Source organism: Saccharothrix deserti (genome assembly GCF_009769385.1).
In the GTDB taxonomy this organism is placed as follows: Bacteria; Actinomycetota; Actinomycetes; order Mycobacteriales; family Pseudonocardiaceae; genus Actinosynnema; species Actinosynnema deserti.
The window spans coordinates 285,722-343,392 of the sequence record NZ_ML775961.1 but is presented as its reverse complement, the minus strand read 5'-3'; the positions used below and the strand labels follow the sequence as shown (position 1 = coordinate 343,392).

Below are 57,671 nucleotides of genomic sequence, written 5' to 3'. Positions count from 1 at the left end.
CTGTCCACGCTGTCGGGCCAGTTGCCGGTGTACACGGGTCTGGTCGAGACGGCCCGCGCGCACAACCGGCAGGGCAACCCGGTGGGCGCGGCGTACCTGCGGGAGGCGTCCACGCTGATGCGGGAGCAGATGCTGCCCGCCGCGCAGGGCCTGTACGAGGTGGAGACCGGGGACGTGGTGCGCGACCTGGAGGACGCCGGGTCGCTGCCGTGGCTGGAGTTCCTGCTGGGCGCGCTGGCGTTGGCGGTGCTGGTGTTCGCGCAGCGGTACCTGACCCGCAAGACGAACCGGGTGTTCAACCCCGGTCTGCTGGTGGCGACCGCGTTGACCGCGATCTCGCTGCTGTGGGTGCTGACCGCGAGCCTGGTCGTGGTCTACAACGCCTCCGCCAGCAAGAACGAGGCGTCGCTGGTGGACACGCTGGCACGGGCGCGGATCGCGACGCTCACCGCGCGCGGCGACGAGACGCTGACGTTGGTGGCGCGGGGCAGCGGCGCGGCGTACGAGAAGCGCTACGCCGAGGTCGACAAGACCCTGGACGACCTGCTGACGCGGGCGCGGGCGACGACCGGGACGCCGCCGCTGATCGAGGCGGTCGACCACCACGCGCAGTGGCAGGAGGCGCACCGCAAGGTCCGCGCGGCCGACGACGCCGGCGACTACACGGCGGCGGTGACGCTGGCGTTGGGTCGGGACGCGACGGGCGCGGCCACGGCGTTCGACGAGTTGGACATGGACCTGGTGGACGCGATCGGCGCGGCGCGGGCGGAGTTGACCGACGCGATCGGGCGGGCGCGGGCCGGGTTGGGCGGCGCGGTGCCCGCGGTGGTGGTGCTGGCGTTGCTGGCGGCGGCAGCCTCGACGTTCGGGTTGTGGCAGCGGCTGAAGGAGTACCGATGAAACGGCTGCCCGCGGTGACGGTGCTGCCGGCCGTGGTGCTGGCGGTGGTGTTGGCGGCGTGCGCGCCGGTGCCCAGTGGCGCGCCGGCGATCGGCGGCGGCTCGGCGGTGCCGCCGCGACCGGCCGGTGTGGAGGAGCTGACCGCGCCGCCCAGTGGTGCGACGGTGGCGCCCGCGTCGTGCGATCCCACGGCGAGCCTGCGCCCGACGGGCCCGTTGCCCACGCCGGGGCAGATGCCGGGCGGGTCGACCATGGCGCGGATCCAGGCGCACGGCCGACTGGTGGTGGGCGTGGACCAGAACACCTACCTGATGGGGTTCCGCAACCCGTTCTCCGGCGAGTTGGAGGGTTTCGACGTCGACATGGCGAGGGAGGTCGCGCGGGCGATCTTCGGCGATCCGGGCGCGATCCAGTTCAAGGTGCTGACCTCCGACGAGCGCATGCCGGCCCTGGAGGAGCGCAGGGTGGACATCGTGGTGCGCACCATGACGGTGAACTGCGAGCGCTGGCAGCGGGTCAACTTCTCCACCGTCTACTACCACGCCGGGCAGCGGGTGCTGGTGCCGTCGAACTCGGAGGTGACGGGCATCGAGTCGTTGGGCGGCAAGCGGGTGTGCGCGACGAAGGGGTCCAGTTCGCTGGCCAACGTGGCGGCGGCGCCGTCGAAGCCGGTGGCGGTGTCGGTGCCGAACTGGACGGACTGCCTGGTGATGCTCCAGCAGGGGCAGGTGGACGCGATCTCCACCGACGACACGATCCTGGCCGGGTTCGCCGCGCAGGACCCCTACACGAAGGTGGTCGGCCCGCAGTTCACCGCCGAGCCGTACGGGATGGCGTTCCACAAGGCGGACGAGGACTTCGTGCGGTTCGTCAACGCGCTGCTGGAGCGGTTGCGCGCGGACGGCACGTGGGCGTCGATCCACCGGCGGTGGCTCGGTGCTCCCCCGGCCCCGCCCGTCGCCGTGTACCGGGACTGACATGGACACCCTCGACGAGGAGTTGGCGGCCCTGCTGCGGGAGAGCGACCGGGTGGCCGAGTCGTTGTTGGCGATGGAGGACCACCCCGGTCACCGGTTGCTGCGGGATGCCGCGCTGACCGGTGGGACGGCACGGCGGTGGCAGGCGACGAACGCCGGCATGGTGCGGCTGTGGGAGTGGTTCGACGCCTACCGGGCGCTGCTGCGGCAGGCCGCGGACACGCGGGACCCGGTGGAGCTCGGGCGGCTGCTCCGCGAGCCCGCGATCGTGCTGCACGAGCAGGCGGCGCCGGTGCGGACCTTGACCGGCCCGGCCCAGGTCGCGGAGCGGGTCACCCTGCGCGAGCTGGTCGCCCGGATGAAGTCCCAGTACGCCGAGGTCACGGCGGTGCTGACGGAGGCGCACGAGGCGTGGACGCGGCGGCTGGAGCTGCTGGACCCGTTGACCGGACTGCTGGCCGGGCTGGACTCGCCGGGCGCGGAGCGGCTGCGGGCGGAGGTGGCGCGGGCGCACGCCCGCGCGGTGGCCGACCCGTTGACGCCGGACCCGTCGGCGGCGGACCTCGCCGCACGGGTGGGTGAGCTGAGCGCGCTGCACCGGACGTTCGACGCGCGGACGGCGGCCGTGGAGCGGCGGGTGGCCGAGGTGGAGTCGATCCGGGCGCGGGCGCGCGAGGTGCGGGCGGCGGTCGTGGCGGAGATCGCCGGGAGCCACCCGGAGGTGTCGGGCGGTGACGTGGCCGGGGCACTCGAACGGCTGCGGCGGCGTTTTCCGGATGTGGCGGAATCGGACGTGGCCGCCGTGGAGACGGCGGTGGGTGTGGCGCTGGAGCGGGCGCGGGAGGTGCTGGCGCACCTGACCGGGTCGCTGGACCGGCGCGCGGAGCTGCGCGGCCGGTTGGACGCCTACCGGGCGAAGGCGGGCGGCCGCGGGTTCGCCGAGGACGCGGAGCTGTCGGCGTTGCACCGGCAGGCCCGTGACGTGCTGGCCGGCGCGCCGTGCGACCTGGGCGCGGCGACGGTGGCGGTGCTGCGGTACCAGCGGGCGGTGCTGGCGAGGACGGAGGCCCGATGAGGACGTGTCCACGAGCCGGCTGCGGCGGGGCGATCGACGACGACGGCTTCTGCGACGTGTGCGGGTTGGAGGCGCCGGTCCTCGCGGCGACCGCGCCCGACACCGGACCGGGCGGCGGGACGGCGGGCGGTGCACGTGCGGGCCGCGGTGCCGGGTCCGGACCGGATCCACAGGGTGACGCGCCGGCCGCTCGCGGCCACCGTGAGGGCGGCCGGCCGGGCGGCGGGCGTGCCGGCGGCGGTCCCGGTGTCGGGTCGGCGGGTGATGCCGGCGTCGAGTCGGGCGGCGGTGCCAGCGGTGGTGCCGGCGTAGGGGCAGGCGGTGCTGCCGGCCCGGACAGCGGTTCCGACAGCAGCGCGGACACGGGTACGGCGACGGGTGCGGCGACGGGGCGTGACACGGGCCCCGGGACGGCGCCGTGGTCGGCCGCGACGGCGTCCGGCCCCCGGTCGCGGCGGGCGTCGGCGTCGACCCGCTCGTCGGGTCGCGGTCGGCTGGGCGCGGGCCTGGTGGAGGTGCCGCGGGTGCCGTACCGGGACCCGAAGGTCGCCGTGCTGACCGATCCGGAGGTGCCGGAGGCGAAGCGGTTCTGCTCCAGCTGCGGCAAGGAGGTCGGCCGGAGCCGGGACGGCAGGCCCGGCCGGGTGGAGGGGTTCTGCGCGCACTGCGGGCACCACTACTCGTTCACCCCGAAACTGGCGCCCGGCGAGGTGCTGCACGACCAGTACGAAGTGCTGGGGTGCCTGGCGCACGGCGGGCTGGGCTGGATCTACCTGGCCGCCGACCACGCGGTCAGCGACCGGTGGGTGGTGCTGAAGGGCCTGCTGGACTCCGGTGACGCGGACGCGATGGCCGCGGCGATGGCGGAGCGGCGGTTCCTGGCCGAGGTGGAGCACCCCAACATCGTCAAGATCCACAACTTCGTCCGGCACGCCGACCGGACCAGCGGCGAGCTCGTCGACTACATCGTGATGGAGTACGTCGGCGGCACGTCGGTCAAGGACATGATCAAGCAGATGCGGGCCGACGGCACCGGCACCGAGTCGCTGCCGGTGGCGCAGGCGATCGCCTACGCGCTGGAGGTGCTGCCCGCGTTGGGCTACCTGCACGGGGTGGGCCTGCTGTACTGCGATTTCAAGCCGGACAACGTGATCCAGACCGAGGAGCAGTTGAAGCTGATCGACCTGGGCGCGGTGCGGCGCATCGACGACCGGCACTCCCCCATCTACGGCACGATCGGCTACCAGGCGCCGGAGATCGGCACGGACGGCCCGTCGGTGGCCTCCGACCTGTACACGGTGGGTCGGGCGCTGGCGGTGATGAGCTTCCAGTTCGACTTCCGCGGCCGGTACAAGGAGTCGCTGCCCGATCCGGACGAGCAGCCGTTGCTGCGTCGGCACGACTCGTTCCACCGGTTCCTCAAGCGGGCCACGCACCGGGACCCGGAGCAGCGGTTCGCCACGGCCGAGGAGATGGCCGAGCAGTTGACGGGTGTGCTGCGGGAGGTGTTGGCGCAGCAGGACGACGTGCCGCGGCCGGGTGTGTCGCGGCAGTTCACGCCGGAGCGGCGGTCGTTCGGCACCGAGGGCTGGCTGGATGTGCGGGCGGCGGCCAGGGGGCTGCCGGTGCCGCAGGTGGACACCTCCGACGCGGCGGCGGGGTTCCTGGCGACGGCGGCGACGACCGGTGATCCGGATCAGGTGGTGGCGGCGTTGCGCGCGGCCCCGGTGCAGACGGTCGAGGTGCGGTTGCAGGTGGTGCGGGCGTTGATCGAGGCGGGCCGGGTGGACGAGGCGGTCGCGGAGTTGGACGACCTGACGTCCCCGTTCGACCCGGACGACCCGCAGACGCCCGCGTCGGACGACTGGCGGCCGGGCTGGTACCGGGGTGTGGCGGCGCTGGTGGGCGGTCGGGCGGACCAGGCGCGGGCGGCGTTCGAGCAGGTGTGCGACGTGCTGCCGGGTGAGGCGGCGCCGAAGCTGGCGGTGGCGGTGTGCGCGGAGTCGCGGGGCGACGGCGACGCGGCCACGGCGTTCTACGAGGTGGTGTGGCGCACCGATCACTCGTACGTGTCGGCGGCGTTCGGGCTGGCCAGGGTGTTGTTGGCGCGGGGCGACCGGGAGGCGGCGGTGGGGGTGCTGCACTCGGTGCCGGACACGTCGATCCACCACGTGGCGGCGCAGGTCGCGGCGGTGCGTGCCCAGATCGGGACGGCTCAGATCGGCACGGCCCAAGCCGGTGCCGCGGGGACCGGTGTTGCGCGGACGGGTGGAGCGTTGTCGGACGTGATGGCGGCGGGTGCGAGGCTGTCGGGGTTGGAGTTGGACGTGGCGAGGCGGGCCGGGTTGACCGCGGAGCTGCTGCGCGTGGCGTTGGAGTCGTTGCCGGGCAACGGTTCGAAGCCCGCGGGGCGGTTGCTGGACTGCGAGTTGAGCGAGTCGGGTCTGAGGTTGGGCCTGGAACGCTGCTACCGGCAGTTGGCGCGGTTGGCGGACACCCCGGAGGAACGCATCGCTCTCGTCGACCGCGCGAACGCGGTCCGGCCCAGAACGTTGGTGTGAACGTGACTCCTCCGCCTGCTGGAGCGGGCGGTTTCGCGCTAAGCCACCGGTGTGGTGTCGCGCAGGACCAGCCCGGCCCTGTGTGCGATGTTGCGTGCGCCGACGACGTCGGCGTGTCCGGTGTGCCCGCACGAGACGCACCGGAAGTCCTCGCCGTGGCGGTTGGCCTTGGCGGTGTGCCGGCATTCCGGGCAGGTCCGGGACGTGTCGGCGGGGTTCACGGGGATCAGTTCGCGACCGGCGCATGCTGCCTTGTGCGCGAGGATTCCCAGGAACATCCGCCAACCGGTGTCCAGGATCGCCTTGTTCAAACCCGCCTTGGCGGCGGCACGGTTCGGCTCGAACGATCCGTCCCCGGCGGGGCGCGGGGACGGGCGGCGGACCATGTTCGCCACCGTCAGCGCTTCGTGGGCGATGACGTCGGCGGTGCGGACCAGGTGCAGTGCGGTCTTGTGGGCGTGGTCCAAGCGTTGGCGGCGGACCTTGCCGTGCAGTGCGGCGACCTTGGCGACCGCCGCGCGGTGGCGGCGGCTGCGCCTGTCGCGGTGGACCCGACCGAACCGGGCCAGGGTGCGTTGGGCGTCGGCGAGCCGGTCCGCGGTGGCCCTGAGGTAGCGCGGGTTGGCGACGTGGACACCGTCACTGGTGGTCAGGAAGTGCGTCACGCCCACGTCGACCCCCACCTGCCGGTCGGTCGGCGGCAGCGGCGCGCTGGGGACGTCGTCGCAGGACAGCACCACGAACCAGCGGTTGCCCTCCCGCTTCACCGACACCGTCTTGACCCGGCCCCGCACGGGCCGGTGCCGGTGCACCCGGACGTGCCCGACACCCTGCAGACGTACGCAGGTGACCGGGTCGTGCGGGGTGGAGTCCCAGCGACAGCCGTCCCCGTCCCGGGGGAACTCGACGGTGTCGAACCTCGCCGCCGACCGGAACCTCGGATGGCCCGGTGTCCGTCCGGCCCTCACCCGCCGGAAGAACGCCCGCATCGCCCTGTCCAGCCAGCGCAGCGTCGCCTGCTGCGAGGAGAACGACCACCGCGCCTGATCCGGGTCGAACCCGCGGATGTCCTTCAGCTGCGCCGACTGGTCCCCGTACCGGACCGTCGTTCGCGACACGTGCCGGTAGGCGTCCCGCCGCTCCTGCAACGCCGCGTTGTAGAGAGCGCAGTGGTCCCGCAGCATCGCCGACAGCGCCTGCGTCTGCTTCGCGGTCGGCCGCAACAGGAACTTGAACGACCGCCTCACCACCGCACCCCCACCCGCTCACCTTACCGAGCAGTCGAACACAGGTTCGGTAGCGACACGACGGCGCTGACGGGCCGACCTCGATTCCCCTGTCGCCCGAAGGCTACGGTTCGCTTGAGGAGAACCTGATGGAGTCTTGTCCCGAGTGCTCGTCGCCGGTGTCGGCGCAGGATCGGTTCTGCGAGGCGTGCGGGCGGAACCTGCGCGTGCAGCGGACCCCGGTGGGTGGTCCGGGTGCGCAGTGGCCGCCGATGTGCGTGTGCGGCGGTGAGGAGTTCGACGCGGACGGGTTCTGCGAGCAGTGCGGGCGGGCGCGTCCGTCGGCGCGTGACCGGGTGGAGTTCGTGCTGCCCGGTGTGGCGGGGGTGAGCGACCGGGGCAAGCGGCGGCAGCGCAACGAGGACTCGATGGCGTTCGGCCGGGTCCGGGGACGTGGTGTCGCGGTGGTGGTGTGCGACGGGGTGGCGTCGTCGGAGCGGGCCGAGCAGGCGTCGCAGACGGCGGTGGACACGGCGGTGGACGTGCTGCTCACCGGGTTGCAGTCGGGGTCGGACGCCGAGGTGGCCACGACGGACGCGGTGATCGCGGCGAACGAGGCGGTGAGCCGGTTGGCGCGGCCGGAGGCGGCCGAGGTGGCGCCGTCCTGCACGTTCGTGTCGGCGGTGATGACCGACGATTCGGCGACGGTGGGCTGGGTCGGCGACAGCCGCGCCTACCTGGTGGCCGAGACCGGTGCGGCGCGGTTGACCACGGACGACACGTGGGCGGCGCAGCTGGTCGCGGAGGGCGTGCTGACCGAGGAGGAGGCGCTGACCGACCGGCGGGCGCACGTGCTGTCGCGGTGGTTGGGCGCGGACTCGGGGATCGAGGCGCCGCAGACGGTGACGTTCAAGGTGGAGACGCCGGGTCTGCTGGTGCTGTGCAGCGACGGGTTGTGGAACTACGTGCCGGAGCCGGAGGACCTGCTGGAGGTGCTGCCGCGCGGGGTGACGCCGATCGAGGTGGCGCGGGAGCTGGTGGAGGTCGCGTTGAAGGCCGGCGGGCACGACAACATCACGGTGGTCGTCGTTCAACTGCGGGGTGGGCATGGCGCTTGAGTTCGCCGTCGAGGTGTTCCAGAACGAGTACCTGCCGGAGGGTGCCGCGGAGGTCAACGCGATCGTTACGGTGACCGCGACCGGGACGGCCGCCGACGTGGCGCCGGTGGCGTCGGCAGACGCGGCCGAGGTGATCATCGTGGACACGTCCGGGTCGATGCGGTACCCGCCGACGAAGCTGGCCGCGGCCAAGCAGGCGACCGCGGCGGCGATCGACACGCTGCGCGACGGGGTGCGGTTCGCGGTGGTCGCGGGCACGGACACGGCCCGGATGGTCTACCCGCGGATCCAGGCGCTGGAGTTGGCGGGTCCGCGGACGCGGGCGGCGGCGAAGGAGGCGGTGCAGCGGTTGCGCGCGGACGGCGGCACGGCGATCGGTCGCTGGCTGGTGTTGGCCGACAACCTGTTCGCCGTGCACTCGGGCGGGCCGAAGCACGCGATCCTGTTGACCGACGGCGAGAACCAGCACGAGACGCCGCAGCAGTTGGCGCGGGTGCTGGACGAGGTGGCGGGCAGCTTCACCTGCGACTGCCGGGGTGTGGGCACGGACTGGCAGGTGTCGGAGCTGCGCCGGATCTCCGAGGCGCTGTTGGGGACGGTGGACATCGTGGCCGACCCGCAGGGGTTGGCCGACGACTTCCGGTCCATGGCGGCGAACGCGATGGGCAAGGCGATGGCGGACGTGTCGCTGCGGTTGTGGACGCCGGAGGGCGCGCAGGTCCGGTTCCTGAAGCAGGCGTCGCCGGGGTTGCTGGACCTGACCGGGCGGCGGGTGGAGGCGGGGCCGCGCACGGGTGAGTACCCGACCGGGGCGTGGGCCGGGGCGGAGAGCCGCGACTACCACCTGTGCGTGCGGGTGAAGCCGGCGAAGGTCGGCGACCGGATGCTGGCGTCGCGGGTCAGCCTGGTCGGGCCCTCGGGTGAGGTCCTGGGACAGGGGCGGGTGCTGGCGACGTGGACCGACGACACGGTGTTGTCGACCCGGATCAACTCCGAGGTCGCCCACTACACCGGGCAGGCGGAGTTGGCGGAGGCGATCCAGGACGGTCTGGAGGCGCGCAAGGCCGGTGACGTCGGTCGGGCGACGGCGAAGCTGGGTCGGGCGGTGAAGCTGGCGCACGAGTCTGGGAACACGGACACGGCGAAGCTGCTGGCCAAGGTGGTGGACGTGGAGGACCCGAGGACCGGGACGGTGAAGCTGCGGGCGCGGGTGGCCGACGCGGACGAGATGACGCTGGACACCCGGTCGACGGTGACCAAGCGGGTCGGGAAGGGCTAGGGGATGGCGACGTGCCCGGCGGGCCACGACTCGGCGACCGACGACTACTGCGACGTGTGCGGCGCGCCGATGCCGGCCGTCGGCTCCGCCGCCGCACCTCGGTCCTCCGGTTCGGAGTCGGGCACGGCCCCGGCGTCGGCCGTCGTCGAGGAGACGTGCGCGGCGTGCGGCGCGGTGCGGGTGGGTCGGTTCTGCGAGGAGTGCGGGCACGATTCGCTGAACCCGGTGGTCGCGCCCACTCCGGTGGCGCCGTCGCCGGCGGAGGTGCCGGTGTCGTGGCACGTGACGGTGGAGGCGGACCGGGCGTACTTCGACCGGGTCGTGGCCGCGGGTGGGCCGGACGCGGGCGCGATGGTGTTCCCGGAGTTCTGCCCGCCGCGCCGGTTCGAGTTGTCGGGTCGGCAGGTGTCGATCGGGCGGCGCAGCCGGTCGCGGGGCATCTTCCCGGGCATCGACCTGCTGGGCCCGCCGGAGGACCCGGGTGTCTCGCACAACCACGCGTTGCTGGTGGCGTCGGGTGAGGGCTGGTCGGTGGTGGACCTGGACTCGACGAACGGGACCACGGTGAACGAGGGCGACGACCCGCTGCGGCCCAACCGCCCCTACCCGTTGGAGCCGGGCGACCGGGTCCACGTGGGTGCGTGGACCACGATCACCCTGCACCGCTCGGGCGGGCGGGCCGACGCAGCCGGCTGAGAGTCTGCTCACCGCAGGTGGCCACCGGCGGGCCGCTTCGTCCGCCACGGGCCATGACGCCTTCCCGGGGACCGGGGATCACCCGTTCGTGGCCGAGGGGGGTGCGGGAACATGGCGGACGTGCACATCACACCGGTAACACCGATCATGACCGCGATTCCCAGCTCTGGCTACTGCCAGGCCGCGAGCGTGTCGGCGGACAGCAGGCTCGTGTTCGTCAGCGGCCAGATCCCCGTCGACGAGAACGGCGTCGTGCCCGAGGACTTCGAGGCGCAGTGCCGTCAGGTGTGGACGAACGTGTTCGCCGCACTCGCCGCGGCGGGGATGACGCGGGAGAACATCGTCAAGGTCACGACGTTCCTCAGCGACCGCGAGTACCGCGCTGCGAACAGCGCGGTACGTCGCGAGCTGCTGGGTGACCACGAACCGGCGGTCACCGTGATCATCACGGGCATCTACGACGAGGCTTGGCTCCTGGAGATCGAGGTCGTCGCCGCCGCTGCCGGGTAGACGTCAGACCGTCAGACCGAGGACCTCTCCTCCGTCTCGGTCAGCTCCTCCGGTTTGGGTTTGCGCAGGGTCACCAGCAGGAAAGCGCTGACCATCAGCGCGATCGCGAAGATGAGACTCGTGCCGAAGAACGGGATCACGGCCACGGTCACGACGATGACCACGATGTTGCAGATGCGGATCGCCTTGCCCACGAGCAGTTTGCGCGCCGCGAAGAACGTCGTGAGGAAGATCAGCAGGAAGGCCGCCGACGAAGCGGTGATCAGCATCGTCTCGTCGGCGCCGCTGAGCGCGAGCAGACCGACCGGCACGCCGTAGCCGGGGATCAGGAACAGCAGTGCGCCGTAGGGCACGCTGCCGCGTCGCGCGATCTTCGCCAGGCCCGCCGGGAGCAGCCCGTCGCGAGCCGAGGAGTAGATCACCCTCGACGTGCCGAGCACCCAGGCGTTCATGGCGAGGATCAGCAGGATCAGCGCGACCACGTTGCCGATCTGGGAGATCTCCCGGCCGGTGGCGACCTGCAGCAACGTCGCGAACGCGGTGATCTGCTTGCCACCCGCGGCTTCCCTCGGCAGCACCAGCACGACGGCCACCGCCATCGCGAAGTACAGCGTGCCGACGCTGACGACGGCCCAGAAGATCGCCTTCGGGTAGGTCTTGGCGGGCTCGACGACCTCTTCGGCGACCGGCGCCGCGTTCTCCCAGCCGACGAACCCGTAGAAGCAGATGATCAGGGCCGTGCCCAGCGACAGCCAGCCGTTCGGCGCGACCGGGTCCAGGTTCTCCGCCTTGGCGTGCGGCATGGACACCGCGATGACGACGACCAGGAAGAAGATCAGGACGCCGAGCACGGTGGCCTGCACCCTTGTGCTCAGCTTGACGCCGAGCAGGTTGAACAGGATCGAGCCGATGACGAACAGCGATCCGACGCCGACGATCTGCAGGTTGCTCGGGTTCGCGTCCCAGATGTTCAGCAGGTAGCGCGCGCCTGCCAGGCCGAGCACCGGGTTCGCGACGAGGAGCGTGAGCAGCAGGAAGGCCTGGATCCACCGGGCGAACGTCTTGCCGAAGGCGATCTCGATGAACTGCGTGATGCCCCGGCTGGTCGGGTACAGGATCGAGAGCCTGGCGAAGATCAGCGCGAACGGGTACGAGTACGCGATCAGCATCAGCCAGGCCAGCAGCGAGAGCGGTCCCGCCTCCGCCGCCGCGTGGCCCGGAATGATCAGCACGCCCACGCCGATCACCGATGCGATGTAGTGCACGACGAGACCTGGCGCGCGCAGGGTGCGTTGTAACGTGGACGAGGGCGTGTCTGACATGTCCGGACAGCTCCGAGTTCGGTTCAGGGGTGTTCGCCTGTGTTGCTGGTCGGTCACGAACCCAGGCGCACTCCCATCTTCTTGAACACCTCGGTCGCGGGACGCGGCTCGTCGCCCTCGACCTGCACCTCGAGCAGGATGATCCCCAGCGCGTCCGGCGAGCCGGTCTGGCCGCACACGACCGCGACACCTCCCTGCGCCTGCCGGACGACCTTGCCGGGTGTGCCGCAGTAGCCGCCGTCGGGCAGCGCGGCGGACTTGACGGCGACCTTGCGGCCGTCGAACGTCGTCCACGCGTTGATGTACGGGTCGGACTGGCCGCGGATCAGGTTGTAGATCCTAGCGGTCGACTGGGACCAGTCGATCATCGTGTCGTCTTCGCCGATGCGGTGGTAGAAGGTCCGCCGCGTCGGGTCCTGCGGTGTGCCGCGGTCGCCCGCGGCCAACTTCTCCAGCGCGGCCAGGGTCGCGGGCACGTACTGCGCGGTGACCGCCTCGTAGACCTGCAGCGCGGTGTCGTGCGGACCGATCGGCACCCGGTGCTGGACGACGGCCGGACCGGTGTCCAACTCCTCCTCCATCAGGTGCACGGTCACGCCCGCCTCGGTCTCGCCGTTGCGGATCGCCCAGTTGACGGCCCCGAAGCCGGAGTACGACGGCAGCAGGGCGTCGTGCACGTTGAGCGCGCCCAGCTTCGCCATGCCCAGCAGGTCGCCCGGCAGCCGGGTGCGCCAGTTCGTGGACACGATGGCGTCCGCGTCGGCATCGCGCAGCAGTTGCCTGATCTCCGGCTCGCGCGCGTTCGACGAGATGTGCACGGGCAGGCCGTGCTTCTCGACCAGTTCGGCGACGTGGGGCTCACCGAGGCCGGTGAACTCGGTCCGGTGGGTGAGGACGAGCGCGACGACGTGTGGCTCGACGAGCGAGTCGACCCCCACGGCGCCGAGTTCTCCATAACCGAAGAACACCAGCTTCATGCGGTGGCCTCGGGCTTGGCGAATCGCAGCGCGTTCATCCGGATGTACCCCTCCGGGTGGCTGCGGTCGAAGGCGGCCGCGCCCTGCTCGAACGAGACCCGGTTGCGGCTGTACTTCGACACCGGCGACGTCCGCCGGACGACGGACACGTTGCCCTTGTAGAAGGAGACCTCGACCTCGCCGGTCACGTTCTGCTGGCTGTGGTCGATCGCGGCCTGCAACATCTGGCGCTCCGGAGCGAACCACAGGCCGCGGTAGACCAGGCGGGCGTAGCGCGGCATGAGCTCTTCCTTGAGCAGCGCCACTTCCCCGTCGATGGTGAGCGCTTCGAGCGCTCGCCGCGCGACGAGCAGCGCGGTGCCGCCCGGCGTCTCGTAGACGCCCCGCGTCTTGATGCCGATGATCCGGTTCTCGACCATGTCGACCCGACCGACGGCGTGCTTCGACGCGAGCTCGTTGAGCCGGGCGAAGATCTCGCTGCCGGTCAGCGCGACCCCGTCGAGCCCCACCGGGTCGCCCGCGGAGAACGACACGGTGATGTTCTCCGGTTCGTCCGGGGCGTCGACCAGGTCCCTGACCCGGCTGAACACGCCCTGCGGCGGCGCGGAGCCGGGGTCCTCCAGCACCTCGCCCTCGTAGGTGGTGTTCATCAGGTTCACGTCGACCGAGTACGGGCGGTCGGCCGCGCCCGTCTTGTCGATGTGGATGCCGTGCTTCTCGGCGTAGGCGAGCAGCTGCGAGCGGGTGTTCAGGTCCCACTCGCGCCAGGGCGTAATGATCTTGATGTCCGGGTTGAGCGTCTGGTACGCCAGTTCGAACCGGACCTGGTCGTTGCCCTTGCCGGTGGCGCCGTGGGCGACCGCGTCGGCGCCGATCTTCTTGGCGATCTCGATCTGCTTGGCCGCGATCAGCGGACGGCCGATGGCCGAGCCCAGCAGGTAGCCGTCCTCGTAGACCGCGTTCGCCCGCATCATGGGGAACACGTAGTCCTGGACGAACTCCTCGCGCAGGTCCTCGATGAAGACCTCGGAGGCCCCGATGGACAGCGCTTTGTCCCTGGCGCGCTCCAGCTCGTCGCCTTGACCGAGGTCCGCGATGAACGCGACCACCTCGCACTCGTACTGATCCCGCAACCACGCCAGGATCACCGAGGTGTCCAACCCGCCAGAATAGGCGAGAACAACTTTCCGCACGTTGTCGGCTACCACTTGACCGATTCTCCTTGCTTGGCCGGTCAGACTCGGAAGAGGTCTTCCATAGTCTCGTGCGAAATGTTCTTGGTCAGATCACGCTGGGCCGCGTAGGCCATGTTGATAATGGTGCGCTGCGCGCCGTCCTCGAGCGGGTGGACGCGGTGCAGGGTTGTATCGGTGCGCAACAGGTAGATGTCACCGGGGCGCAATTCATAGGAATATATCGGATTGTTCACCAACTGTTTGAACACCTGCGGGTCGTCCTTGTCCCACTGGGTGTTGGGCACGGTCTGCACGAATCCGCCCATCTCCACTTCGGGGCAGTCGACGACCAGGATGACGCCGAAGCTGTAGTCGTCCCAGTGCCAGCCGTGGGTGTCGCCCTTGCGTTCCAGGTGGGTGATCACGTAGTGCTCGGGCTCGTACGGGCACTCCATGACCTCTTCGCCCGCGACGCTGGTCAGGCCGGCCAGGAAAGCCGGGGACCGGTAGAGCGCGACGGTGACGCCGTCACGGGCGCGAATGTCGGCCGCGGTGACGTTGCGCATGTAGCGCGGGCTGTTGCCGGTCTCCTTCAGACGCAGGTCGCGCCGGACGGACTGCGCGGCGAGCAGATCCTCGACCTCGGCTGCCACCTGCTCCTTGACCTCATCCGGGAGGAGGTAGGAGACGAGGGCGAAGCCCGTTTCGTAGAACGACTTGCGGGACACCCAGAGCTGCTCGTTGTCCACGTTCAGCCGTAAATGATCTGCGATGGTCGATTCCAACTGCGACGACAAGTCTTTCCTCCCCGTTGAGGCAATGGAGCGAGAGCGGAGAAGAATTACTCACGTCACGACCGGGCCGTCAGCCCGGCCGGGCACCCGTGAAATTCCCCCACGATTCGTCCCCAGAGTTACTACGAATCTCGCCTGGAGAGTATCCGCGTCGGATGGGACTGTCAAGCCGTCACACGATCGGCCCATCGTTGAATGCTGGAACGGCGATACGGTCACCGTTTTGTCCGCCGTTTGAGGGAAGACGATCTCACTACGCTCCCGTGCGGCGAGCACTTCGACGAGGATGCGCGACGGCGTTCCGGAAGGTGCGCGACGGTGTTTCGCAAGGTGCGCAACGATGTTCCGCAAGGTGCGGAACGCCCCCATACCTCCGCGGCACCGCCCCGGGCGCGTACCGCCGCCGCGCGGTTGCGACCAGATCCTGCTGGCTTGACTGCGGACCGTGTTCCGACGTTCCCCGCACCCATTTCCCGCTCGGCCCGCCAGGCGTTCTCGCGTTCCGCGCTGTCGTGCCGATCGACCGTGGACCGCGGATCTGTGGACGGCGGATCGGGTGCGATCACCGGGGTACGGCGTCGAGGGCTTTGAAGATCCGCTTGTCGGAGACGGTGTAGCGGGTGCCGATGGTCTGGGCGAAGTAGCTCAGCCGCAGTTCCTCGATCATCCACCGCACCTCGTCCAGTTCCTCGTGCGGTTCGTCGGCGGGCAGGGACGCGCGCAGTTCGCGGTACTCGGCGTGGACGGCGTGCACCCGGTCCATCCACTCCTGGTCGCGGCGGACGTTCTCGGTGAGCTTCTCCAGCCTGCGGGCGATGCCCTGCAGGTAGCGGTGCACGTCGCCGAGCCGGTCGGCGCCCGCCTCGGTGACGAAACCCTTGTGCACCAGGCCGGTGAGCTGGGCGCGGATGTCGGCCAGCGACTCGTCGAACACCGCGCCGCGCACGCCGTTGATCCGCAGTTCGACGTCCTGCGCGGCCTCCAGCACCCGGCGGACCTTGTGCACGACGTCGAACGTGGTCTCCCCCAGCCCACGGCGGACGTGGTCGGTGAGCTTGGTGAACGAGGCCTCGTCCCACACGGGTCCGCCCGCGTCGCGCAGCAGTTTGTCGACGGCGGCGGAGATGCAGTCGGCGAGCAGGGGTGCGACGCCGCCGTGCGGGTTGCGGGTCAGGGCGAGCTTCTCGGCGTTGTTCAGGCCGCGTTGCAGGGTCTTGACCGGTGACGGCACGTTGAGCAGCAGCAGTCGGCGGGTGCCGCGCCACATGGCCTGCCGTTGGCGTCCGGGTGTGTCGAGGATTTCCACCGCGACCGTGTCGCCCTTGTCCACCAGGGCGGGGTAGGCGGTGACGACGATGCCGGAACGCTGCCGCTCCACGGTGCGCGGCAGGTCGCCGATGGTCCACGTGGTCAGGCCGGTGCGGGCGAGGTTGCTCGCGGCGGCGGCCAGGGTCTCGCGCAGCCGTCCCCGGAGTTGGGCCTTCAAAGCAGCCAGGTCCTTGCCCTGGGCGAGTTCCCGGTCGTTCTCGTCGACGATGCGGAACGTGAGCTTGAGGTGTTCGGGCACCTGGTCGAGCTGCCACTGGTCGCGGGGCACGACGACGCCGGTCAACGTGCGCAGTTGGCGTTCCAGCGCGGGCAGCAGCGGTTCGTCGGGGTCGATGCCGGTGAGCGCGGCGGCGGCGACGTCGGGCACGGGCACGAAGTTGCGGCGCACCGGTTTGGGCAGCGACCGGATGAGCGCGACGACGAGTTCCGTGCGCAGGCCGGGGATCTGCCAGGACAGCGAGTCGTCGGGCAGGGTGGTGAGCGCGGGCAGCGGCAGGTCGACGGTGACGCCGTCGACGGCGGTGCCGGGTTCGAACCGGTAGGTCAGCGGCAGGGTGAGGCCGCCGCGCCGCAGTTCGTCGGGGTAGGCGTCGGGGGTGACCGCGGCGCGTTCGTTGACCAGCATCGCCTTGTCGAAGGTGAGCAGGTCGGGCTGGGTGTGGCGGGTCTTCTTCCACCAGGTGTCGAAGTGCCGGGCGGAGACGATGTCGGCGGGCACGCGCTGGTCGTAGAAGTCGTAGAGGGTGTCGTCGTCCACCACGATGTCGCGGCGCCGTGCCCGGTTCTCCAGTTCCTCGACCTCGGCGAGCAGCTCCCGGTTGTGGTGGAAGAACTTGTGGTGGGTGGTCCACTCCCCCTGCACCAGGGCGTGCCGGATGAACAGCTCGCGGGACAGCTCGGGGTCGATGCGCCCGTAGTTGACCTTGCGGGACGCCACGATGGGCACGCCGTAGAGGGTGACCTTCTCCAGGGCGACGACGGAGCCGCGTTTGGCTTCCCAGTGCGGTTCGCTGTAGGTGCGTTTGACGAGGTGGCCGGCCAGGTTCTCGGCCCACTCGGGTTCGATCTTCGCGACCGTGCGGCCCCACAGCCGGGAGGTCTCGACGAGTTCGGCGGCCATGACCCACTGGGGTGGTTTGCGGAACAGCGCGGAGCCGGGGAAGATCGCGAACTTCGCGTTGCGGGCGCCGAGGTACTCGGTGGCGGCGCGCTTGCCGGGGTCACGCTTGGGGACGTCCTTGACGCCGATGTGGGACAGCAGCCCGGACAGCAGCGAGATGTGCACGTTGCGCGGGTCGGCGGGCTGGTCGTTGACGTGCACGCCGAGGGTTTTCGCGACCTGCCGCAGCTGCTGGTAGATGTCCTGCCACTCGCGCACGCGCAGGTAGTTGAGGAACTCGTTGCGGCACAGCCTGCGGAACTGGTTGGACGACAGTTCCTTCTGCCGTTCGCGCAGGTACTGCCACAGGTTGAGGAACGCGGTGAAGTCGGACTCGGGGTCCTTGAACCGGCCGTGGAACTCGTCGGCGGCCTGCTGCTTGTCCGACGGTCGTTCGCGCGGGTCCTGGATGGACAGCGCGGCGGCGATGACCATGACCTCGCGGACGCAGCCGTTGCGGTCGGCCTCGATGACCATGCGGGCCAGGCGCGGGTCGACGGGGAGCTGGGCGAGTTTGCGGCCCAGCGGGGTGAGCTTCTGCTCGGCGGGCAGGATCGCGCCCAGCTCCTGCAGCAGCTGCACGCCGTCGTTGATGTTGCGGGCCTCGGGCGGGTCGATGAACGGGAACGCGGCGATGTCGCCCAGGCCGATGGAGGTCATCTGGAGGATGACCGAGGCGAGGTTGGTGCGCAGGATCTCCGGGTCGGTGAACTCGGGACGGGCGTCGAAGTCGTCCTCGCTGTAGAGGCGGACGCAGATGCCTTCGGACACGCGACCGCAGCGGCCCTTGCGCTGGTTGGCCGAGGCCTGGGAGACGGGTTCGATGGGCAGCCGCTGCACCTTGAGGCGGTGGCTGTAGCGGGAGATGCGGGCGGTGCCGGGGTCGACGACGTACTTGATGCCGGGCACGGTCAGCGACGTCTCGGCGACGTTGGTGGCGAGCACGACGCGGCGGGCGGTGTGCGGCTGGAACACCCGGTGCTGTTCGCCGAACGACAGCCGCGCGTACAGCGGCAGGATCTCGGTGTTGCGCAGTTCGAGGGCGGCCAGGGCGTCGGCGGTGTCGCGGATCTCGCGTTCGCCGGACAGGAACACCAGCACGTCGCCGGGTCCTTCGGCCTGCAGTTCGCGGACGGCGTCGCAGATGGCCTGGGTCTGGTCGCGGTCGGGGTCGGCGTCCGGGTCGTCGGGGTCCACGATCGGCCGGTAGCGGACCTCGACGGGGTAGGTGCGGCCGGAGACCTCGATGACCGGGGCGTCGGCGAAGTGGCGGGAGAACCGCTGCGGGTCGATGGTCGCGGAGGTGATGACGACCTTGAGGTCTGGACGCCTGGGCAGCAGCTGCTTGAGGTAGCCGAGCAGGAAGTCGACGTTGAGGCTGCGTTCGTGCGCCTCGTCGATGATGATCGTGTCGTAGCGCGACAGCATCCGGTCGGTCTGGATCTCGGCCAGCAGGATGCCGTCGGTCATGAGCTTGACCAGGGTGTCCTCGCCGGACTGGTCGGTGAACCGGACCTTGTAGCCGACGGCGCTGCCCAGCGGGGTGTCGAGTTCCTGGGCGACGCGTTCGGCGACGGTGCGCGCGGCGAGGCGGCGGGGCTGGGTGTGGCCGATCTGGCCGATCACGCCGCGGCCGAGTTCGAGGCAGATCTTGGGCAGCTGGGTGGTCTTGCCGGAGCCGGTCTCGCCGGCCACGATCACGACCTGGTGGTCGCGGATGAGCGCGGCGATGTCGTCCTTGCGGTTGCTGACGGGCAGCTCGGCCGGGTAGGTGATCTTCGGCACGGCCTCGCGGCGCAGCGCGACGCGCAGCTCGGCGGCCTCGACGTCGGCCTCGATCTCGGCCAGGACGGTGGCGCGGGCTTTGTCGTCGCGGACCTTGCGCGCGCCCTCGAGCCTGCGTGCCAGCCTCCGCTGGTCCCGCGACATCAGTTCGGACAGGCGTTCGCGCAGGTCAGCGTGGGACATCGTGTTCATTTGGGGTCAAGGATATCGGGGGTGGACCGGTGGGGCCGCCGATTATCGGGTGAGGCCGGTCATCGGGTGGGCAGGAGGGCGGGTTGGCGTGCCCGGGCGACGAGCTGCCGGGTGGTGACGCGGGCGGCGAGCCGGTAGCTCAGGTGTCGTAGGGACTCGTGTCGTGCAGGTCGGCGACGAGGGTCTTCAGCCGGGCCATGAGCAGCCGGTGCAGGCCGGGTCCGTAGCTGACCCTGGCCACGCCCAGCTTCGCCAGTTCGGCCGGGGTGGGCGCGCCGGGGCCGTGCGCGATGTTCACCGGACGGCCGCCGACCGCGTCCACGAACCGCCCGATGTCGTCGACGGGCAGGCCGAGCGGGTAGACGCACTGCGCCCCCGCCTTGAAGTAGGCCAGCGCGCGCTGCACGCTCTCGTCGAACGACCGGTTGCCGTTGACGTGCACGTCGATCCGGGCGTTGATGATCAGCTCGGGGTCGGCGTCGCGCACGGCGGCCAGGAACCGGGCCTGTTCGGCGAGGTCGACCATGGCCTCGGTGGCGGGATCGGAGTCCTCGAGGTTGCAGCCGACCGCGCCCGCCTCGGCCAGCCGTGCCGCGATCTCCGCCGGGGGCAGGTCGTAGCCGCGTTCGACATCGGCGGTCACCGGGACCGTGACGGCGGAGGCGACCCGGCGGACGGCGGCGAACGCCTCGTCGGCGGGCATGTCGTGGCCGTCGCGGTAGCCGAGGGCGGCGGTCACGGCGGCGCTGGCCGTGGCGACCGCCGGGTAGCCGGCGTCGGCGAGGACCCGCGCGGACGCGGCGTCCCACACGTTCGGCAGCACGACGGGGAGGCCGGGGATGTGCAGCGCCCGCAGCCTCCCCGCCGCGGTCACGTCGACTCCGGTCACCTGTCGATCACCCATTCCACCTCGGACGACTCCTTCACCCTCGAACACGGCCACGGCCGCGCGTAGATCCACAGTACGCACGGCCGCCGGGCCGCGAGGCCCGTTCGCGCACAAACCTACGGCGTGATTGGCTCCTTGCTAAGGTCCACTGTTGTGTCACAGCCCTGGGCCACTTCGGGTGTGGACCTGCACCTGGACCTCGATCCCACGACGGGGCGGCGCAGCGGGCTGGAACGGGCGTTGCGGGAGGCGATCCGGGCGGGCCGGTTGGCGCCGGGCGCGCGGCTGCCCGCGACCCGCCGGCTGGCGGTGGAGCTGGGGTTGGCCCGCAACACGGTGGCCGCCGCCTACGACCAGCTGGTGGCCGAGGGCTACCTGACGGCACGGCAGGGCGCGGGCACGCAGGTCGCGCCGCTCCCCCGGCCCGCCACCACCGCGACGGCGTCCGGGGCGGACGCGCCGAGGCCGCGGCACGACCTGGAACCGGGCAGCCCGGACGTGTCGGGGTTCCCGACCGCGGACTGGCTGCGCGCGACGCGCCGGGCGTTGGCCGCGGCACCGGCGAGCGCGCACGGCTACGGCGACCCGCGCGGCCGGATCGAGCTGCGGACGGCGTTGGCGGAGTACCTGGGCCGCACGCGCGGTGTGCAGGCCTCGCCGGAGCGGATCGTGGTCACCTCCGGGTACGTGCAGGCGTTGTCGCTGCTGGCGTCGGTGACCGACGGGCCGGTGGCGATGGAGGACCCGGGGCTGCGGTTCCACCGGGACGTGGTGGCCCGCACCGGCCGCGAGGTGGTGCCGCTGCCGGTGGACGAACTGGGCGCGCGGACACCGCCGGACGTGGCGGCGGCGGTGGTGACGCCCGCCCACCAGTACCCGACGGGTGTGCCGTTGCACCCGTCGCGGCGGCACGCGCTGACCACGTGGGCGCGCACGACGGGCGCGCTGCTGGTGGAGGACGACTACGACGGCGAGTTCCGCTACGACCGGCAGCCGCTGGGCGCGGTGCAGGGCACCGCACCGGACCACGTCGCCTACGCGGGCAGCGCGTCGAAGACCCTCGGGCCGGGCGTGCGGCTGGGGTGGCTGGTGCTGCCGTCGCGCTGGGTGGACCCGGTGGTGGACGCGAAGCTGCACACCGACCACCACACCGAGGTCGTCGGGCAGTTGGCGTTGGCGGACCTGATCGCCACGCACGCCTACGACCGGCACATCCGCGGCTGCCGGCTGCGCTACCGGCGTCGCCGCGACCTGCTGGTGCGGCGGCTGGACGGCCTCGCCGAACGCGGTGTGTCGGTGCACGGCGTGTCGGCCGGTCTGCACGTGCTGGTGGAGCACCCGGACGAGGCGGCGGTGCTCGCGCGGGCCGCCGAGCACGGGGTGGCGCTGTCCGGGTTGCGGCAGCACTGGCACAACCCGGGCCCGGCGGCGCGGCAGGGCGTGATCGTGGGGTACGGGACCCCGGCCGAGCACGCCTACCGCGCCGCGCTGGACGCGTTGGCCCTGGTCCTGGCCTTGAGCGTTACGGCTTGAGGTCCAGGGCCGCGCTGAAGGTGCCGTCCATGTAGAACGGGGTGGAGGTGTGCTCGTGGGCGATGCGCCACGCGCCGTCGACCTGCCGCAGGCACACGGTGGAGCGGAACCACAGGTCGAACGGCTCGGTCAGGCCCTGCGGGACGGCGGACATGCGGTTGAGGCTGTGGCAGAACGCGAGGCGGCCGTTGACGGTGATCTCCAGGTCGCGGATCTCGTAGTCCACGGCGGAGGCGAAGGTGGCGAACCACGCGCGCAGCGCCTCGGCGTCGTGCACCTCGGGCGCGGTGTGCTTGAGCGGCGGGGCGAGGGTGAAGGTGACGGCGTCGGGCAGGTAGTCGGCGACGAGGCGGTCGGCGTTACCGGCGCGCATCGCGGCGGCGCGCTCTTCGAGCAGGTCACGCACGCGGGTCTGGTCGCTCATGGTGGTCTTCCTCTCCGGTGGGGCACCCCCGACGGGCGCCTTCCACAGGTGACGTAGAAGCTGGGTCGGCATTCTCGACACCTCCAGACCGTTTCTTCGGAGGGATTTCGGAGGTTCTGATGAAGTACCTCGTCCTGATCTACAGCAACCCGGAATCCCGTGCGATCTGGGACGGAATGGGCAACGAGGAGCGGGCGACCGGTCTGGAGGCCTACGCGGCGTTGAACGAGGAGCTCGCGGCCTCGGGTGAGCTGGTCGTGACCGAGGCGTTGGCGGACCCGGCGCAGACCGCGCGGGTGACGGTGCGCGACGGGCAGGCGTTGACCACCGACGGGCCGTTCGCCGAGGCCAAGGAGCTGCTGGCCGGGTTCTACCTGGTGGACTGCGAGACCCGGGAGCGGGCGGTGGAGATCGCGGCACGCGTGCCGGAGGCGCAGCTGGGGCTGGTGGAGGTGCGGCCGGTGCTGTCGTCGCTGGACGACTTCCTGTTGTGACCGGAGCCGTTGTGACCGGAGCCGCCGGGATCGGTCCGCTGCTGCGGGAGCTCGCGCCTCGGGTGCTGGGTGCGCTGGTGCGCCACCACGGCGGGTTCGACGCGTGCGAGGACGCGGTGCAGGAGGCGCTGCTCGCGGCGGCGACGCGGTGGCCGGTCGACGGGGTGCCGGATAACCCGAAAGGGTGGCTCATCACGGTCGCGTCGCGGCGGCGGATCGAGATGTGGCGGGCGGACACGGCGCGCCGGCGGCGGGAGGAGACGGCGTTCGCGCTGACCCCGCCCGATCCGGAGCCCGCGCCGGGGGTGGACGACACGCTGACGTTGCTGGTGCTGTGCTGCCACCCGTCGTTGACGCCGCCGTCGCGGGTGGCGTTGACGCTGCGCGCGGTGGGCGGGCTGACCACGGTGGAGATCGCGCGGGCGTTCCTGGTGCCGGAGGCCACGGTGGCGCAGCGCATCAGCCGCGCCAAGCAGCGCATCAAGGCCTCGGGCGCCCGGTTCGACCTGCCGCCCGACGAGGAGCGCGTCGAACGGCTCGACGCCGTGCGGCACGTGCTGTACCTGGTGTTCACCGAGGGCCACACCGCCAGTTCCGGCGCCGACCTGCACCGGGTGGACCTGTCCGGTGAGGCGATCCGGCTGGCCCGCGAGCTGCACGCCCGGTTGCCCGGTGACGGTGAGGCGGCCGGGTTGTTGGCGTTGATGCTGCTCACCGACGCGCGCCGGCCCGCGCGCACCCGTCCGGACGGGTCGTTGGTGCCGCTCGCCGACCAGGACCGCACGTTGTGGGACGCGGGCATGATCGCCGAGGGCACGCGGCTGGTGCGCGACGCGCTGACCACCACCGCGATCGGCCCCTACCAGTTGCAGGCCGCGATCGCCGCGCTGCACGCCGAGGCCCGCGACGCGGCGGACACCGACTGGCGGCAGATCCTCGCCCTCTACGATCTGCTGCACTCGATCACGCCGGGGCCGATGGTGGCGCTCAACCGGATCGTGGCGGCGGCGATGGTGCACGGCCCGGCCGTCGGGCTGGCGCGGCTGGACGAGGCGGCGTCCGATCCGGCGCTGGCCGGGCACTACCGGGTGGACGCGGTGCGCGCCCACCTGCTGGAGCTGGCGGGCGACCGCGAGACGGCGCGCGAGCACTACGCGCGGGCCGCCCGCGCCACGCTCAGCCTGCCGGAGCGCCGTTACCTCGAGGAGCGCGCCAGGGCCGGCCGGTGACGGGCTCACCGCGTCGGTCGACGGCTCGCAGCCTCGACGGCACCGACGGCCGAAGCGGGCGATCGACGCGGCCGTGCGGGTCATAACGCGAGCGTGACGGGGTTAAAGGACAGCTCCTGTCCTCAATAGGGGCGTGCTGTTGCGCCAACGACAAACCGCCGTTCGGCGGCTAGCGGATGGGCACTGCGGCCGATGAGCTGGATCATGCGATGAGTCGGGGGACCCATCGAGGGGGAGTTGGCTTGTTCCGACCCGTGCCGGTGCCCGTGCTGCCACCCAGCACCGCACTGGCCGATCTGACGACCGCGGGCGAGCACCACGCGTGGCTCGCGGGCACCACCGGTGTGTTCACCAGCCGTCCGTCGGCGCCTCTGGTGCTGAGCTGGACCGGCGAGACCTGGCGCGAGGAGCCGTTGCCCGACCTGCCCGCCGCGGCGAGCCTGTCCGGTGTGTCGGCCGCCGCGCCCGACGACGTGTGGGCGGTCGGCAACAGCGCCGGCCGCCCGCTCGTGCTGCACTACGACGGCGCCGCCTGGCGCACCGTCGCCACACCGCCCATCACGTGGGCCAAAGCGGTCGCCGCGGTGGGCGGTGACGACGTGCACGTGGTCGGCTCCGGCCGTGACGCCCTGCACTTCGACGGCGCGGCCTGGCACCTGCGCACCGTGCTGTCCTCGCCGCGCGAGGGGTTGCAGACCATCACCGCCGCCGGGCCCGACGACGTGTGGGCGGGCGGCGGCGGCCTGGCCGGTGCCGGGCCGGCCAGCTACGAGTACCCGGTGCTGGTGCACTGGGACGGCGAGGAGTGGACCGACATCGCCTGCCCCAGGCTGGAACGCGGCCACGTCGCCCGGCTCGCGGCCGCCGCACCGGACGACGTGTGGCTCGGTCACGTCCGCGACACCGAGGGCCTGCGCGTGCACCGGTGGGACGGTGAGGAGTGGATCGCCGTGCCGCCGCCCGAGGAGGTGGGACGGCTCAGCGTGCACGGCGTCGCGGCCGGCTGGACGTGGGGCGTGCGCGCCTCCCCGCACTCCTTCGAGACCAGGCCCGCGTTCCACCGCTGGACCGGGCACGACTGGGCGGCCGTGCAGCTGCCCGACGAACTCGGCCGCACGTCCGCCTCGCACGTGGGCCTGGCCACCACGGGCACCACCACCTGGGCGTACCTGAAAACGGCGGCGGGAGTGCACGTGCTGCGTCACACTGTCCCGTGACCTTCCGCCTGACCGTCCTGGGCACCGCCACGCCCTACCCGCGCCCCGGCAACCCCTGCTCGGGGTACCTGCTGCGCTCCGAGCACACCGCCGTGTGGGTCGATGCCGGCCCCGGCACGCTCGCCGAGTTGCAACGCCACCACCGGCCCGACCTGCTCGACGCGGTGTGGATCTCCCACAGCCACGCCGACCACGCGGCCGATCTGCTGCCCTACTACTACGCGCTGCTGTTCGCCGGCCAGCGACCGCACGCGCCCGTCCCGCTCTACGGTCCGCCCGGTCTGGCCGCGCGTCTGGAGACGTTCCTGGCCGGCGCGTCGTCCAACCCGGCCGCCGCCGCGTTCGTCGTGCACGAACTGCACGACGGCCACCGCGCGGAGGTCGGCGACCTCACCCTGACCAGCCACGCCGTGGACCACGGGCTGCCCGCGTTCGGCCTGCGCGCCGTCCACGACGACGCCGTGTTCGCCTACTCGGGTGACACGGGCCCGTGCCCGGCGCTGGACGACCTGGCCGGCGGCGCCGACCTGTTCCTGTGCGAGGCCGACGGCGCCGGGCCCTACCACTGCTCCCCCGAGGACGCCGCCGCGGCGGCCAAGGGCGCCGGCCGGCTGCTGCTCACCCACATCGGCCACGCCCTCACCACGGCCGAAGCCGCCGAGCGCGCCCACGCACCCGTCGCACGACCGGGTGAGACCGTGGTGATCTGAGCCGGCCGGGCGCGCGTCAGAACCGCCGAACCGCGCCCACCCGGGTCAGCCGGCGCGCCAGCACGACGGCCATGCCCACCACGACCAGCAGCGGCCCGGCGATCTGCGCCGTCGCCGCCAGCACGACCGGCGACCCCGGCAGCACCAGGACCGCCAGCAGCACCACCGTGCCCACCACCCACGACACGGTGATCGCCGTCCGCGCGCCCAACGCGATCAACGCCGGTTGGAGGACCTGCGCGACCATCAACAGGATCGTGCCCACCCCCAGCACACCCAGCAGCACCGGCGACAACTCGGCCTCCGCGCCGAAGAACACCCGCACCGCCCACGGTCCCAGCACCGCCGACCCCACGGCCCCGACCACGCCGACCACCAGCACCCAGAGCGAGATCCGGCGCAGCACCGCCCGCACCGCGCCCAGGTCGCCGCGCGTCACCGCACCGGTCAACCCCGGCAGCAGCAGCGCCTGCACCGGCGAGAACACGAACAACGGCACCCGCACCAGGATGAACGCCGACGAGAACGCCAACGCCAGCGCCGCGTCCCCGGGCAACCGGGCGGTCACCACGATCGGCGCCACGTTCGCGACCACCTGCACCAGCAGTCCGGCGGTCACCAGCAGCGCCAGGCTCTCCACCCGCTCCGGGCCCGCCGCCGCACCGCCCCGCACCGCCGGTTCGGGGCGCGACCGCAACCACACCGACCCGGCCGCCACACCCGCGACCGTTCCCAAAGCGAACGTCATGCCGAACAGCCCGGCGCCCGCGGCATTCGCCACCGCGACGGCGCCCGCGCCGAGCAACCGCGCGAAACCCTCACCGGCCAAAGTCGCCGCATAACCGGTGAACCGCCGCATTCCACCCAGCACACCGCGGGTCAGATAAATGGCGGTCGACGTCACCACGCCGACCACGACGGCGGCGAACAACGGCCAGGAACCTTTCAACGACCGTTCCACCAACACCGGCGACACCAAAGCCAACGCGCCCACCACGACGAGCATCAGCACCAGGCCCTCACGCGTCACCCGGCGCATCGCGCCACCGGGCCGCTCGCCCCGCGCCAACGCCCGTGACGTGGCATGACTGGCCTGCTGCTCCACCGCCGTGAACGTCCCCGGGCCGACGATGTTGGCCAGCAGGTAGAACGACGCCACCGCCGCGGCCTCGGCCGCCGGCAGCGAATGGCCCGCGATCGCGACGAAAGCGTATCCCGAAGCACCCAATACCAGCGTGCCCAATGCCATGACGACAGCGGAATTCATCCGATGCGGTGACATGATTTTTCCGCTCACCGTCCGCACAGTAGTCTCCGGCGTCGCCACCCCCTAGAAGACCGGTATCCCCGGTGCCCAGGGGATTCGCGAGGATCGGGAGCAAGGGAAGGGTCGTGTCCAGGGGATGCACATTTCCGACCGCGGTGTGATTGTCGGTCCCGCCACGTGACCACGCCCGGCATCGACATCATGCTCCCCCATTACGGGGACACCTCGTACCTGAAGACCGCCGTGCACAGCGTCATCGCCCAGGACGACGAGGACTGGCACCTCACCGTCGTCGACGACAGCGACACCGACGACACCGACCTGCCCGAGTGGTTCGGCTCGCTGGACGACCCCCGCGTCCGCTACCTGTCCAACGAGCACAACCTCGGCATCAACGCCAACTTCCAGAAGTGCCTCGACCTCGCCGAGCGCGACTTCCTCGTGATCATGGGCTCCGACGACGCGATGCTGCCCAACTACGTCAGCACCGTCCGCCGCGCCACCCGGCGCTTCCCCGACGCCGACGTCGTGCAGCCGGGCGTCGAGGTCATCGACGGCTCCGGCCGGGTCGTGCACCCCCTCACCGACCGCGTCAAGCGCGGCCTCTACGCGCCCGGCACCGCACCGCGGCTGTTGGACGGCGAAGACCTCGCGGTGAGCCTCCTGCGCGGCAACTGGACCTACTTCCCGTCCCTGTGCTGGCGCCGCGCGGCCGTCAAGGACATCGGCTTCCGCCGGGGGCTCAGCGTCGTGCTCGACCTCGCGCTCATGCTCGACCTGCTCAAACGCGGCGGGCAGCTCGCCGTCGTCCCCGACGTCTGCTTCCAGTACCGGCGCCACGAGGGGAGCCTGTCGTCCTCCCTGGCCTGCCTGGGCGGCCGGTTCACCGAGGAGCACGACTTCTTCCTCGGCGTCGCCGAACACATGGACCGGATCGGTTGGCACCGCGCCGCCAGGGCGGCGCGCCTGCACCTGTCGTCCCGCCTGCACGCGCTGCTGCTGCTCCCCGGCGCCGTCACGTCCCGGCAGGCCGCCAGCGCCAAAGCCCTGGCCCGCCACGCATTCGGACCCACCAAACCCGTGAGGAAGTGATCGACGGTGCTGTCGACCGCGCCAGAACAGCCGCTGCGGACCAGCCCCGAGAACACGCCACCGCCGCCCACCGCACCGCGGGGCCGGGGGTGGCTCCTCGCCGCCGAAGCTGTCGTGTCCGTGGCCGCCGCCGCGCTGATGGTGTTCCTCGCCCGTCGGGTCGACGTCAACCCGCTCGACCGGATCGGCCAGGTCAGCGCCCTGGCCGCGCTCCAACTCCGGTACGCGCTCATCGCCGTGGTGCTGCTCGTGCTCGCCGTGCTCACCACCCGCGTCCGCTGGGTCGCGCACGCGCCCCTGGTCCGCAGGCTCGCCGCCGCGACCGCCGCCGGCCTGTTCGGCGGCCTCGTCGCGGGCGCGATCGCGGTCGCCCTGCGCGGCACGTCGTGGGGACTCAACGCCGGCTACGGCGACGCGGGCGCCCTCATCCGCTGGACCGAGACGCTGATCGGCACCGGCACCATGCAGGCCGACTACCCGCCCGGCTGGGTGCACGCCACGGCCTGGTACTCCCGGCTCACCGACACCCCGCCCGAGTACACCCTGCGGATCCTCCAGATCGCCGGCACCGCCCTGTTCGGGCCGATCGCCTACCTGTCCTGGCGACTGCTGCTGTCACCGCTGTGGGCGCTGGGCCTGGGCGTCGTCCCCGCCATGGTGCTCATCGACCCGTACAAGCCCTACACCAACCTCATGCTCGTGGTGATGGTCCCGGTCCTGCTCGCCGTGCTGCGCGGGCTGCGCCGGGCCGCAGACACCCCGTGGCGCGGGATCGTCCTGCGGGGCGTCGGCTTCGGCGCCGCGCTCGGCGTGGTGTTCCTGGTCTACTCCGGCTGGTTCGTCTGGTCCGCGCCCGGCGTGCTCGTCGCCGCGCTCGCGGTGTTCCCGTGGCGCACCGGGTGGCGGCGCGGCCTGGCCCTGGTCGCGATCACCCTTGTCGTGTTCGCCACCGTCTCCGCCCGCCACCTCTACGGCATCCTGCGCGCGTCCGGGTCGGTCAAGGACCGCTACTTCTACTGGGACACCTGGGTCGAGCCCACCTACATCGCGATGTGGAAGTCCGACCTGCCCGGCGGCAACCCCGGCCCGTGGCCGCCGCCGGGCGAACTCGCGGGCGTCGGCCTGTTCACCGTCCTGCTCCTGATCGGCCTGGCCGCGGCCATCGCGGTGGCCCGCACCCGCACCGTCGTCATCACCCTGACCGCGGTGTTCGGCGGCGCGTGGCTGCTGCGGTTCCACTTCGCCTCGCAGATGTACGCCACCGACGCCGTGCAGCTCTACCCGCGCAGCACCGCCGAACTGCTGTACTGCCTGCTGCTGCTCACCGGGTTCGCCGGCTACTACGGACTGCGCCGCCTCGGCGGTGTCGCCCGCGTCCGCTCCGCGCTGGCCTCACCGTCGCTGGGCCTCGGCGTGCTCACCGCGCTGCTGCTGCTCATCGCCTCCGCCGGCTCGTCGGTCGGCGACCGGTACATGCCGCGCGCGGACGACTCTCCGGGCATCCTCGCGATGAACGCGCAGCTCATCAAGCTGCTCGACGGGACCTGCCCGGCGTACGCCGCGACGCTGGGCCGGGGCTGCTTCGCCATGGACGACCCGCGCTACGGCGAGGTGCTGCGCGAGCTGATCGAGCTCGGCCCCCGGCGCGGCGAACTGCCGCACCAGCCCAGGGGCTGACGACCCCGGACCCCGGACAAAGGGGTGCGGTCGAACCGACTCGACCGCACCCCTTTGCGCGCGAATGCGAAGTCCACACCACCGAGTGAAAATCGACGACGTGATGAAGCTGATCGCGACCGTCCTCGACGCGCCCGACGCGCAAGCCCTCGCCCGCTTCTACCGCGACCTGCTCGGCTGGCCCCTCGGCGACGACACACCCGGCTGGGCCACCGTCCGCCCACCCGGCGGCGGCGCCGGACTGTCCTTCCAGACCGAATCCCGCTACCGCCGCCCCACCTGGCCCACCGCCGACGGCGACCAGCAGATGATGGCCCACCTGGACATCGAGGTCGACGACCTCGAGACCGCCGGCGCGCACGCCGTCGCCACGGGAGCCACCCTCGCGGACTTCCAACCCCAGGACGACGTCCGCGTCTACCTCGACCCCGCCGGCCACCCCTTCTGCCTGTTCATCAACCCTTAGACCCACCCAGCAACACGACCGGCACACCCGCGTCACACCATCGATACCACCGCGATGCGGGCCGGGCGCCCCTCGACTAACACGGACCCGTGCAGGTTCACCAAGCGCCGCAACCAGACCCGCACCGATCACCACGCCGCGTCCCGCTAGGCTTCAGCGCCGCCACCCCAGCGCAGTCCTCGCATCGCGACCGGTGGCGACCAGGGGTCAGGTGTCCAATTCAGGGGGAAGGTGTGTCGACGCAGTGTGCACTGAAAACGAAACGGACCACCACGACAGCGCGCGACCGGGCAGACCGGTGAACGCCCCGGCGGAGTGGTCACCATGCTGCTGACACCCACCGACCAGCACACCCTCGCGGACCAGCGCACCGTCCCGCACCTGGAGCCGGTGCGCCGCAGCCCCCGACGCCGCGCACTGCTCGTCGCCTCCGAGATCGTCGCCTCCCTCGGCGCCGCCACCCTCATGGTGCTGCTCGCCGGTGGTGTCGAGGTCGACCCGCTCGACCGGATCGGCCAGATCAGCGGCCTCGCCGCGCTCCAGTACCGCTTCGCGGTCATCGCGGTGATCGTGATGGCCGTCGTGATCGTCACCGCCCGCGTCCGCTGGCGCGCCCACGCCCCCGTCGTGGAACGCCTGGCCGCCGCCACCGCCGCCGGCATGTTCAGCGGCCTCATCGCGGGCGCCGTCGTGGTCGCCCTCGCCGGCACCCACTACGGCCTGCACGCCACCTACGGCGACTCCGGCGCGCTCGTCGCCATCGCCAAGTACATCGAGCAGCACGGCACGATGGAAGCCAACTACCCGCCCGGCTTCCCCTACGCCCTCTACTGGTACTCCGGCATCACCGGCGCACCGCCCGAGTACGCGATCAAGACCCTCCAGGTCGCCATCACCGCCCTGTTCGGCCCCCTCGCCTACCTCACCTGGCGACGCCTGCTGTCACCGCTGTGGGCGCTGGGCCTGGGTGTCGTGCCCGCGCTGCCGCTGATCGACCCGTACAAGCCCTACACGAACCTGATGCTGGTCGTGCTGATCCCGGTGCTGCTGCTCCTGCTGAAGCGACTGCGCGGCATCTCCACGGCCACCACCCGCCAGGTGCTGCTGTCCGGCCTCGCGTTCGGCGCTGCCCTCGGCGTGGTGTTCGTCGTGTACTCCGGCTGGTTCGTCTGGTCCGCGCCCGGTTTCGCGGTCGCCGCCCTGGTGCTGTTCCCGTGGCGCACCGGCTGGCGCAAGGGCCTGCTGCTCGTCGCCGTGACCAGCGCCGTGTTCGTGGTCGTCACCGCGCGGCACCTCTACGGCATCCTGCTGGCGTCCGGGTCGATCAAGGACACGTACTTCTACTGGGACACCTGGACCGAGCCCACCTACATCGCGATGTGGCGCGGCGACCTGCAGAGCATGAGCCCCGGCCCGTGGCCGCCTCCGGGCGAACTGGGCGGCGTCGGGCTGTTCACCCTGCTCGCCGTCGTGGGGCTGGGCCTGGCGATCGCGGTGGCCCGGCAGCGCACCGCGGTGATCATGCTGGCGTCGGTTTTCGCCGGCGCGTGGGTCCTTCGGTTCCACTTCGGTTCCAAGATGTACGCCGAGCAGGCCGTGCAGCTGTACCCGCGCAGCACCGCGGAGTTGTTGTACTGCCTGCTGCTGCTCACCGGGTTCGCGATCTACTTCGGCATCCGCCGGATCGCCCTGGACAACCCGTTGCGCTCGCTGGCCGGGCCGCGGTCGGTGGCGATCGGCGCGTTCACGGCGCTGTTCCTGCTGCTGGCGTCGGCGGGGTCGTCCATCGGCGACCGGTACATGCCGCGGTCGGACAACTCGCCGGGTCACCTGGCGATGAACTCGCAGATGACGATGCAGCTCGACGGCACGTGCTCCCGGTACGCGCAGGCGTTGGGCCGGGGCTGCTTCGTCGAGGGCGACAAGGCCTACTTCGAGCTGTTGCGCGAACTCCGGGAGAACGCGCCGAAGGTCGGTGAGCTGCACCCGGGGTGACGTGTGGTCCCGCGCGGGCGGTCAGAGCGTTCCGATCGCCCGCGTGATGGAGTCCAGCACGCCGGGGAACCGGTGTTCCATCTCCTCGCGCCGCAGTTCGTGGGTGCGGTAGCTGCCCTGGGGTGTCACGCGCAGCACGCCGGCCTCGCGGAGGACCTTGAGGTGGTGCGAGAGCGTCGACATGCTGACCGGTACGTCGAACTGGCCGCAGACGATCCCACCCGATCGTGCGAGCTCGGCCACGATCCGCAGTCGAACGGGATCTGCGAGGGCACTGAGCACGGTGGCCAGTTGCAGGTCTCCCACATCCGGGTGTTGTAGGGCGCGCACGGTTTCGCATAGTAGCGGTCACCGTCAAGGCTCTATTTAATCCACACTGAAGAGTTAAAGAGGTCAGGGTGGAAAGTGCGCGGTGGTGTCCGGGGCGTGGAACCGTTGGAGGACAACGCCGTTTGTCCCGCCGCACCGTGAGCAAGGGCGCACGTTACGTCGTTAACTTCTAACACGGCCGGTACTTCCGGGCTGGACCGAACGGTCGAGCCCATTAGGGCACACGACGGCTTGCACCGTTTGTTTCCGCCGTGTTTCCACATAGTTTGAGCTGCGGTTTTAACCACTTTTCGGGGCCGGAGCGGCGAGTTGACCTGCGCGGGGCGGCGCGATACCGCCGGACGCCCACCCCTGAGAAGGGCATTTACCTGCGCTTTGACGCCAATACGATCTCTTCAGATGGCCGCCCGCCCCGGCCGGACACACCGTGGCCCCCGGACTACCCTGCACTGTCCGGGGGCCACGCGCTGCGTTCAGCGGTGTGTCAGGCGCCGGTGGTGCCGCCCACGACGGCGTCGGAGGACGGCGGCTCGTCGGTCTTCTCCGGTGCGCCCTTTTCCGGGGCGGGCACGACACCGGACAGGTCGCCGCCGTTGTCGTTGACGCGCAGCACGAACGGCCGGGTCTCGGTGTACTGGACGACCGACACCGACGCGGGGTCGACCACGATGCGCTGGAACCCGTCGAGGTGCACGCCGAGGGCGTCGGCGAGCACCGCCTTGATGACGTCCCCGTGGCTGCACGCCAGCCACACGGCGCGGGGGCCGTGTTCGGCGGTGATGCGGGCGTCGTGGGCCCTGATGGCGGCCACGGCGCGGGCCTGCACGGTGGCGAGGCCTTCCCCTTCGGGGAACACGGCCGCGGACGGGTGCTGCTGCACGACCGTCCACAGGGGTTCCTTGAGGAGGTCCTTGATCTCGCGCCCGGTCCACTGGCCGTAGTCGACCTCGACGAGGTCGGGTTCGACGACCGGGTCGATGCCGCGTTCGGCGAGCAGGGGCGCGAGGGTCTGCCGGCAGCGTTCCAGGGGTGAGGTCACCACGTCCCGCAGGGGGACGCCGGCGAGCCGGTCGACCAGGGCCTTGGCCTGGTCCTCGCCCCGGTCCGACAGCCGCACGCCGGTCTGGCGGCCCGCGAGGACGCCCGATCCGTTGGCGGTGGACCGGGCGTGTCGCAGCAAGATCACGGTAGCCACGGGGCCAACCCTATGTCGGGCTGAGCAGTCCCATCGACAGCAGCCCCATCAGGACGATGCCCAGCATCAGCCGGTACCAGACGAACGCGGAGTAGCTGTGCTTGGAGACGTAGCGCAGCAGCCAGGCGATGGTGGCGTAGCCGACGGCGAACGCGATGACCGTGGCGACGATCATCTGCGGCACGGACGCGGCGTTGGGCTCCGCGCCCCGGTCCAGCACGTCGGGGATGCTGAAGATACCGGCGCCGAACACGGCGGGCAGGGCGAGCAGGAACGAGTAGCGGGCGGCGGCGGCGCGGTCCAGGCCGAGGAACAGGCCCGCGGTGAGGGTGCCGCCGGAGCGGGACACGCCGGGGATCAGCGCGAGGGCCTGGGCCAGGCCCATGCCGATGGCGTCGGTGAGCTTGAGCCTGGAGCGCAGGTGCTGGGCGAAGTGGTCGGCCAGGCCGAGCAGCAGGCCGAACACCACGAGCACGGTGGCGGTGATCCACAGGTTGCGGAACGAGGACCGGATCTCGTCCTTGAACAGGTAGCCGAGCACGCTGATCGGGATGGACCCGATGATGACGTACCAGGCCATCCGGTAGTCCTCGGTCTTCCGCGCGGCCTTGCTGAACAGTCCGCGGAACCAGGCCGCGATGAAGTTGCCGATGTCCTTGGCGAAGTAGATCAGCACCGCGACCTCGGTGCCCAGCTGGATGACCGCGGTGAACGACGCGCCCGCGTCGTTGCCGAAGAACAGCGTGGAGACGATCCTGACGTGCGCCGACGAGGAAATGGGCAGGAATTCCGTCAGTCCTTGGACCAGTCCGAGGACAAGGGCCTGCAACCAGCTCAACTACCCACTCCTGCCAGATCCAGAGCTTCGGTCGCCGTGCGGAGCGCGGCGATCCCCTGATCGAGATCTTGCAGCATGGGTGAAAGCGTGAGAGTGGTGACCCCCGCTTCGGCGTAGGCGCGCATCCGTTCGGCGATGCGTTCCTTGGGGCCGAGCAGCGAGGTGGCGTCGAGGAAGTCCACCGGCAGCGCGGCCATCGCGCCGTCGTAGTCGCGGGCGAGGTACTTCTCCTGCACTTCGGCGGCCTCGGCCGGGAAGCCCATGCGCACGGCGAGGTTGTTGTAGAAGTTCTTCTGCCTGCTGCCCATGCCGCCGACGTAGAGCGCGGCGTAGGGGCGGACGAGGTCGGCGCAGGCGCGCCAGTCGTCGCCGACGACCATCGGCACGGTGGGCACGACGTCGAACCCGTCGAGGGTCTTGCCCGCCTTCTCGCGGCCCGTCCTGATCGAGGCGAGGGATTCGGCGGAGTGCTCGGGCGAGAAGAAGACCGCGAGCCAGCCGTCGGCGATCTCGCCCGCCAGTTCGACGTTCTTGGGGCCGACGGCGGCGAGGTAGACGGGGACGTGCTCGCGCACCGGGTGCACGGTGAGGGTGAGGGCCTTGCCGGGGCCGTCGGGCAGGGGCAGCGTGTAGTGCTCGCCCTCGTAGCGCAGGCGGTCGCGGCGCAGGGCGGTGCGCACGATGTCGACGTACTCGCGGGTGCGGCCCAGGGGCTTGTCGAACCGCACGCCGTGCCAGCCCTCGGACACCTGGGGTCCGGACACGCCGAGGCCGAGGCGGAACCGGCCGCCGGACAGGGAGTCGAGGGTGGCGGCGGTCATCGCGGTCATCGCCGGTGTCCGCGCGGGGATCTGCAGGATCGCGCTGCCGACGTCGACGCGTTCGGTCTGCGCGGCCACCCACGCCAGGACCGTGGGGGCGTCGGAGCCGTAGGCCTCGGCGGCCCACACCACCGAGTAGCCCAGTCGGTCGGCTTCCCTGGCCAGTTCGAGGTTCGCGGCGTCGTTGCCCGCGCCCCAGTACCCGAGGTTCAGTCCCAGTCGCACGGACCGGGACCCTACCCGTCGGTAACCTGGTCCGCCAGGGCGGGGTCCGCCAAGGCGTCCTGGGCGTGCGGTCCCCGATCGGGGTGAGATTCGCCCTTGACAGGTGCGTGCCACGGCCCACCTGGAAGTCGATCAGCCTTTAGGCTCCCCGGCGTGGAACAGCGATACCTCGGGCGCAGCGGACTGCGGGTCTCCCGGATGGCCCTGGGCACGATGACCTGGGGCAGGGACACCGACGCGGACGAGGCGGCCACCCAGCTGCTGGCGTTCACCGAGGCGGGCGGCACGCTGGTGGACACCGCCGACGTGTACGTGGAGGGCGAGAGCGAGCGGATCCTGGGCGGCCTGCTGGGCGAGGTGGTGCCGCGCGAGGAGCTCGTGATCGCGACGAAGGCGGTGGCGCGGCGCAACGACGGCCCGTTCGGCGGCGGTGCGTCACGGGGCGCGCTGCTGCACGCGCTGGACGGGTCGCTGCGCCGGTTGGGCGTGGAGCACATCGACCTGTGGCAGCTGCACGCGTGGGACGCGAGCGTGCCGTTGGAGGAGACGCTGTCGGCGTTGGACACGGCGGTGGCGTCGGGCCGGGTCCGGTACGCGGGGGTGTCGAACTACTCGGGCTGGCAGTTGGGCACGGCGGCGGCGCTGCCTGGGCACACACCGCTGGTGTCGACGCAGGTGGAGTACTCGCTGCTGGAGCGGGGCGTGGAGCGCGAGGTGGTGCCGGCGGCGGACCACCACGGGATCGGGCTGCTGCCGTGGGCGCCGCTGGGCCGGGGTGTGCTGACGGGCAAGTACCGTAACGGCACGCCGTCGGATTCGCGGGGCGCGTCGGCGCACTTCGCCGGGTACGTGGAGCAGCACCGCACGGAGCGGGCGGCGCGGATCGTGCAGGCGGTGGCGACGGCGGCGGACGGGCTGGGCACGAACGCGCTGTGCGTGGCGCTGGCGTGGGTGCGGGACCGGCCGGGTGTGGTGGCGCCGGTGGTGGGCGCGCGGGACACCGGGCAGCTGCTGGGGTCGTTGGCGGCGGAGGAGTTGACGTTGCCGCCGGCGATCCGGGCGGCGTTGGACGACGTGAGCGCGGTCGAGTTCGGCTACCCGGAACGGCCGCTGGTCTGATTCGGGCGTCGTGTCCGAAACGGTCGGGTTTGGGCGCGAAAGCCTCAGTTGGGCTGATTGTCACTTTCGGTGATTGAATCTGTGACTTTTGTGACCCCAAGTCACCGATTGGGTCGAACGGGGGCTACTTTCGCCCCGTGCGTGAATCGAGTGGTGAGCCGACCGCGGTGACGCGGCGTCGGTTGTTCGGCATCACGGCTGGGACCGCGGCGACCTTGATGGCCGCCGGGGCGCCCGCATCGGCCCGGACGGGATCCTCGATCCCGGGGGCCACCTCCCTCGACGCGGAAGGCGCCTGGCGCATGCTCGCGGAGGGCAACCAGCGGTTCGTCTCGGGTCACCAGACCCATCCCCACGAATCGCTGAACTGGCGGGAGTCGCTGGTCGAGGGCCAGCACCCGTTCGCGGTGATCCTCGGGTGCGCGGATTCGCGGGTGCCGCCGGAGTTGGTGTTCGACGAGGGTCTGGGCGACCTGTTCACCATCCGCGTGGCGGGCGAGGTGCTGGACAACAGCGTGCTGGGCAGCGTCGAGTACGCGCTGGAGCACCTGGGCGTGCCGCTGGTGGTCGTGCTGGGCCACGCGAAGTGCGGCGCGGTGTCGGCGACGGTCGACGTGGTGCGGGGCCGGGCGGAGGTGTCGGGTGACGTGAGCACGCTGGTCCGGTCGATCGAGCCGGCCGTGCTGTCCACGCCGCCGGACACCGACGAGGCGCGGTTCCTGGCGACGGCGGTGGACAACCAGGCCAAGCGGGTGGCGTCGCTGATGCTGGAGCGGTCGGTGACGATCCGCACGGCGGTGGCCGAGCACGGGGTGAAGGTCGTGGCGGCCAGCTACCAGCTCGACACCGGCAAGGTCACCCGCCTGACGTGAGGCGCGGCGTCGGGCGTGCCGGTGGTGCGCCCGACGCCGGATCGGCACGTCGTCAGATGAGGACTTCGTCGACGCGCCGGAACCATTCCCGCACGCCGGTGAGCTGGTCCTCCAGCCAGCTGGCGACGTCGGCGGCGAGGTCGAGCGCGCGGGGTGTGCGGACGCGCTCGGTGAGGTGTTCGACGAGGGTCTGGATGCGCCGCACGGGCGGCGGGTGGTTGCCCGCGAACGGCACGGTGAGGCCGAGTTCGTCGGTGAGCCGGTCGGTGACCTCGTGCAGGAACAGCACCAGCAGCAGCGCCCCGACCAGGCACGGTTCGTGCGCGTCGAGTTCGCGGGGACCGAGGTCGTCGAGGGTGTGCAGCATGATCGTGGCGGCGAGGCGGTCGGCGTCGTGTTCGCGGGGCCAGCCGACGGACTGGGCGTCGAGCGCGCCGACGGGTGTGTCGGGGTCGGTGATGCGGCGGGCGTGGACGAGGTGTCCGGCCAGCACGTGCCCGACCTCGTGGGCCAGCACGAACTGGGTGGCGCGGCGTGCCATGAGCGCGACCAGCGCGAGGCGTTGCCCGGACAGCTCGGGCAGTCGCCGCGCCTCGACCGCGCCGTTGCCGTAGAGGTGGGCGTTGACGGCCTCGGCGAGCGCGTAGGACGCCTGTTCGGAGGTCAGCAGGGGTGGTGTGCCGTAGTTCGGCAACGCCACCGTCATGATCTTCAACACAGCACCGAGCAGGTCGAGCAGCGAGGTGTTGACCAGGACGAGGATGCCGCGGCCGGGCACGGGGACGCTGAGCGCGTCGAGGGTTCCGGTGGGGAACACGCCCGCGAAGACCGGTGTGTCGACGGGCCGGCCCGCGGCGCGCGCCAGGTGCAGCACCTCGGGTTGGAGGGCGTCGAGGGTGCGTTGCTGGTCGTGCAGGTGTCCGGGCCGGTAGGCGGCGGGCCGCACGCGCACGTCGACCAGGCGCGCGAGCCTGCCGGGCACCGGTTCGGCGGCCACCTGGGTCCAGGTGTGGTAGCGCGCGGCGGTGTCGGCGGGATGGGCCCGGGGGTCGAGGCGGTCGACCACCCGCCGGTCCCGCAGCAGTTCCACGTGCCGATTCCGCAGCTCCTCGACCGTCATCGCGCCGCCTTCCCCGTCTACCGGGGATAGTCGTCGAGAAGGCCCTGTGGGTACGGGTGGAGCGCGACTATCACCTTCCCAGACCAACGACAACACCCGCCCCCTGCGTGACGATGGTGGTTCGGTGATGGATGCTGGGAGGGCAGTGAGCGAACGGGTTAACTGGGAGGTCCGACGTTGCGCCGACTGGCGGCGGTAGTGCTGACCGGGGCCGTGGTGGTCTCGGGGTGTACGACCGAGGAGAACCCCGGGGACCCGTTGCAGCTGGTCGCGACGCTGGAGCCGGCGCGGCCGGCCGTGTCGCCGGACCAGTCCGCGACGCCGCAGGGCCGGGTGGTGCCGCTGGGGCGGGCGACGTCGGTCGCGGTCGCGGGCGGCCGGGTGGCGGTGGCGTTGACCGATCCCCCGTCGGTGGCCCTGTACCCCGTGGACGTGCTCGGTGACCCGGTGGTGGTGCCGTTGCCCGGTCCGGCGGAGCGGCTCGTGGCCGCCGGTGACGCGGTGGAGGCGGTGGTGCCCGCCGGTGTGGTGGTGACCGTGCGTCCCGACGGCACGACCTCGCAGCGCGCCGTGGACGGTGGCCCGGTGGACGTGGCGCGGGTCGACGGCCGGACTCTGGTGGCGCAGCGCGACGCCCGGCAGGTGAGCGTGGGCGACCACGTGGTGCGCGGTATCTCCAGCCCGGATCGGCTGGTCGCGGTGGGCGACGCGGCGGTGGTGCTGGACCGGCCGCGCAGCGCGGTGTTCGACCTGGACCCGGCGGCCGACGGCCCGGGTGAGGGGTTGCGGGCGGGCGAGGGCGCGACGAACGCGGTGGCCGACCGGTTCGGCCGGGTGCTGGTGGTGGACACGCGCGGCGGTGAGCTGATGGCGTTCTCCACCGGCCCGTTGATCATGCGGTTGCGCTACCCGTTGTCGGGTGCGCCGTACGGGATGGCCTACGACGAGGCGCGCGACCTGGTGTGGATCACGCTCACCGAGCGCAACGAGGTCGTGGCGTTCGACGTCGCCGGCGCCGAGCCGGTGGAGCGGCACCGGTTCGCCACGGTCCGCCAGCCGGACTCGGTGGCGGTTGATCCAGGCAGCGGGCGCGTGTTCGTCGCGTCCGGGGACGGCCGAGGGATGCAGGTGATCGGATGATGGGCGAAGGGGTGGTCGACGGGGACTGGGAGTACCGGCCGCTGCGGTTGCCGGCCGGTGTCTCCCGTCGCACGGCGACGACGCAGTTGGCGATCCACGCGGAGTTCGCCGGGTGGGAGCTGTCGCGGACGTTGTTGTTCGGGGACGGTTCGCGCAAGGTGTGGCTGCGCCGCAAGCGGACGGCCGCCGTGATGCCGGGCGTGATCACCTAGGGCGGGTTTCGACGCGGGTCTCGCGGCGGCATCGCTTCGGCGGTGGCGGCGGACCCGCTCGGCCTCGCGCCACGCCGCCGAGCCCACCCGGTCCGGACGCTCACGGCGGCCGGTACCCGGTCCGCATGTCCCGGACTGGTGGTGCTCAGCCCGGCCAGGGTGCCAGTAAGTGCAGTGCGAGGTCCGCGACCTGGCGCAGTTCGTCACGGGTGCGAACTAATCGGTACATATCCAGGGGGGCGTTCGCATGATCAGGGTCGGAGTCGTCGGAGCGAGCGGTTGGGCCGGCATGTCACACCTGCCCGCCCTCGCGGGGCTGGCCGAGTTCGAGGTGACCGCGGTGGCGACGACCAACCAGGCGAGCGCCGACAAGGCAGCCGCCGCCCACGGTGTCCCTCTCGCGTTCGCCGACGCAGGGGCACTCGCCGCCCATCGCGACGTGGATCTGGTCGTGGTGTCGGTGAAGGCCCCTGACCACGCGAAGGTGATCAGGGCCGCGTTGGACGCCCGCAAGCACGTGCTCTCGGAATGGCCGCTGACCGTCGATCCCGACGAGGCGGACGAACTGGCCGAGCTGGGCACGGCTGCCGGCGTGGTCCACGCCGTGTGCCTGCAGGGATACCAGTCCCCCGACGCCCGTTTCGTCGCGGACCTGATCGCCGAGGACCGGATCGGCCGGTTGGAGTCGGCCGTCATGGTTGCCTCAGGCGCCCCACTGGGAGGCGACAGCATCTCTCCGGAGCTCGTGTGGAGCACCGATCCCGCAGGCGGTACCTCGGTCTTGACGATCATGGCCGGGCACTTCCTGGCGACGTTGGAGCGGATGGTGGGCGGCTTCGCGGAGGTGTCCGCGAGGCTGCCCCGACTGCACGAGCGGGTCGCCGTCGCGGGGACCGGCCGGACAGTCGCCAACCGGGTGCCCGGCCAGGTGCTGCTTCACGGGGTGCTGCGGAACGGCGCGACGGCGTCGGTCACCGTGCACGGGGGCAACGGAAGCCCCGACGGGTTCTTCGTCAAGTTGATCGGCTCCGCGGGCGCGCTGACGATCACCCCCACCCAACCGGGCAAGTACATGCACTGGACCGACTGGGACATCCGTGTCGACGACGAGCAGGTGAAGGTGCCGGACGCCTACCGGACCACGCCCTTCGACCCGGCCGCCGGACCGGTCGCGAACGTCGCGGCCCTCTACCGGGAGATCTCCCGGGCGATCGAGGAGGGACGCCCGCCGCACCCGGGTTTCCACACCGCCGCGCGCCTCCACCGGCTGCTCGCGGCGATCGAAGGCGCCGCGCGGACCGGCGGCGCGGCAGAGGTTTCATGACGGTGCCGCGGTGCGCCGTCGCGTTGGGCAACACGGTGGGTTCGGGGCGGCGTGGGCAGCCGGTGGAGGCGGCGTGGGCAGGCGCTTCTTGAACGGGCGGTCCGGTAGGTCGGTCCAGTGGGTGGGTGCGGTCAGTCGGTGTCGGTGAGGGCTGCGGCGGGGTCGCGGTGTGGGGTGCCGGTGGGCCACCAGTCGCCGTCGGCGGCGCGGTAGGGGTACCAGCGGCCGTCGGGGCCGTAGCGGAGTTGTCTGTCGTGGACCGTCCACTGGTTGCGGCGGACGGTGGGTTCGGGGAGTTCGCCGCTGTCCCAGGCCGCGCGGGCGCGGGCGTTGTCGGTCTTGCCGGGTGTCCAGGGGTTTTCGAGGACGTCGAGGGCGGTGAGGCCGCCTTGTCGCCAGGCGCGGACGGCGCGGGGGTCGGCGTCGAGGCGGGCGCGCAGAGCGGGGTGCGTGGCGGCCATGCGGATGTGGTCGCGGCGGTCGTCGGGGGCGGGCCACCGGCCGGTGGCGAGCACCTCGCGGGCTTTGGCGGCGGCGTCGGCGACGAGCAGCCGCAGCACGTCGACGTCCAGGCCGGGTGCGGGTTCGAACTCCGGCAGTGGGCCGAGGTCCGCGGGTGGCGGGTCGTCGGGCAGGTCCCGGACGGGTTCGGCGTAGGCGGTGGTGGCGAGGACGCCGGTGGAGACGCCGGTTGCGGAGACGCCGGCGACGACCTCGTCCTGGTCCCGGCCGCGCAGGAGCAGCAGCACCCACGGGTCGGCGTCGAGCAGCCACGAGGCCTGGTGGCACAGCGCGGCGGCGTGCTTGCAGGGCAGTTCCCAGCCGGGGCAGGTGCACTCGGGGTCCAGGTCGCCGATGCCGGGCAGCAGCGGCACGCCCGCGTCGTCGGCGGCGTCGACGAGTTCGCGGGGCATCTCGCGGTCGAGCAACGCGGCCAGGTGACCGGCTTTCGCGGCGATCTGGGTGAGGAACCGGCTCCACTCGTCGTCGGTGAGCGGGGTCAGGTGCACGGAGGTCTGGTAGGTGTCCTCGACGTCGTAGACGGTGGCGGCGAGGCGGCCGGGGCTGACGGTGATGGTGCCGACGAGCCCGGCGTGCGCGTATTTCCGGCCCTGCCGCAGGGGCGCCTGGTCGAGGGAGGTGTCCTCCAGGGCCTGCAGCCACGCCTTGCCCCACCAGGAGCCGGCGCGGCGGACACCCTTGCCGAACGCCGGGAAGCCTTTGACGCGGTCGCTCATGTGCCGTTCCTGAGTTCGACCAGGTTGCCCAGTTCGTCGTCGGACAGTTCGGTGAACGCGGCGTCGCCGCGGGCCAGGACGGCGTCGGCGAGGTCGCGTTTGGCGCGCAGCATCGCGGCGATGCGGTCTTCGATGGTGCCCTCCGCGATGAGCTTGTGGACCTGCACGGGCCGGGTCTGCCCGATGCGGTGCGCGCGGTCGGTGGCCTGGTCCTCCACGGCCGGGTTCCACCACCGGTCGTAGTGCACGACGTGGTCGGCGCGGGTGAGGTTGAGGCCGGTGCCCGCGGCTTTGAGGGACAGCAGGAACACGGGGCACTCGCCGTCCTGGAAGAGCCGCACCATGTCCTCGCGGGCGGCGACGGGCGTGCCGCCGTGCAGCAGCTGGGTGGGGATGCCGCGGTCGGCGAGGTGCCGTTCGATCAGCCGTGCCATGGCGACGTACTGGGTGAACACGAGCACCGCGCCGTCCTCGGCGAGGATCGTGTCGAGCAGTTCGTCGAGCAGTTCCAGCTTGCCGGAGCGGCCGGTGAGCTTCGGCGAGGACTCCTTCAGGTACTGGGCGGGGTGGTTGCACACCTGTTTGAGGCCGGTGAGGAGTTTGACGATCCGGCCTCGGCGGGCGATGCCGTCGGCCTCGCGGACCTCGGCCATGAGTTCCCGCACGACCGCCTCGTAGAGCGCGGCCTGTTCGCGGGTGAGCGCGACGGGCTGGTCGGTCTCCGTCTTCGGCGGCAGCTCGGGCGCGATGCCGGGGTCGGTCTTGCGGCGGCGCAGCAGGAACGGCCGCACGAGGCGGGCGAACCGTTCCGCGGCCTCCCGGTCGTGGTCGGCCTCGATGGGCGTGGCCCAGCGGGCTTTGAACTGCGCCATCGTGCCGAGCAGGCCGGGGGTGGTCCAGTCGAGGATCGCCCACAGCTCCGACAGCGTGTTCTCCACCGGGGTGCCGGTGAGGGCGACACGGGCGCGAGCGGGGATGCGGCGCAGGGCCTTCGCGGTGTCGGAGGCGGGGTTCTTCACGTGCTGCGCCTCGTCGGCGACGACCATGCCCCAGTCAACGTCGGCGAGCCGGTCGGCGTCCAGGCGCATCGTGCCGTAGGTGGTGAGCACGAAACCGTCGTGCGCGACGTCGCGGCGCGGGCCGTGGAAGCGGCGGACCGGGACGCCGGGCGCGAAGCGCTCGATCTCGCGCTGCCAGTTGCCCATCAGGGACGCGGGGCAGACGACGAGGGTGGGTCCGTCGTCGCGGTGCAGGTGCAGCGCGACGAGGGTGATGGTCTTGCCCAGGCCCATGTCGTCGGCCAGGCACGCCCCGAGTCCGAGTGAGGTCATCCGGTCCAGCCAGCGCATTCCGTGCAGCTGGTAGTCGCGGAGGGTGGCGCGCAGCGCGGGTGGTTGCGCGACGGGTTCGCCGTCGAGGTCGGCGAGCCGGGACTTCAGCTCGTCCAGCCACCCGGTGGCGGCCACCTGGACCTCGACGCCGTCGATCCGGGTGGTGCCGGCGAGGGCGGCGCCGAGGGCGGCGATCGCGGTGACGGGTTTGAGGTCGCGTTCCCGGGCGCGGCGGGCGAGTTCGGGGTCGACCAGGGTCCAGCGGTCGCGCAGCCGCACGACGGGCCGGGTGGCCTCGGCGAGCCGGTCCAGCTCGTCGGGGGTGAGCGGGTCGTCGCCCAGGGCGAGCTGCCAGTCCACGGAGGTGAGCTGGTCGGGTCCGAAGAACGCGGGCCGGTCGCTCGGGCGCTCGCCGATGACGACCTTCGCCGTCAGGTCCCGCACCAGGTCCTTCGGCCAGTGCACGTCCACGCCCGCGCCGGCCAGGCGGACCGCGCCGGTGGCGAGCAGGTGCTCCACGTCGGAGTCCAGGAGGGTGACCTCGTCGGGCACCGGCTGGTCGAGCAGCCGTTCCAGCGGCGCCCAGGCACGGGCGGCACGGCGCAGCGCCACCATGGCGTCCGCGCGGGACCGCTGGTTGGCGGCGGCCCACAGTTCGGCGGCGTCCACGACCCGCGCGGGGTCGGCGAGGCTGTGGACCTGGACGACGGCGCGGAACGGGCCGAAGCCCTCGATCCGCAACGAGATGCGGACGCCCTGGTCGGCCCAGTCGCGCAGGTGCGGCACCTGTTGGGGCACGGTGGCGGCGAACGCGGGCGCACCCGCGGCGTGCACGGCCGCCGCGCCACGCGGCATGGTGTCGGCCACGGCGTCCAGGAACGCCCGGAGCAGGGGTTCGGCGTCGGGTAGTTCGAGCGGTTCCCGTCCGGGCAGCGGCACGGCCCGTGCGTGGGCGGGCATCGCGTCGGCGAGGTCGCGGACGCGGGCGTGGTCGGCGGCGTCGAGGGGCCCGAGGAGCCAGGCGTCGAAATCCCCGTCGGTGACCGCGGGCCGCACCCGGCCGCGGGAGACGAGTTGCAGCGCGACGACCACGGCGGCGCCCCAGAACGCGGTGGCCGGGTGGGAGTCCGGGGTGCGGCGGGCGCGGCTGAGCAGCGGGATGGCGTCGGCGACGGGCAGCCGCAGGGCGGGGACGGTGCGGCGGGAGCCGTCGGGGGCGGCGATGGTGAGCCGGTCGGCGCCGAAACCCTCCGGCAACCCTTGCGCGCCGCCTGCGTGGGGCTCGGTGAGATCCGTTCCGGGTGGGCCCTGGTCGGGGTAGAAGGCGATGGTGGACGTGCGTGGCGGGTCGGCGGCCTCGAAGACGGCCGCGTACCGCTCCAACCCTGAGTTCAGTGCTCCCCCTCGCTATACTCAAGTTTGAGTATAGCCCAGCTGCCGGGTGTGCCGGGCGATCCCGGCTCCCCCGCCATCGGGTAGGTCCCGGCTTCGAGGCGTTCGACCAGCCCCCGCGTCCACTCCGCACCACTGGCCGCGGTGTGCTCCCACAGCCCGAACAGCTCCTTCACGTGCGACGGCTCGCGCCACTCCCCGGCCTGCTTGCGCGCCGCGTCACGACGGGTCTCCAACGCCGCCAGCCGCTCGTTGAGCAGACCGACGGCCTCCTCCCGCGACAACGACGGCAACAACGCCAGCCCCGCGGCGAGCAGGTCGGGCCGCGTCTCCGGGCGGCGCAGCGCGTCCCGCAACAGCTTCCGGTACTCGGCCTCGCCCTCGGGCGTGATCTCGTAGTCCGTGCGACCGGGCGGGACGGTGTGGTCGACCAGGCAGCCGTCCTTGGTGAGCTGCTTCAACGCGTGGTAGATCGAGCCCCACTTGACGTTGGCCCACTCCCCCGCGCCCCACGACATCAGGTCGTTGCCGATCAGGTAGCCGTGGGCGCGCCCGTAGCCGTGCACCACCCCGAGCACCAACAGCCGTGTAGCCGACATCGCGTCCTCGCCCAGCGGTATTCGGGTTTCGCATTTCCGTTTCCGTGGTCAGGGTAGATCGCAGAGGATGGACCGGTGACGCTCGCCAAGATCGACGACGCTCGGCGGCGGGCCCGCCTCGGCGTCCGACACCTGCTGTCCACCCGTGCCGCCTCGGTCGAGGACGTCGCCGACGCGCTGGTGGGTCTGCACGCCACCGACCCGGCCACCGTGTTCCTGTCCGCCTGCGCCCGCCTGGAACAACCCACGGTGGCCGACGTGGAGGCCGCGTTCTACGACCGGCGGACGCTGGTGCGCCTGCTCTGCATGCGCCGCACCATGTTCGCCGTCACCGCCGCGTCCGCGCCCGTCGTGCAGGCCGCCGCGGGGGCGGCGATCGCGGAGAAGGAACGGCTCAAACTGCTCCAGCACCTCGCCGACGGCCTCGGCTGGGACGCCGACCGCCTGGCCGAGGTCGAGAAGGCCACGCTGGAGGCACTGCGCCTGCGCGGCGAGGCCACCGCCGTCGAACTCACCCGCGACGTGCCCGCCCTGCTCGAACAGCTCGTCATGGCGCCCGGCAAGCCCTACGAGGCCCGCCAGAACGTGTCCAGCCGCGTCATCCGCGTCCTCGCCGCCGACGGCTGGATGCGCCGCAGCCGACCTCTCGGCACGTGGCTGAGCACCCAGTTCCGCTGGGCCCCGGCGACTCCGTGGCCCCACGTCAATCCCGACGAGGCCCGCGCGGAACTCGTGCGCCGCTGGCTCGCCTCCTACGGGCCCGGCACCGAGGCCGACGTCAAGTGGTGGACGGGCTGGACCCTCGGCGCGGTCCGCAAGGCCCTCACCGCCGTCGGAGCGGTCGAGGTCGAACTGTCGTCCGGCATCGGCTACGTACTGCCGGACGACCTGGCGGACACCGGAGAGCCCGAGCCGTGGGCCGCCCTGCTGCCCGCTCTGGATCCGACCCCGATGGGCTGGCAGGCCCGCGACTGGTACCTCCCCGCCCGACACCGGCCGCGCCTGTTCGACACCGCGGGCAACGTCGGCCCGACCGTGTGGTGGAACGGCGCCGTCGTCGGCGGATGGGCGCAACGGCCCGACGGCGAACTGGTGTGGCGACTCCTCGATGACGTCGGCGCGGACGCGACCGCGGCGATCAGCCGGGAGGCCGACCGCCTGACGTCCTGGTTGGACGGGGTGCGCGTGATCCCCCGCTTCCGGACCCCGTTGGAGAAGGAGTTGGCGAAGTGATCCTGTTGCGGCGGTTGGACGACCAGGGACTGGAGCGCCTGCTCGGCCTCGCGGTCGCGGACGCCGACCCCGCCGACGTGATGCCACCCGGCTGGACCGTGGACCGGCCGGACGACTTCCGCGAGTTCTACCGCGGCTTCCAGCAGGACGCCTACGAGATCGTCGACGACGGCCGCACCGTCGGCATGGCCCGGCTCACCGCGACAGGCGAGACCGGCATGTGGGTCGCCCGCCGCGCACGCGGCAACGGCGTCGGCCTCGCCGCACTGCGCCGCGTCGTGGAGGAAGCACCCCGCCGCGGCGTCCGCACCATCCTTGCGGACACCACCACCGACAACGTCGCCGCCGTGGCCATCCTCAAGAAGGCCGGCGCCATCCTCGACGTCGACGGCACCCGCGTCGCGGCACGACTCGCCGTCCCCGCCCCGTGGACGCGGCGCGGGCCATCACCGGGATGACCCGCGCCAGGACGTCACCGGGTTCCGGTCAGCACTTCGCCGTGTAGGCCGCACAGTCGGGGACTCGTCCCGAACTCAGCCGAGGGAGCCGACCACGACGGTCGCCGACAGGTCCTCGTCCGACACGACCTCGGCGCGCAACCCACCGCGTGCGAACGCCTCCACCGTCCCCGACGCCTGCACCGCACCCGTCTCCACCAGCAACCGCCCACCCGGCGCCAACCACCGCGCCGCGTCCGCGATCACCCGCCGCTGCACGTCCAGACCGTCCACACCACCGTCCAACGCCACCAGCGGCTCGTGCTCACGCGCCTCCGGCGGCATCAGACCGATCGCGTCCGTCGGCACATAGGGCGCGTTCGCCACCAACACGTCCACCCGCCCCAGCAACGACCCCGGCAACGGCCCGTACAGATCACCCTCGTACACCTGGCCCGGCACATTGCGCCGGGCACAGCGCACCGCCGCCGGATCGATGTCCACGGCGTGCAACTCCACCGCCGCCACCCGATCGGCCACCGCCGCCGCCACCGCACCCGAACCACAGCACAGGTCCACCACCACCGCACCCGGCCGCGCCGCACCCACCGCCACCCGCACCAGGAACCTGGTCCGCCGACGCGGCACGAACACACCCGGGTCCACCGAGACCCGCAACCCGCAGAACTCCGCCCACCCCACGACGTGCTCCAACGGCAACCCGGCGACCCGCCGGGCCGTCAACTCCTCGAACTCCTCGGGCGTCCGGGCGGCAGCGGCCAACAACCGCGCCTCGTCCTCCGCGAACACACACCCCGCCGCACGCAACCGCGCGACAACACCGACATCGGGAACCGACATGGACAGCGCAACGCCTCTCGCGTGAAACCCGCGGGCGCCTCTCACACCGCCACTACGCGGCCGGAGACGACCCGATGTGCACCAACAGAAATGGGTCCCACCTCCTCAGTCCGCGCGAACCACCACACCGTATCCCACCGGCGACACGTACCGGTCGCCCGGACCGGAACACCGCCGCCGGCCCGACGGGCACCGGTCACCGCCGCCGCGCCGGACACACGGTGTCCGACTCCTCCTCCACCTCCACCTCGGCGGGCCAGCCGGCCGGCCGCGCTCCCGACGACGGGCCGGCGGTCACCCCCGAACAGACCCGGGGGCGGTACCGGCGCACGGCGTCGCGGCCCCGTCCGCCCCGTCCGCCCCGGGCGCGGTGGTCAGCACCGGCAGCGCGGACCGCACGCGGAACGGGAACGTCGGCTGGTAGGTCGGTTCCGCGCGGTCGGCCAGGGTGAGGCCGGGCATCGCCGCGGCGAGCTCCTCGAGGGCGATCCGGAGCATCGTGCGCCCCAGCGGAGCCCCGATGCAGAAGTGCTCGCCGAGCCCGAAGGCCAGGTGGTGCGTGGTGCTCACGCGACCCGGCCGGAACTGCTCGGGACAGGCGTACTTGGTCTCGTCGCGGTTGGCCGACCCGTACACCAGCAGCACCCTGCCGCCGGCCGGGATCCGCACGCCGCCGATCTCGACGTCCCGCAGGGCGGTGCGGTACATGCCGGCGATCGGGCAGTCGAACCGGAGCCCTTCCTCGACGAGGTCCTCCAACGGGACGTCGCCCGAGACGACGACGGCCCACCCACCCGCCGTGCGGGCCTGGTTCCACACGACGGTGGCCAGGGTCTCGGCCGCCGTCCGGTACCCCGCGGTGATCAGCGTGGGTATCTGCGCGATCGTCTCGTCCACCGACAGGCGGTGGCCGTGCGGGCATTCGTGCAGCATGCGGCTGATCAGGTCGTCGCGCGGCCGGGCCAGGCGCTCGGCCACGAGCTCCCGGGCGAACCGGCCGTACTCCAGCAGTCCGCGCGCGCACTCGCGCAGCTCGTCCGGGTCGGTGCCCTCGTGCGCGGTCATGATCTTGATCCGCTGGTCGGTCCAGGTGTCGAACCGGGCGTGGAAGCTCCCCGGTATCCCCAGCACCTCGAGGATGACCATGAGCGCGTAGGGCTTGGAGAACTCGCTGATGAACTCGAACCCGGGTTCCCGGGCGAGCCTGCGGGCCATGCTGCGGGCGGTGGCCCGGATCCTGGGTTCGGAGGCCTTCAGCGCCGTGCGGGTGAAGCCGGTGTTCACCACCGCACGGATCCTGGTGTGCTCCGGTGAGTCGAGCGACCCCAGCGGCAGCGCCTCGCCGCGCCACTCCCCCAAGGCCTGCTCGACCTCCGGGGGCAACGCCGTCGTGGGGCTGGGGTTGTGCTCGCGGACCGAGAAGGACCCGTGGTCGCGCAGCACCGCGGTGATGTCGTCGTGCCGGGTCACGCACCAGGCGCGCAGCGACTCCGCGTAGAACACCGGCTCCGCGGACCGCGCCTCCCGCAGGAACGGGAACGGGTCGTCCCGGTGGGCGTTGCGGGGGTCGAAGGCGGCGCCGACATCGCTCGACGTTCCACATTCGATCATGGCGTGTGCTTCCCGAGGCCGTGACCGGCGTACCGGAAGCCCGGGTCCAGGTAGGTCATGGCGAGCAGCACGTAGTTGTTCACCAGGATCGGGACGCCGTACCGCAGCGGGCGGGGCGCGGCCTGGTCGGAGACCGAGGTGTAGCCGCCGTCCGGGTCCTGCCGGGACAGCAGGTAGCGGATGCCGTCGCGGACGACCTCGCTGTCGCGGTGGTTCCAGGCGAGGGCCATCAGGCTGTACGCGGTGCTGACCGGGTCGCTGGGCTCGCCCGGTGTCTGCCCCCAGCCGCCGTCGGGGTTGGCCGTGGTCAGCACCCGCCGTTCGGCCGCCAGCATGGCGGGCGCCAGCCTGCCCTGGTTGACCGCGGGGTTGCGGTGGTACACCGCGCGCAACGCGATCAGGACGCGGAAGATGGCGTTGGCCTCGCTGAGGCTCCAGCTCCGCTCGAACGTGCCGTCGGACCGTTGGGACCGCACGATGAAACCGGCCGCGCGCTCCATCAGCTGGTGGTGTTCGCGGGCATGGGGGACGAGGGCCATCACCGCGTTGGCGGTCATCGTGGCCTCGGCGGGCTGGCCGGCGAGGTAGGTCGGGAAGCCGCCGTCCGACCGGGCCATGTGACGCAGGTACCGCAGTCCTCCGGCGACGTGCGTCCGGTACCGGGCGGGGTCGACGACGTGCAGGAACGCCATGGCGTGGGTCGCGGTGTCGAGGTCGGTCTGGACCACGTCCGGCGCGAAGGGCCAACCGCCGTCCTCGGCCTGCTGCGCGGCGGTGTAGTCGGCCATCGCGATCAGGGTGGACCGGTCGACTCCCGCGCGGGCCAGCGCCAGGCCGGCGGTCGCGGTGGCGAAGACCTCCTCGCTGACGTTGAGCGCGAGGCCGCCGTCCGGCTTCAGGTGGGCGGCCAACGCGGTCACCCCCTCGCGGATCACCGGGTGCCCTGGCAACACCCGGTTGAGCGCCAGCAGGGCGAACAGGTGGGAGAACGTCTGCCGCTCGATGACCCCGATCCCGCGCCGCTGGCCCGTCTCGGTCAGCCGCAACAACCGCGCTGTCAGCTCCGGCGCCACGGGCTCGGCGGAGTTGAGGTGGTGGATCGCCATCATCCGCAACCGCGTCCAGGTCGCCTCGCCCCGGTGGCGGAACGCGTCCGACGGCGCGTCCACGTGGAACGGTTCCGAGCCGACCACCGCCAGGATCGCGGCCAGCGCGAGCCTCTTGCGCGCCGACGAGTGCTGGGCGGCCCCCTCGAAGGTCTGGTCGATGAGCCGTTCCCGGTCGGGGACGGGGATGCCGTAGAGGGCGGAGTTGATGACGGCGGTGTCGAACGCGTCGGCGGTCGGCGCCCGACCTGCGAGGTAGGCCCGCAGCCCGCGTTGCGCGGCGGGCAGCAGGTTCTCGCGGCGCAGCAGCGTGAGCATGAGCGCGGACTCGGTGACCCGGCTGTCGTTGTGCCCCACCACCGCGCCCGAGGGGGTGACCTCAGCGAGGATGCGGGTGGTCAGCCGCTCTGCCGCGTCCCGCAGGTCCCACCGCTGCGGCGCGGGGACCCCTGAGGGCGGCGGCAGGCTCGGGCGCCGGACCAGGGTGATGCCCACGCGGTCGCGCAGCACGTCGGGCAGGTCGGTGCGGTCGGCCAGGTGCCACCGGTTCTCCCGGGCCACGGCGAGCAGCCCCGGTGTGGGCTCGAACGCGATCCGGTGCCCGACCTGCTTGAACACCTCGACGTCGCCGAGCGAGTTGCCGATCGCCAGCGACCGCGACCAGGCGACGACCGCGCCGGCGGCCAGTTCCAGCGCCACCTTGTCCTTCGCGCCCTCCACGGTGGACTCGACCTCACCGGTGTACAGGTCGTCCTCGACGGCGAAGCGGGTGCCGCGGAACCGGTCGACCCCCAACTCCGCCGCCAGGTGCGCGACCATCTCCTCGGGTCCGCCGGAGATCAGCATCGGCGTGAACCCGGCCTCCCGGACCGCCGCGACCAGCGGGCGCGTGAAGTCGAACAGCCGCTCGCGCTGCACCAGCCAGAGCTCGGCCATGAGCGCGGACACCGGGCGGCGCGGCACGTCGGTGAGCATCGCCGCGAACAACTCGTTGAACGCACCCGGCCGCGGCGGCGTCTCCGGCTCGCCGGTGGCCAGGAGCTCCCGCAACCGGACCCCGCGGTCGCGGGGCGAGAGCCCGGCGTCGAGCAGCATGGCGGGCAGCGGATCGGCCAACGCCCCTGGCAGCAGCGTGCCGTCCACGTCGAGTACCGCGATGTTCATGCTGCCCCTCCGGTTTCCGCGACCAGCAGGCGATCCAGGAACGGGTTGCCGAAGACCCGGTGCGGGTCGTGTGCGTGCAGCCGGGAGACCGCCCAGTCCCACGAGTCGCCGAACGCGGCGGGCACCGTGCCGCTCAGCACGGTCGGGTCCGACCACGCGGACTCGGCGGTGTAGGCCCACCCCTTGGCCCACTCGGGCCGCGCGCAGGCGTACGGCGCGCGGTAGTTGCCGAAGACGAACTCCTCGAAGTCCCGGTAGAAGCTCTCGGCGTGCTCCGTCCCGGGGAAGCTGAGCACGTTCGCCCAGACCGCAACGTCCCAGTGCGGGTTCTCCGGGTCGGCCCTGACCGGCGAGAGCGCAGGCGGCTGGACCTCTCCGGCGTCGGTGACGCGCGGGCGGTCCAGACCGGTGATCCGCAGCTGGACCGGTCCGTTCACCGGGTACCTGTCCTGGTTCCGGTAGGTGTCGACCAGCTCGCGGAAGAACGTGCCGTACTCGTGGACGACCCGCTGGAGCAGGTCGCGGCTGGTGAGGATCGCGTACCCGTTCCAGGCGTACCGCAGGATGTTGGGCTTGGCGGACAGCAGCAGGTTCTTCGACAGGCCCCACAGGTCGGCCGAGGCGGACGCGGCCAGGCCCGCCACGGTCGCCGCGTACTGGACCTCGCCCAGCTCGGCGGTGTGCCGGGGGTCGTCGCTGACGACGAGCGACACCGCGCGGGAAACGGACTCCGGGACGTGGTCGGTGAACGGGAAGTTGTACGGCTCGACGACCGGGCGCGACTCGGGCGGGCGCTCGGGTTCCACCTCGAACGTCCGCACCCACGTCCGCTCGGACTGGGGGAACCACACCACGTCGACCCGCCCGCAGCGGTCGACCAGGGCCGCCAGCGACCGGGACGAGACCTTCTCCGGCGCGGCGAGCAGCTCGCCGGCGGGGATGGTCACCTCGCTGACGCACCGCAGGGGGTAGTCGGGAACGACGGACAGCGTCACCTCGGTGATGAACGCCCGGCCGAGGTGGGTCAGGAAGGCCGCCGTGTCGGGGTCCGAGCGGTGGAAGGTGCGCAGCACGTACTCGCCGGAGGGCTTGTCCCACACCACGGCGGTCAGGGCGGCGACGAGGTCGCTCAGCGACCCGGATCCGCCGTCCGCCGCGCCGGGCGCGGTGGGAGCGGTGGGAGCGGTGGACGCGCCGGTGCCGTGGCCGCCCACGGCGAGCACGCCGCCCACGGTCAGTTCGCCGCACAAGGGCATCAGCGGCAACCCGAACCCGTGGCGCTCCGCGAACTCGGCCAACTCCCGCAGCGACACACCGGTGCCAACCCGGATTCCCGGCGCCGCGCCGGCTTCCACGCTCATCCCGGTCAGGTGTTCCCTGGTGTCGGCGAGGACGACGCGGTCCGCGTCCGGCTGCCGGTCGGTCAGCACGAGCGGTGAGGCGGTGTGGCTGTGCCCGCTGGCCCGCACCCGGTACCCGCGCGATCGCGCCCAGTTGGCGACCGCGACCACGTCGGCGGCGGAGCGCGGGGTGCACACCCACACGTCGTCGACGTGGATCTGGTCCAGCCAGTTGCGGTAGCGCTGCCGGCGCACCGGGACGCCGCCGGGGAACCCAGGCGGCGCGGCGCCGTGCTGCTGCGATCCGACCGGGAAGCCGTACGTATGCCGACCCTCGTCGAGGAACGGGGTGACCACCGGATCAACCTCCATGTGCCGCTTTCCGGGCGAGACGCGGCACCGGATCCGCACCGGGAAAGGTGCGGTGGACAGCGGTGCATTCGCGTCGCGACGGGCGTGACCCCGATCGCCTCTCGGAAACTAACACCGCCGTCGACACCGGGCAGTCCCTCGACCAGGTATCACGCAAATCGACGTCGATCCGCTGACGATTCACGTTCGTGATTCCCCGCACTGTGGTGTGGACACGTTCCGGAGTGCCGGTAGATTTACCTGCCGAAAAATCGCCGGTTCGACCGTCGGAATGAACTCATACGAAGGAACCACTCTCCGCACATGTGCGGATTTGGTCACCCTGCGGCACGTCAAGGCCCATCGCCGACCCCGGCGGGCGATAAATCCACACCCCGCCACCGGTCAACTCCACGGCCAGGTGAACGACACCGGTAAAACCACCAACTTCCCCGAAGACGGCCACCTCCGCGTTCCAGTCACACAGCGCGCGCACACCGCACCGACAGACAACCCGGAGGGAGGTCGCCGTTAACCCGGAGGGAGGTCGCCGTATCGGATACTTCCCCCTTCCTTTTCCGCTGACTACGGTCGAGTCGATCCGGTCAACAAAAAATGGATTGGCGGTGCACGCGGTGACTGTGACCGATTCACCCACCCCCGACGTGGAGAGCGAACAAAACCGGCTGAGCCTCAGCACAGCCGCGGCCCGGAACCTGGCGACGACGACCAAGTCCGTGCCGCAGATGCAGAACATCACCTCCCGGTGGCTGCTGAAGGTCCTGCCCTGGGTGGAGGCCAAAGGCGGCGCCTACCGGGTCAACCGCAGGCTCAGCTACGCGATCGGCGACGGCCGACTGACGTTCACCAACATCGGCGCGGACATCGACGTGGTGCCGCAGGAGCTCTGCGAACTGCCCCTGCTGCGGGGATTCGACGACGTGGAGGCGCTGTCCGCGTTGGCGCGCTGCTTCCAGCAGCGCGAGTACGGCCCGGGCGACGTCATCGTCGAACGCGGTCGTCCGCAGAACGAACTGTTCCTGGTCGCGCACGGCAAGGTCGACAAGATCGGCACGGGCGAGTACGGCGACAAGACCGTGCTCGGCGTCCTGGCCGACGGCGACTACTTCGGCGACAAGGTGCTCGCCGGGCCGCAGGACGAGTGGGACTTCACCGCCAAGGCCGTCACGCCGGTCACCGCGCTGGTGCTGTCGTGGCAGGACTTCGAGCAGCTCAACGGCGAGGCGGGCGCCCTGCGCGCGCACATCCAGCGCGCCTTCAACGTCGGCGATCGGCGGCAGAACGCGCACGGCGAGGCCGAGATCGACATCGCCTCGGGCCACGACGGCGAGCCGGACCTGCCGGCGACCTTCGTGGACTACGAGCTCACGCCGCGCGAACTGGAACTCAGCGTCGCGCAGACGGTCCTGCGGGTGCACAGCCGGGTCGCGGACCTCTACAACAACCCCATGAACCAGACCGAGGAGCAGTTGCGGCTGACCATCGAGGCCCTGCGCGAACGCCAGGAGCACGAGATGGTGAACAACCGCTCGTTCGGGCTGCTGCACGCCGCGGACCTCAAGCAGCGCATCCACACCCGCAACGGCGCGCCGACGCCGGACGACATGGACGACCTGCTGGCCACCGTGTGGAAGGAGCCGACCGCGTTCCTGGCCCACCCGCGGGTGATCGCGACGTTCGGCAAGGAATGCACCAAACGCGGCGTCTACCCGTCCACAGTGGACCTGAACGGCCACCACGTGCCCGCGTGGCGCGGTGTTCCGCTGCTGCCGTGCAACAAGCTGGAGATCAGCGACAACCGCACCAGCTCGATCCTGCTGCTGCGCGCCGGCGAGCAGAACCAGGGCGTCATCGGCCTGCACCAGACCGGCATCCCCGACGAGTACCAGCCGGGCCTGTCGGTGCGGACCATGGGCGTCAGCGAAAAGGGCATCATCTCCTACCTCGTCAGCACGTACTACTCCGCCGCGGTCCTCGTACCGGACGCCATCGGCGTGCTGGAGCACGTCCAACTCGGCCGCGAAGACTGACCCCACACCGAGATCGGCACCCGGCGACGGCGCACACACGCGCCGTCGCCGCCCTGTTTCCCAGGACCGACTGGGCACGGTGGGACCGACCTCAGCCCTCGACGCCCGCCCCGGCCCGCGCCACCGCCGCCTCGATACCGTCCAGCAACACGTCCAACCCCGTCACGAAATTCCGCACCGCGTCCCGCTCCAGGTACGGCACGCACTCATCCCCCACCACCGGCGGCGGCTCCTCCGCCCCGATCCACGACGCCAACGGGAACCGCTCCGCGAAACCCGTCGCCACCTCCTCCAACACCGGCGACCGCGAGAACCACCACTCCTCGTCCGTCATCCCCGTCTCCCGCGCCGCACGTCGCGCATCCGCGATCACCCCCGCCGCACCACGCACGAACTGCACCACCGCACCCACCACACCCCGCAACACCGACGGCCCCAACCCCGTCTCCCGCAGGATCCGCAACAACGTCTCCAACATCGCGAACTCGTTCGGCCCCAACACCGGCCGAGCCTGCGACACCTGCAACACCCACGGATGCGCCAGGAAGAACCCCCGCAGGTCCTCCGCCCACGCCCGCAACGCCACCCGCCACCCGTCGCCCAACGGGTACTCCGCCGGCAACTCCCCCAGCACCTTGTCGTACATCAAATCGACCAACTCGGCCTTGCTCGGCACATACGTGTACAACGCCATCGCCGAACGCCCCAACCGGTCCCCCACCGCACGCATCGACAACGCCGCCATGCCGTCGCCGTCCGCCACCGCGATCGCCGCGTCCAGGATCACGTCCACACTCAACCCCGGCCCCGCCGACCCACCGGGCTCACGCCACAACAGCCGCATCGACCGATGCGCGTCACCCTGCCCGGCGAACACGGCCACTTGCTCACCCCTTACAGCGTAAAGTATCGTGCCCGCGATCACTTTACGCCATAAACAAACCAGGGGGAAGCAAGGCGATGGCCGCACCAGCCGACAGCCACGACGTCATCCAAGTACGCGGCGCCCGGGAGAACAACCTCGCCGACATCTCCGTCGACATCCCCAAACGACGACTCACCGTCTTCACCGGCGTCTCCGGCTCCGGCAAGTCCTCACTCGTCTTCGGCACCATCGCCGCCGAGTCACAACGACTCATCAACGAGACCTACACCGCGTTCATCCAGTCCTTCATGCCCAGCCTCGGCCGCCCCGACGTCGACGCACTCCGCAACCTCAGCGCCGCCATCATCGTCGACCAGGAACGCATGGGCGCCAACTCACGCTCCACCGTCGGCACCGCCACCGACGCCCACACCATGCTCCGCATCCTCTTCAGCCGCCTCGGCACACCCCACGTCGGCACCTCCGGCGCCTTCAGCTTCAACCTCCCCGAAGGCATGTGCCCCCACTGCGAAGGCCTCGGCCGCATCTCCACCATCGACACCGACCAACTCGTCGACCGCACCAAATCACTCACCGAAGGCGCCATCACCGTCCCCGGCTTCACCGTCGACAACTGGTACGTCCAGACCTACATCCAATCCGGCTTCTACGACCCCGACAAGAAACTCCAGGACTTCACCGAAGAGGAATGGGACGCCTTCCTCAACCGCGAAACCACCAAAGTCAAAATCGGCAAGACCAACGTCACCTACGAAGGCCTCCTGGTCAAAGTCCAACGCCTCTACCTCGGCAAAGACCGCGAAAACA

The 57,671-nt window shown here is 71.6% G+C and carries 48 protein-coding genes (2 of these 48 running past the window's edge); 26 read left to right on the top strand and 22 right to left on the bottom strand.

All coding sequences use genetic code 11. The features are described 5' to 3' along the window. The 4 genes in view from FM051_RS06310 to FM051_RS06295 are tightly spaced (at most 1 nt apart) and all read left to right on the top strand, a layout consistent with a single transcriptional unit that may run on beyond the window. Positions 1-900, top strand: the 3' portion of a protein-coding gene (locus FM051_RS06310; protein WP_238412165.1) for a hypothetical protein. The gene continues 384 nt to the left of window position 1, outside the view; the window shows 900 of its 1,284 coding nt (coding positions 385-1,284); its start codon lies beyond the left edge, outside the window; the stop codon is at positions 898-900. Then, complete coding sequence (locus tag FM051_RS06305; protein ID WP_158841588.1) at positions 897-1,877, top strand: glutamate ABC transporter substrate-binding protein; 981 nt, start codon at positions 897-899, stop codon at positions 1,875-1,877. Before FM051_RS06310 ends, FM051_RS06305 begins: the two co-directional genes overlap by 4 nt. Position 1,878: 1 nt before the next feature. Further along, a complete protein-coding gene (locus FM051_RS06300; RefSeq protein WP_158841586.1) occupies positions 1,879-2,952 on the top strand; it encodes a hypothetical protein in 1,074 nt (357 codons plus the stop codon). After that, positions 2,949-5,513, top strand: coding sequence for a serine/threonine-protein kinase (locus FM051_RS06295; RefSeq protein ID WP_158841584.1), 2,565 nt, complete (start codon positions 2,949-2,951; stop codon positions 5,511-5,513). The genes FM051_RS06300 and FM051_RS06295 overlap by 4 nt, the downstream gene beginning before the upstream one ends. A gap of 38 nt (positions 5,514-5,551) precedes the next feature. Here the strand turns inward: FM051_RS06295 and FM051_RS06290 are convergent, their stop codons facing one another. Next, a complete protein-coding gene (locus FM051_RS06290) occupies positions 5,552-6,760 on the bottom strand; it encodes an RNA-guided endonuclease InsQ/TnpB family protein (protein ID WP_158841582.1) in 1,209 nt (402 codons plus the stop codon). Positions 6,761-6,888: 128 nt separating this feature from the next. On the opposite strand from FM051_RS06290, the gene FM051_RS06285 reads away from it, so the two are divergent. From FM051_RS06285 to FM051_RS06270, 4 genes are all read left to right on the top strand, one after another. Continuing rightward, entirely contained in the window at positions 6,889-7,857 is a 969-nt protein-coding gene (locus tag FM051_RS06285) for a protein phosphatase 2C domain-containing protein (RefSeq protein WP_158841580.1), read from the top strand. Then, the gene (locus FM051_RS06280; protein WP_158841578.1) at positions 7,847-9,136 is read left to right on the top strand and encodes a vWA domain-containing protein; all 1,290 of its coding nucleotides are present in this window, start codon (positions 7,847-7,849) and stop codon (positions 9,134-9,136) included. Before FM051_RS06285 ends, FM051_RS06280 begins: the two co-directional genes overlap by 11 nt. A 3-nt stretch (positions 9,137-9,139) precedes the next feature. Further along, entirely contained in the window at positions 9,140-9,832 is a 693-nt protein-coding gene (locus FM051_RS06275; protein WP_158841576.1) for an FHA domain-containing protein, read from the top strand. Positions 9,833-9,943: 111 nt separating this feature from the next. After that, positions 9,944-10,342, top strand: coding sequence for a RidA family protein (locus tag FM051_RS06270; RefSeq protein ID WP_158841574.1), 399 nt, complete (start codon positions 9,944-9,946; stop codon positions 10,340-10,342). 11 nt (positions 10,343-10,353) lie between these two features. Here FM051_RS06270 and FM051_RS06265 read toward each other — a convergent pair whose 3' ends face one another. The 6 genes from FM051_RS06265 to FM051_RS06240 all read right to left on the bottom strand — a co-directional run bounded on the left by FM051_RS06265 (position 10,354) and on the right by FM051_RS06240 (position 19,979). Beyond that, entirely contained in the window at positions 10,354-11,607 is a 1,254-nt protein-coding gene (locus FM051_RS06265) for an APC family permease (RefSeq protein ID WP_158841572.1), read from the bottom strand. 110 nt (positions 11,608-11,717) lie between these two features. Then, positions 11,718-12,641: a methionyl-tRNA formyltransferase gene (locus FM051_RS06260; RefSeq protein WP_158841570.1), complete on the bottom strand. Its 924-nt coding sequence runs from the start codon at positions 12,639-12,641 to the stop codon at positions 11,718-11,720. Then, positions 12,638-13,849, bottom strand: a complete 1,212-nt coding sequence (locus FM051_RS06255) for an argininosuccinate synthase (RefSeq protein WP_158841568.1) — start codon at positions 13,847-13,849, stop codon at positions 12,638-12,640. Before FM051_RS06255 ends, FM051_RS06260 begins: the two co-directional genes overlap by 4 nt. Positions 13,850-13,875: 26 nt before the next feature. Next, positions 13,876-14,613: a HalD/BesD family halogenase gene (locus tag FM051_RS06250; RefSeq protein ID WP_158841566.1), complete on the bottom strand. Its 738-nt coding sequence runs from the start codon at positions 14,611-14,613 to the stop codon at positions 13,876-13,878. Between the two features lie 559 nt (positions 14,614-15,172). Then, positions 15,173-19,075 (bottom strand): ATP-dependent RNA helicase HrpA, encoded by a 3,903-nt coding sequence (hrpA, locus tag FM051_RS06245; protein WP_158841564.1) that lies wholly within the window; start codon positions 19,073-19,075, stop codon positions 15,173-15,175. A gap of 139 nt (positions 19,076-19,214) precedes the next feature. Further along, on the bottom strand, positions 19,215-19,979 hold the full coding sequence (locus FM051_RS06240; protein ID WP_158841562.1) for an isocitrate lyase/PEP mutase family protein: 765 nt from the start codon (positions 19,977-19,979) through the stop codon (positions 19,215-19,217). 138 nt (positions 19,980-20,117) lie between these two features. On the opposite strand from FM051_RS06240, the gene pdxR reads away from it, so the two are divergent. Further along, positions 20,118-21,497, top strand: a complete 1,380-nt coding sequence (pdxR, locus tag FM051_RS06235; protein WP_158841560.1) for a MocR-like pyridoxine biosynthesis transcription factor PdxR — start codon at positions 20,118-20,120, stop codon at positions 21,495-21,497. Here the strand turns inward: pdxR and FM051_RS06230 are convergent. Then, positions 21,487-21,921 (bottom strand): YybH family protein, encoded by a 435-nt coding sequence (locus tag FM051_RS06230; RefSeq protein WP_158841558.1) that lies wholly within the window; start codon positions 21,919-21,921, stop codon positions 21,487-21,489. The two genes, pdxR and FM051_RS06230, sit on opposite strands and share 11 nt — an antisense overlap. 119 nt (positions 21,922-22,040) lie before the next feature. Here FM051_RS06230 and FM051_RS06225 point away from each other — a divergent pair, with 119 nt between their 5' ends. The 4 genes from FM051_RS06225 to FM051_RS06210 all read left to right on the top strand — a co-directional run bounded on the left by FM051_RS06225 (position 22,041) and on the right by FM051_RS06210 (position 25,571). Then, positions 22,041-22,415 (top strand): YciI family protein, encoded by a 375-nt coding sequence (locus FM051_RS06225; protein ID WP_158841556.1) that lies wholly within the window; start codon positions 22,041-22,043, stop codon positions 22,413-22,415. Positions 22,416-22,426: 11 nt separating this feature from the next. Continuing rightward, on the top strand, positions 22,427-23,644 hold the full coding sequence (locus FM051_RS06220; RefSeq protein WP_238412163.1) for an RNA polymerase sigma factor: 1,218 nt from the start codon (positions 22,427-22,429) through the stop codon (positions 23,642-23,644). 242 nt (positions 23,645-23,886) lie between these two features. Next, positions 23,887-24,861, top strand: a complete 975-nt coding sequence (locus tag FM051_RS06215) for a hypothetical protein (protein WP_158841554.1) — start codon at positions 23,887-23,889, stop codon at positions 24,859-24,861. Further along, complete coding sequence (locus tag FM051_RS06210; RefSeq protein WP_158841552.1) at positions 24,858-25,571, top strand: MBL fold metallo-hydrolase; 714 nt, start codon at positions 24,858-24,860, stop codon at positions 25,569-25,571. Before FM051_RS06215 ends, FM051_RS06210 begins: the two co-directional genes overlap by 4 nt. Before the next feature lie 16 nt (positions 25,572-25,587). Here FM051_RS06210 and FM051_RS06205 read toward each other — a convergent pair whose 3' ends face one another. Beyond that, on the bottom strand, positions 25,588-26,820 hold the full coding sequence (locus FM051_RS06205) for a hypothetical protein (RefSeq protein ID WP_158841550.1): 1,233 nt from the start codon (positions 26,818-26,820) through the stop codon (positions 25,588-25,590). 195 nt (positions 26,821-27,015) lie between these two features. On the opposite strand from FM051_RS06205, the gene FM051_RS06200 reads away from it, so the two are divergent. From FM051_RS06200 to FM051_RS06185, 4 genes are all read left to right on the top strand, one after another. After that, positions 27,016-27,930 carry a glycosyltransferase family 2 protein gene (locus FM051_RS06200; protein ID WP_238412161.1) on the top strand — a complete coding sequence of 305 codons (915 nt, stop codon included), beginning with the start codon at positions 27,016-27,018 and terminating at the stop codon, positions 27,928-27,930. 6 nt (positions 27,931-27,936) lie between these two features. Further along, on the top strand, positions 27,937-29,607 hold the full coding sequence (locus tag FM051_RS06195; RefSeq protein WP_158841548.1) for a hypothetical protein: 1,671 nt from the start codon (positions 27,937-27,939) through the stop codon (positions 29,605-29,607). A 103-nt stretch (positions 29,608-29,710) separates the two neighbouring features. After that, a complete protein-coding gene (locus FM051_RS06190) occupies positions 29,711-30,073 on the top strand; it encodes a VOC family protein (protein WP_158841870.1) in 363 nt (120 codons plus the stop codon). A 324-nt stretch (positions 30,074-30,397) separates the two neighbouring features. Beyond that, positions 30,398-32,068 (top strand): hypothetical protein, encoded by a 1,671-nt coding sequence (locus FM051_RS06185; protein WP_158841547.1) that lies wholly within the window; start codon positions 30,398-30,400, stop codon positions 32,066-32,068. A gap of 21 nt (positions 32,069-32,089) precedes the next feature. Here the strand turns inward: FM051_RS06185 and FM051_RS06180 are convergent, their stop codons facing one another. From FM051_RS06180 to FM051_RS06165, 4 genes are all read right to left on the bottom strand, one after another. Further along, positions 32,090-32,398, bottom strand: coding sequence for an ArsR/SmtB family transcription factor (locus FM051_RS06180; protein ID WP_158841545.1), 309 nt, complete (start codon positions 32,396-32,398; stop codon positions 32,090-32,092). A 484-nt stretch (positions 32,399-32,882) separates the two neighbouring features. Beyond that, positions 32,883-33,593, bottom strand: a complete 711-nt coding sequence (locus tag FM051_RS06175) for a histidine phosphatase family protein (protein WP_158841543.1) — start codon at positions 33,591-33,593, stop codon at positions 32,883-32,885. Positions 33,594-33,603: 10 nt separating this feature from the next. Next, complete coding sequence (locus FM051_RS06170; RefSeq protein ID WP_158841541.1) at positions 33,604-34,431, bottom strand: undecaprenyl-diphosphate phosphatase; 828 nt, start codon at positions 34,429-34,431, stop codon at positions 33,604-33,606. Continuing rightward, on the bottom strand, positions 34,428-35,477 hold the full coding sequence (locus tag FM051_RS06165; RefSeq protein ID WP_158841540.1) for an LLM class F420-dependent oxidoreductase: 1,050 nt from the start codon (positions 35,475-35,477) through the stop codon (positions 34,428-34,430). Before FM051_RS06165 ends, FM051_RS06170 begins: the two co-directional genes overlap by 4 nt. 153 nt (positions 35,478-35,630) lie before the next feature. Between FM051_RS06165 and FM051_RS06160 the strand changes: the two genes are divergently transcribed. Then, entirely contained in the window at positions 35,631-36,596 is a 966-nt protein-coding gene (locus FM051_RS06160) for an aldo/keto reductase (protein WP_158841538.1), read from the top strand. A gap of 137 nt (positions 36,597-36,733) precedes the next feature. Continuing rightward, positions 36,734-37,468: a carbonic anhydrase gene (locus tag FM051_RS06155; RefSeq protein ID WP_202918704.1), complete on the top strand. Its 735-nt coding sequence runs from the start codon at positions 36,734-36,736 to the stop codon at positions 37,466-37,468. A 52-nt stretch (positions 37,469-37,520) separates the two neighbouring features. On the opposite strand, the gene FM051_RS06150 is transcribed toward FM051_RS06155, so the two are convergent. After that, positions 37,521-38,588, bottom strand: coding sequence for a M48 family metalloprotease (locus tag FM051_RS06150; protein ID WP_158841536.1), 1,068 nt, complete (start codon positions 38,586-38,588; stop codon positions 37,521-37,523). A 177-nt stretch (positions 38,589-38,765) separates the two neighbouring features. Between FM051_RS06150 and FM051_RS06145 the strand changes: the two genes are divergently transcribed. The 3 genes from FM051_RS06145 to FM051_RS06135 all read left to right on the top strand — a co-directional run bounded on the left by FM051_RS06145 (position 38,766) and on the right by FM051_RS06135 (position 41,264). Next, complete coding sequence (locus FM051_RS06145) at positions 38,766-39,728, top strand: YncE family protein (protein ID WP_158841534.1); 963 nt, start codon at positions 38,766-38,768, stop codon at positions 39,726-39,728. Beyond that, a complete protein-coding gene (locus FM051_RS06140) occupies positions 39,728-39,940 on the top strand; it encodes a DUF5703 family protein (RefSeq protein WP_202918717.1) in 213 nt (70 codons plus the stop codon). Before FM051_RS06145 ends, FM051_RS06140 begins: the two co-directional genes overlap by 1 nt. Positions 39,941-40,187: 247 nt before the next feature. After that, complete coding sequence (locus FM051_RS06135) at positions 40,188-41,264, top strand: Gfo/Idh/MocA family protein (protein WP_158841532.1); 1,077 nt, start codon at positions 40,188-40,190, stop codon at positions 41,262-41,264. Between the two features lie 131 nt (positions 41,265-41,395). On the opposite strand, the gene FM051_RS06130 is transcribed toward FM051_RS06135, so the two are convergent. From FM051_RS06130 to FM051_RS06120, 3 genes are read right to left on the bottom strand one after another with little or no spacing between them, the layout of a single operon-like run. Next, a complete protein-coding gene (locus tag FM051_RS06130) occupies positions 41,396-42,502 on the bottom strand; it encodes an SWIM zinc finger family protein (RefSeq protein WP_158841530.1) in 1,107 nt (368 codons plus the stop codon). After that, positions 42,499-45,216, bottom strand: a complete 2,718-nt coding sequence (locus FM051_RS06125; RefSeq protein WP_238412160.1) for a DEAD/DEAH box helicase — start codon at positions 45,214-45,216, stop codon at positions 42,499-42,501. Before FM051_RS06125 ends, FM051_RS06130 begins: the two co-directional genes overlap by 4 nt. Positions 45,217-45,224: 8 nt before the next feature. Beyond that, on the bottom strand, positions 45,225-45,824 hold the full coding sequence (locus tag FM051_RS06120; protein ID WP_158841528.1) for a PadR family transcriptional regulator: 600 nt from the start codon (positions 45,822-45,824) through the stop codon (positions 45,225-45,227). 75 nt (positions 45,825-45,899) lie between these two features. Between FM051_RS06120 and FM051_RS06115 the strand changes: the two genes are divergently transcribed. Continuing rightward, positions 45,900-47,057: a winged helix DNA-binding domain-containing protein gene (locus FM051_RS06115; RefSeq protein WP_158841527.1), complete on the top strand. Its 1,158-nt coding sequence runs from the start codon at positions 45,900-45,902 to the stop codon at positions 47,055-47,057. Beyond that, a complete protein-coding gene (locus FM051_RS06110) occupies positions 47,054-47,515 on the top strand; it encodes a GNAT family N-acetyltransferase (protein WP_158841525.1) in 462 nt (153 codons plus the stop codon). Before FM051_RS06115 ends, FM051_RS06110 begins: the two co-directional genes overlap by 4 nt. 75 nt (positions 47,516-47,590) lie before the next feature. Here the strand turns inward: FM051_RS06110 and FM051_RS06105 are convergent, their stop codons facing one another. The 4 genes from FM051_RS06105 to FM051_RS06090 form a co-directional block, all read right to left on the bottom strand. Then, entirely contained in the window at positions 47,591-48,355 is a 765-nt protein-coding gene (locus FM051_RS06105; protein WP_158841523.1) for a putative protein N(5)-glutamine methyltransferase, read from the bottom strand. Positions 48,356-48,649: 294 nt separating this feature from the next. Continuing rightward, a complete protein-coding gene (locus tag FM051_RS06100) occupies positions 48,650-49,966 on the bottom strand; it encodes a cytochrome P450 (RefSeq protein WP_158841521.1) in 1,317 nt (438 codons plus the stop codon). Then, the gene (locus tag FM051_RS06095; RefSeq protein ID WP_158841519.1) at positions 49,963-52,236 is read right to left on the bottom strand and encodes a haloacid dehalogenase-like hydrolase; all 2,274 of its coding nucleotides are present in this window, start codon (positions 52,234-52,236) and stop codon (positions 49,963-49,965) included. Before FM051_RS06095 ends, FM051_RS06100 begins: the two co-directional genes overlap by 4 nt. Next, the gene (locus FM051_RS06090; RefSeq protein WP_158841517.1) at positions 52,233-53,948 is read right to left on the bottom strand and encodes a cholesterol oxidase substrate-binding domain-containing protein; all 1,716 of its coding nucleotides are present in this window, start codon (positions 53,946-53,948) and stop codon (positions 52,233-52,235) included. Before FM051_RS06090 ends, FM051_RS06095 begins: the two co-directional genes overlap by 4 nt. A gap of 614 nt (positions 53,949-54,562) precedes the next feature. Here FM051_RS06090 and FM051_RS06085 point away from each other — a divergent pair. Then, positions 54,563-55,978, top strand: coding sequence for a family 2B encapsulin nanocompartment shell protein (locus FM051_RS06085; RefSeq protein WP_158841515.1), 1,416 nt, complete (start codon positions 54,563-54,565; stop codon positions 55,976-55,978). A gap of 91 nt (positions 55,979-56,069) precedes the next feature. Here FM051_RS06085 and FM051_RS06080 read toward each other — a convergent pair whose 3' ends face one another. Continuing rightward, positions 56,070-56,861, bottom strand: coding sequence for a TetR/AcrR family transcriptional regulator (locus FM051_RS06080; protein ID WP_158841513.1), 792 nt, complete (start codon positions 56,859-56,861; stop codon positions 56,070-56,072). 77 nt (positions 56,862-56,938) lie between these two features. Here FM051_RS06080 and FM051_RS06075 point away from each other — a divergent pair, with 77 nt between their 5' ends. Beyond that, positions 56,939-57,671, top strand: the 5' portion of a protein-coding gene (locus FM051_RS06075; RefSeq protein WP_158841511.1) for an ATP-binding cassette domain-containing protein. The gene runs 1,529 nt beyond the window's last position; the window shows 733 of its 2,262 coding nt (coding positions 1-733); its start codon is at positions 56,939-56,941; its stop codon lies beyond the right edge, outside the window.

What these genes read in the sequence shown, in the direction of transcription:
- FM051_RS06305 (WP_158841588.1), top strand. Translation starts at nt 897, where the DNA reads ATGAAACGGCTGCCCGCGGTGACGGTGCTGCCGGCCGTGGTGCTGGCG.
- FM051_RS06300 (WP_158841586.1), top strand. Translation starts at nt 1,879, where the DNA reads ATGGACACCCTCGACGAGGAGTTGGCGGCCCTGCTGCGGGAGAGCGAC.
- FM051_RS06295 (WP_158841584.1), top strand. Translation starts at nt 2,949, where the DNA reads ATGAGGACGTGTCCACGAGCCGGCTGCGGCGGGGCGATCGACGACGAC.
- FM051_RS06285 (WP_158841580.1), top strand. Translation starts at nt 6,889, where the DNA reads ATGGAGTCTTGTCCCGAGTGCTCGTCGCCGGTGTCGGCGCAGGATCGG.
- FM051_RS06280 (WP_158841578.1), top strand. Translation starts at nt 7,847, where the DNA reads ATGGCGCTTGAGTTCGCCGTCGAGGTGTTCCAGAACGAGTACCTGCCG.
- FM051_RS06275 (WP_158841576.1), top strand. Translation starts at nt 9,140, where the DNA reads ATGGCGACGTGCCCGGCGGGCCACGACTCGGCGACCGACGACTACTGC.
- FM051_RS06270 (WP_158841574.1), top strand. Translation starts at nt 9,944, where the DNA reads ATGGCGGACGTGCACATCACACCGGTAACACCGATCATGACCGCGATT.
- FM051_RS06260 (WP_158841570.1), bottom strand. Translation starts at nt 12,641, where the DNA reads ATGAAGCTGGTGTTCTTCGGTTATGGAGAACTCGGCGCCGTGGGGGTC.
- hrpA (WP_158841564.1), bottom strand. Translation starts at nt 19,075, where the DNA reads ATGAACACGATGTCCCACGCTGACCTGCGCGAACGCCTGTCCGAACTG.
- FM051_RS06240 (WP_158841562.1), bottom strand. Translation starts at nt 19,979, where the DNA reads ATGGGTGATCGACAGGTGACCGGAGTCGACGTGACCGCGGCGGGGAGG.
- FM051_RS06230 (WP_158841558.1), bottom strand. Translation starts at nt 21,921, where the DNA reads ATGAGCGACCAGACCCGCGTGCGTGACCTGCTCGAAGAGCGCGCCGCC.
- FM051_RS06225 (WP_158841556.1), top strand. Translation starts at nt 22,041, where the DNA reads ATGAAGTACCTCGTCCTGATCTACAGCAACCCGGAATCCCGTGCGATC.
- FM051_RS06205 (WP_158841550.1), bottom strand. Translation starts at nt 26,820, where the DNA reads ATGGCATTGGGCACGCTGGTATTGGGTGCTTCGGGATACGCTTTCGTC.
- FM051_RS06190 (WP_158841870.1), top strand. Translation starts at nt 29,711, where the DNA reads ATGAAGCTGATCGCGACCGTCCTCGACGCGCCCGACGCGCAAGCCCTC.
- FM051_RS06185 (WP_158841547.1), top strand. Translation starts at nt 30,398, where the DNA reads ATGCTGCTGACACCCACCGACCAGCACACCCTCGCGGACCAGCGCACC.
- FM051_RS06150 (WP_158841536.1), bottom strand. Translation starts at nt 38,588, where the DNA reads ATGACGGTCGAGGAGCTGCGGAATCGGCACGTGGAACTGCTGCGGGAC.
- FM051_RS06140 (WP_202918717.1), top strand. Translation starts at nt 39,728, where the DNA reads ATGGGCGAAGGGGTGGTCGACGGGGACTGGGAGTACCGGCCGCTGCGG.
- FM051_RS06135 (WP_158841532.1), top strand. Translation starts at nt 40,188, where the DNA reads ATGATCAGGGTCGGAGTCGTCGGAGCGAGCGGTTGGGCCGGCATGTCA.
- FM051_RS06130 (WP_158841530.1), bottom strand. Translation starts at nt 42,502, where the DNA reads ATGAGCGACCGCGTCAAAGGCTTCCCGGCGTTCGGCAAGGGTGTCCGC.
- FM051_RS06120 (WP_158841528.1), bottom strand. Translation starts at nt 45,824, where the DNA reads ATGTCGGCTACACGGCTGTTGGTGCTCGGGGTGGTGCACGGCTACGGG.
- FM051_RS06105 (WP_158841523.1), bottom strand. Translation starts at nt 48,355, where the DNA reads ATGTCGGTTCCCGATGTCGGTGTTGTCGCGCGGTTGCGTGCGGCGGGG.
- FM051_RS06100 (WP_158841521.1), bottom strand. Translation starts at nt 49,966, where the DNA reads ATGATCGAATGTGGAACGTCGAGCGATGTCGGCGCCGCCTTCGACCCC.
- FM051_RS06095 (WP_158841519.1), bottom strand. Translation starts at nt 52,236, where the DNA reads ATGAACATCGCGGTACTCGACGTGGACGGCACGCTGCTGCCAGGGGCG.
- FM051_RS06090 (WP_158841517.1), bottom strand. Translation starts at nt 53,948, where the DNA reads ATGGAGGTTGATCCGGTGGTCACCCCGTTCCTCGACGAGGGTCGGCAT.